The sequence below is a fragment of the Brevibacillus sp. HB1.4B genome (assembly GCF_013284285.1).
Lineage (GTDB): Bacteria > Bacillota > Bacilli > Brevibacillales > Brevibacillaceae > Brevibacillus > Brevibacillus porteri.
The window spans coordinates 287,579-344,046 of record NZ_JABSUT010000005.1 but is presented as its reverse complement, the minus strand read 5'-3'; the positions used below and the strand labels follow the sequence as shown (position 1 = coordinate 344,046).

62 protein-coding genes (2 of these 62 running past the window's edge) are annotated in these 56,468 nt (G+C 45.9%); 17 read left to right on the top strand and 45 right to left on the bottom strand.

Features of this window, described 5'->3' with window-relative positions; genetic code table 11:
• Positions 1–845: the 5' portion of a hypothetical protein gene (locus tag HP398_RS15060; RefSeq protein WP_173622983.1), read on the bottom strand. It extends 454 nt beyond the left edge of the window; only the first 845 of its 1,299 coding nucleotides appear in the window; it begins with the start codon at positions 843–845; its stop codon lies beyond the left edge, outside the window.
• Positions 846–1,015: 170 nt separating this feature from the next.
• Between HP398_RS15060 and HP398_RS15055 the strand changes: the two genes are divergently transcribed.
• A complete protein-coding gene (locus HP398_RS15055; protein ID WP_173622982.1) occupies positions 1,016–1,540 on the top strand; it encodes a DinB family protein in 525 nt (174 codons plus the stop codon).
• A gap of 191 nt (positions 1,541–1,731) precedes the next feature.
• Positions 1,732–2,985 carry an MFS transporter gene (locus HP398_RS15050; RefSeq protein WP_017251283.1) on the top strand — a complete coding sequence of 418 codons (1,254 nt, stop codon included), beginning with the start codon at positions 1,732–1,734 and terminating at the stop codon, positions 2,983–2,985.
• Between the two features lie 78 nt (positions 2,986–3,063).
• On the opposite strand, the gene cuyA is transcribed toward HP398_RS15050, so the two are convergent.
• Complete coding sequence (gene cuyA / locus HP398_RS15045; RefSeq protein ID WP_017251284.1) at positions 3,064–4,068, bottom strand: D-cysteate sulfo-lyase; 1,005 nt, start codon at positions 4,066–4,068, stop codon at positions 3,064–3,066.
• 134 nt (positions 4,069–4,202) lie between these two features.
• Between cuyA and HP398_RS15040 the strand changes: the two genes are divergently transcribed.
• Both HP398_RS15040 and HP398_RS15035 read left to right on the top strand, forming a co-directional pair.
• A complete protein-coding gene (locus HP398_RS15040; RefSeq protein WP_017251285.1) occupies positions 4,203–4,406 on the top strand; it encodes a YgaP family membrane protein in 204 nt (67 codons plus the stop codon).
• A gap of 84 nt (positions 4,407–4,490) precedes the next feature.
• Positions 4,491–4,982, top strand: coding sequence for a DUF2569 domain-containing protein (locus HP398_RS15035; RefSeq protein WP_017251286.1), 492 nt, complete (start codon positions 4,491–4,493; stop codon positions 4,980–4,982).
• Here HP398_RS15035 and HP398_RS15030 read toward each other — a convergent pair.
• Entirely contained in the window at positions 4,934–5,680 is a 747-nt protein-coding gene (locus tag HP398_RS15030) for a Crp/Fnr family transcriptional regulator (protein WP_173622981.1), read from the bottom strand. The two genes, HP398_RS15035 and HP398_RS15030, sit on opposite strands and share 49 nt — an antisense overlap.
• Before the next feature lie 109 nt (positions 5,681–5,789).
• Between HP398_RS15030 and HP398_RS15025 the strand changes: the two genes are divergently transcribed.
• Positions 5,790–6,131, top strand: coding sequence for a DoxX family protein (locus HP398_RS15025; protein ID WP_173622980.1), 342 nt, complete (start codon positions 5,790–5,792; stop codon positions 6,129–6,131).
• On the opposite strand, the gene HP398_RS15020 is transcribed toward HP398_RS15025, so the two are convergent.
• The 9 genes from HP398_RS15020 to HP398_RS14980 all read right to left on the bottom strand — a co-directional run bounded on the left by HP398_RS15020 (position 6,128) and on the right by HP398_RS14980 (position 15,690).
• Complete coding sequence (locus tag HP398_RS15020; RefSeq protein ID WP_017251289.1) at positions 6,128–6,745, bottom strand: DUF3267 domain-containing protein; 618 nt, start codon at positions 6,743–6,745, stop codon at positions 6,128–6,130. The two genes, HP398_RS15025 and HP398_RS15020, sit on opposite strands and share 4 nt — an antisense overlap.
• A gap of 123 nt (positions 6,746–6,868) precedes the next feature.
• Entirely contained in the window at positions 6,869–7,804 is a 936-nt protein-coding gene (locus HP398_RS15015) for a cation diffusion facilitator family transporter (RefSeq protein WP_069848577.1), read from the bottom strand.
• 174 nt (positions 7,805–7,978) lie between these two features.
• A complete protein-coding gene (gene murQ, locus HP398_RS15010; RefSeq protein ID WP_173622979.1) occupies positions 7,979–8,893 on the bottom strand; it encodes an N-acetylmuramic acid 6-phosphate etherase in 915 nt (304 codons plus the stop codon).
• 38 nt (positions 8,894–8,931) lie between these two features.
• Complete coding sequence (locus HP398_RS15005; RefSeq protein WP_173622978.1) at positions 8,932–10,545, bottom strand: glycoside hydrolase family 3 protein; 1,614 nt, start codon at positions 10,543–10,545, stop codon at positions 8,932–8,934.
• 30 nt (positions 10,546–10,575) lie between these two features.
• Complete coding sequence (locus HP398_RS15000; RefSeq protein WP_173622977.1) at positions 10,576–11,538, bottom strand: GNAT family N-acetyltransferase; 963 nt, start codon at positions 11,536–11,538, stop codon at positions 10,576–10,578.
• Positions 11,539–11,561: 23 nt separating this feature from the next.
• A complete protein-coding gene (locus HP398_RS14995) occupies positions 11,562–12,389 on the bottom strand; it encodes a carbohydrate ABC transporter permease (protein ID WP_015892945.1) in 828 nt (275 codons plus the stop codon).
• A 17-nt stretch (positions 12,390–12,406) separates the two neighbouring features.
• Positions 12,407–13,354, bottom strand: coding sequence for a carbohydrate ABC transporter permease (locus tag HP398_RS14990; protein WP_017251294.1), 948 nt, complete (start codon positions 13,352–13,354; stop codon positions 12,407–12,409).
• 29 nt (positions 13,355–13,383) lie between these two features.
• The gene (locus HP398_RS14985; RefSeq protein WP_173622976.1) at positions 13,384–14,715 is read right to left on the bottom strand and encodes an ABC transporter substrate-binding protein; all 1,332 of its coding nucleotides are present in this window, start codon (positions 14,713–14,715) and stop codon (positions 13,384–13,386) included.
• A gap of 129 nt (positions 14,716–14,844) precedes the next feature.
• Positions 14,845–15,690 (bottom strand): MurR/RpiR family transcriptional regulator, encoded by an 846-nt coding sequence (locus HP398_RS14980; protein WP_173623070.1) that lies wholly within the window; start codon positions 15,688–15,690, stop codon positions 14,845–14,847.
• A 264-nt stretch (positions 15,691–15,954) separates the two neighbouring features.
• Between HP398_RS14980 and HP398_RS14975 the strand changes: the two genes are divergently transcribed.
• Positions 15,955–16,632 carry a hypothetical protein gene (locus HP398_RS14975; protein ID WP_254476120.1) on the top strand — a complete coding sequence of 226 codons (678 nt, stop codon included), beginning with the start codon at positions 15,955–15,957 and terminating at the stop codon, positions 16,630–16,632.
• 142 nt (positions 16,633–16,774) lie between these two features.
• Entirely contained in the window at positions 16,775–17,374 is a 600-nt protein-coding gene (locus tag HP398_RS14970) for an undecaprenyl-diphosphatase (RefSeq protein ID WP_017251298.1), read from the top strand.
• 7 nt (positions 17,375–17,381) lie between these two features.
• Here HP398_RS14970 and HP398_RS14965 read toward each other — a convergent pair whose 3' ends face one another.
• From HP398_RS14965 to HP398_RS14920, 10 genes are all read right to left on the bottom strand, one after another.
• Complete coding sequence (locus HP398_RS14965) at positions 17,382–18,281, bottom strand: SDR family oxidoreductase (protein WP_017251299.1); 900 nt, start codon at positions 18,279–18,281, stop codon at positions 17,382–17,384.
• A 163-nt stretch (positions 18,282–18,444) separates the two neighbouring features.
• Positions 18,445–18,846 carry a DUF4183 domain-containing protein gene (locus HP398_RS31185; protein ID WP_017251300.1) on the bottom strand — a complete coding sequence of 134 codons (402 nt, stop codon included), beginning with the start codon at positions 18,844–18,846 and terminating at the stop codon, positions 18,445–18,447.
• Between the two features lie 107 nt (positions 18,847–18,953).
• Positions 18,954–19,238: a DUF4183 domain-containing protein gene (locus HP398_RS14955; protein WP_173622975.1), complete on the bottom strand. Its 285-nt coding sequence runs from the start codon at positions 19,236–19,238 to the stop codon at positions 18,954–18,956.
• Positions 19,239–19,401: 163 nt separating this feature from the next.
• Positions 19,402–19,914 (bottom strand): hemerythrin domain-containing protein, encoded by a 513-nt coding sequence (locus HP398_RS14950; protein WP_254476118.1) that lies wholly within the window; start codon positions 19,912–19,914, stop codon positions 19,402–19,404.
• 57 nt (positions 19,915–19,971) lie between these two features.
• Positions 19,972–20,289, bottom strand: a complete 318-nt coding sequence (locus tag HP398_RS14945) for a hypothetical protein (protein ID WP_173623068.1) — start codon at positions 20,287–20,289, stop codon at positions 19,972–19,974.
• A gap of 28 nt (positions 20,290–20,317) precedes the next feature.
• Positions 20,318–20,521 carry a hypothetical protein gene (locus HP398_RS14940; protein WP_173622973.1) on the bottom strand — a complete coding sequence of 68 codons (204 nt, stop codon included), beginning with the start codon at positions 20,519–20,521 and terminating at the stop codon, positions 20,318–20,320.
• Positions 20,505–21,038, bottom strand: a complete 534-nt coding sequence (locus tag HP398_RS14935) for a Rieske (2Fe-2S) protein (protein WP_173622972.1) — start codon at positions 21,036–21,038, stop codon at positions 20,505–20,507. Before HP398_RS14935 ends, HP398_RS14940 begins: the two co-directional genes overlap by 17 nt.
• 16 nt (positions 21,039–21,054) lie before the next feature.
• Positions 21,055–21,624, bottom strand: coding sequence for a 4Fe-4S dicluster domain-containing protein (locus HP398_RS14930; RefSeq protein ID WP_173622971.1), 570 nt, complete (start codon positions 21,622–21,624; stop codon positions 21,055–21,057).
• Positions 21,617–23,791 carry a molybdopterin oxidoreductase family protein gene (locus HP398_RS14925; RefSeq protein ID WP_173622970.1) on the bottom strand — a complete coding sequence of 725 codons (2,175 nt, stop codon included), beginning with the start codon at positions 23,789–23,791 and terminating at the stop codon, positions 21,617–21,619. The genes HP398_RS14930 and HP398_RS14925 overlap by 8 nt, the downstream gene beginning before the upstream one ends.
• Positions 23,778–24,818 (bottom strand): hypothetical protein, encoded by a 1,041-nt coding sequence (locus tag HP398_RS14920; RefSeq protein WP_173622969.1) that lies wholly within the window; start codon positions 24,816–24,818, stop codon positions 23,778–23,780. Before HP398_RS14920 ends, HP398_RS14925 begins: the two co-directional genes overlap by 14 nt.
• A gap of 185 nt (positions 24,819–25,003) precedes the next feature.
• On the opposite strand from HP398_RS14920, the gene HP398_RS14915 reads away from it, so the two are divergent.
• Positions 25,004–25,711: a Crp/Fnr family transcriptional regulator gene (locus HP398_RS14915; protein WP_017251308.1), complete on the top strand. Its 708-nt coding sequence runs from the start codon at positions 25,004–25,006 to the stop codon at positions 25,709–25,711.
• Between the two features lie 83 nt (positions 25,712–25,794).
• On the opposite strand, the gene HP398_RS14910 is transcribed toward HP398_RS14915, so the two are convergent.
• Positions 25,795–27,294: a nitrate/nitrite transporter gene (locus HP398_RS14910; protein ID WP_173622968.1), complete on the bottom strand. Its 1,500-nt coding sequence runs from the start codon at positions 27,292–27,294 to the stop codon at positions 25,795–25,797.
• A 145-nt stretch (positions 27,295–27,439) separates the two neighbouring features.
• On the opposite strand from HP398_RS14910, the gene hcp reads away from it, so the two are divergent.
• The gene (hcp, locus tag HP398_RS14905) at positions 27,440–28,735 is read left to right on the top strand and encodes a hydroxylamine reductase (RefSeq protein WP_173622967.1); all 1,296 of its coding nucleotides are present in this window, start codon (positions 27,440–27,442) and stop codon (positions 28,733–28,735) included.
• 78 nt (positions 28,736–28,813) lie between these two features.
• On the opposite strand, the gene HP398_RS14900 is transcribed toward hcp, so the two are convergent.
• The 3 genes from HP398_RS14900 to HP398_RS14890 form a co-directional block, all read right to left on the bottom strand.
• Positions 28,814–30,202, bottom strand: coding sequence for a YcdB/YcdC domain-containing protein (locus HP398_RS14900; protein ID WP_173622966.1), 1,389 nt, complete (start codon positions 30,200–30,202; stop codon positions 28,814–28,816).
• Positions 30,203–30,453: 251 nt separating this feature from the next.
• On the bottom strand, positions 30,454–31,524 hold the full coding sequence (locus HP398_RS14895; RefSeq protein WP_173622965.1) for a hypothetical protein: 1,071 nt from the start codon (positions 31,522–31,524) through the stop codon (positions 30,454–30,456).
• Positions 31,514–32,089, bottom strand: a complete 576-nt coding sequence (locus tag HP398_RS14890) for a sigma-70 family RNA polymerase sigma factor (protein WP_017251313.1) — start codon at positions 32,087–32,089, stop codon at positions 31,514–31,516. The genes HP398_RS14895 and HP398_RS14890 overlap by 11 nt, the downstream gene beginning before the upstream one ends.
• Before the next feature lie 263 nt (positions 32,090–32,352).
• Here HP398_RS14890 and HP398_RS14885 point away from each other — a divergent pair, with 263 nt between their 5' ends.
• Positions 32,353–33,174 carry a DUF2785 domain-containing protein gene (locus HP398_RS14885; RefSeq protein WP_017251314.1) on the top strand — a complete coding sequence of 274 codons (822 nt, stop codon included), beginning with the start codon at positions 32,353–32,355 and terminating at the stop codon, positions 33,172–33,174.
• 78 nt (positions 33,175–33,252) lie between these two features.
• Here the strand turns inward: HP398_RS14885 and HP398_RS14880 are convergent, their stop codons facing one another.
• Complete coding sequence (locus HP398_RS14880) at positions 33,253–33,846, bottom strand: YdeI/OmpD-associated family protein (RefSeq protein WP_173622964.1); 594 nt, start codon at positions 33,844–33,846, stop codon at positions 33,253–33,255.
• A 175-nt stretch (positions 33,847–34,021) separates the two neighbouring features.
• On the opposite strand from HP398_RS14880, the gene HP398_RS14875 reads away from it, so the two are divergent.
• Both HP398_RS14875 and HP398_RS14870 read left to right on the top strand, forming a co-directional pair.
• Positions 34,022–34,864, top strand: coding sequence for a hypothetical protein (locus HP398_RS14875; RefSeq protein WP_254476116.1), 843 nt, complete (start codon positions 34,022–34,024; stop codon positions 34,862–34,864).
• Positions 34,865–35,074: 210 nt separating this feature from the next.
• Positions 35,075–36,892: an APC family permease gene (locus HP398_RS14870; RefSeq protein WP_017251318.1), complete on the top strand. Its 1,818-nt coding sequence runs from the start codon at positions 35,075–35,077 to the stop codon at positions 36,890–36,892.
• A gap of 59 nt (positions 36,893–36,951) precedes the next feature.
• On the opposite strand, the gene HP398_RS14865 is transcribed toward HP398_RS14870, so the two are convergent.
• Both HP398_RS14865 and HP398_RS14860 read right to left on the bottom strand, forming a co-directional pair.
• On the bottom strand, positions 36,952–38,757 hold the full coding sequence (locus tag HP398_RS14865; protein ID WP_371736746.1) for an FG-GAP-like repeat-containing protein: 1,806 nt from the start codon (positions 38,755–38,757) through the stop codon (positions 36,952–36,954).
• 243 nt (positions 38,758–39,000) lie between these two features.
• A complete protein-coding gene (locus tag HP398_RS14860) occupies positions 39,001–39,423 on the bottom strand; it encodes a PLAT/LH2 domain-containing protein (protein WP_017251320.1) in 423 nt (140 codons plus the stop codon).
• A 609-nt stretch (positions 39,424–40,032) separates the two neighbouring features.
• On the opposite strand from HP398_RS14860, the gene HP398_RS14855 reads away from it, so the two are divergent.
• Positions 40,033–41,745 carry a methyl-accepting chemotaxis protein gene (locus HP398_RS14855; protein WP_173622962.1) on the top strand — a complete coding sequence of 571 codons (1,713 nt, stop codon included), beginning with the start codon at positions 40,033–40,035 and terminating at the stop codon, positions 41,743–41,745.
• 431 nt (positions 41,746–42,176) lie between these two features.
• Here HP398_RS14855 and HP398_RS14850 read toward each other — a convergent pair whose 3' ends face one another.
• From HP398_RS14850 to HP398_RS14835, 4 genes are read right to left on the bottom strand one after another with little or no spacing between them, the layout of a single operon-like run.
• Positions 42,177–42,773 (bottom strand): sulfite oxidase-like oxidoreductase, encoded by a 597-nt coding sequence (locus HP398_RS14850; protein WP_017251325.1) that lies wholly within the window; start codon positions 42,771–42,773, stop codon positions 42,177–42,179.
• Positions 42,774–42,803: 30 nt separating this feature from the next.
• Positions 42,804–43,235, bottom strand: a complete 432-nt coding sequence (locus tag HP398_RS14845) for a CoA-binding protein (RefSeq protein WP_017251326.1) — start codon at positions 43,233–43,235, stop codon at positions 42,804–42,806.
• A gap of 46 nt (positions 43,236–43,281) precedes the next feature.
• The gene (locus tag HP398_RS14840) at positions 43,282–44,778 is read right to left on the bottom strand and encodes a leucyl aminopeptidase (RefSeq protein WP_173622961.1); all 1,497 of its coding nucleotides are present in this window, start codon (positions 44,776–44,778) and stop codon (positions 43,282–43,284) included.
• Positions 44,779–44,827: 49 nt separating this feature from the next.
• On the bottom strand, positions 44,828–45,202 hold the full coding sequence (locus tag HP398_RS14835) for a DUF309 domain-containing protein (RefSeq protein ID WP_017251328.1): 375 nt from the start codon (positions 45,200–45,202) through the stop codon (positions 44,828–44,830).
• Between the two features lie 153 nt (positions 45,203–45,355).
• Between HP398_RS14835 and HP398_RS14830 the strand changes: the two genes are divergently transcribed.
• Both HP398_RS14830 and HP398_RS14825 read left to right on the top strand, forming a co-directional pair.
• Positions 45,356–45,832: a divergent PAP2 family protein gene (locus tag HP398_RS14830; protein WP_015892987.1), complete on the top strand. Its 477-nt coding sequence runs from the start codon at positions 45,356–45,358 to the stop codon at positions 45,830–45,832.
• 12 nt (positions 45,833–45,844) lie between these two features.
• The gene (locus HP398_RS14825) at positions 45,845–46,615 is read left to right on the top strand and encodes a cobalamin-binding protein (protein ID WP_173622960.1); all 771 of its coding nucleotides are present in this window, start codon (positions 45,845–45,847) and stop codon (positions 46,613–46,615) included.
• Between the two features lie 90 nt (positions 46,616–46,705).
• Here the strand turns inward: HP398_RS14825 and HP398_RS14820 are convergent, their stop codons facing one another.
• The 6 genes from HP398_RS14820 to HP398_RS14795 form a co-directional block, all read right to left on the bottom strand.
• The gene (locus HP398_RS14820) at positions 46,706–47,341 is read right to left on the bottom strand and encodes a 3D domain-containing protein (RefSeq protein ID WP_017251330.1); all 636 of its coding nucleotides are present in this window, start codon (positions 47,339–47,341) and stop codon (positions 46,706–46,708) included.
• Positions 47,342–47,499: 158 nt separating this feature from the next.
• Complete coding sequence (locus HP398_RS14815; RefSeq protein WP_017251331.1) at positions 47,500–47,760, bottom strand: YuiB family protein; 261 nt, start codon at positions 47,758–47,760, stop codon at positions 47,500–47,502.
• A 203-nt stretch (positions 47,761–47,963) separates the two neighbouring features.
• On the bottom strand, positions 47,964–48,107 hold the full coding sequence (locus HP398_RS14810) for a YuiA family protein (RefSeq protein ID WP_238144523.1): 144 nt from the start codon (positions 48,105–48,107) through the stop codon (positions 47,964–47,966).
• A 181-nt stretch (positions 48,108–48,288) separates the two neighbouring features.
• The gene (locus tag HP398_RS14805) at positions 48,289–48,765 is read right to left on the bottom strand and encodes an NUDIX domain-containing protein (protein ID WP_026043309.1); all 477 of its coding nucleotides are present in this window, start codon (positions 48,763–48,765) and stop codon (positions 48,289–48,291) included.
• A gap of 65 nt (positions 48,766–48,830) precedes the next feature.
• Positions 48,831–49,082, bottom strand: coding sequence for a hypothetical protein (locus tag HP398_RS14800; RefSeq protein ID WP_017251334.1), 252 nt, complete (start codon positions 49,080–49,082; stop codon positions 48,831–48,833).
• A gap of 4 nt (positions 49,083–49,086) precedes the next feature.
• The gene (locus tag HP398_RS14795) at positions 49,087–50,277 is read right to left on the bottom strand and encodes an NAD(P)/FAD-dependent oxidoreductase (protein WP_173622959.1); all 1,191 of its coding nucleotides are present in this window, start codon (positions 50,275–50,277) and stop codon (positions 49,087–49,089) included.
• 349 nt (positions 50,278–50,626) lie between these two features.
• On the opposite strand from HP398_RS14795, the gene HP398_RS14790 reads away from it, so the two are divergent.
• Complete coding sequence (locus HP398_RS14790) at positions 50,627–51,637, top strand: NAD(P)/FAD-dependent oxidoreductase (RefSeq protein WP_017251337.1); 1,011 nt, start codon at positions 50,627–50,629, stop codon at positions 51,635–51,637.
• Positions 51,638–51,806: 169 nt separating this feature from the next.
• On the opposite strand, the gene HP398_RS14785 is transcribed toward HP398_RS14790, so the two are convergent.
• The 5 genes from HP398_RS14785 to HP398_RS14765 form a co-directional block, all read right to left on the bottom strand.
• A complete protein-coding gene (locus HP398_RS14785) occupies positions 51,807–52,052 on the bottom strand; it encodes a hypothetical protein (protein WP_173622958.1) in 246 nt (81 codons plus the stop codon).
• A 21-nt stretch (positions 52,053–52,073) separates the two neighbouring features.
• Positions 52,074–52,694: a hypothetical protein gene (locus HP398_RS14780; RefSeq protein WP_173622957.1), complete on the bottom strand. Its 621-nt coding sequence runs from the start codon at positions 52,692–52,694 to the stop codon at positions 52,074–52,076.
• Positions 52,695–52,736: 42 nt separating this feature from the next.
• Positions 52,737–53,069 carry a hypothetical protein gene (locus HP398_RS14775; protein ID WP_328139136.1) on the bottom strand — a complete coding sequence of 111 codons (333 nt, stop codon included), beginning with the start codon at positions 53,067–53,069 and terminating at the stop codon, positions 52,737–52,739.
• A 419-nt stretch (positions 53,070–53,488) separates the two neighbouring features.
• Positions 53,489–53,872 carry a cupredoxin domain-containing protein gene (locus HP398_RS14770; protein WP_017251340.1) on the bottom strand — a complete coding sequence of 128 codons (384 nt, stop codon included), beginning with the start codon at positions 53,870–53,872 and terminating at the stop codon, positions 53,489–53,491.
• Between the two features lie 119 nt (positions 53,873–53,991).
• Positions 53,992–54,786, bottom strand: coding sequence for a metallophosphoesterase (locus HP398_RS14765; protein ID WP_173622956.1), 795 nt, complete (start codon positions 54,784–54,786; stop codon positions 53,992–53,994).
• 54 nt (positions 54,787–54,840) lie between these two features.
• On the opposite strand from HP398_RS14765, the gene HP398_RS14760 reads away from it, so the two are divergent.
• Positions 54,841–55,431 carry a hypothetical protein gene (locus HP398_RS14760; RefSeq protein ID WP_017251342.1) on the top strand — a complete coding sequence of 197 codons (591 nt, stop codon included), beginning with the start codon at positions 54,841–54,843 and terminating at the stop codon, positions 55,429–55,431.
• A gap of 27 nt (positions 55,432–55,458) precedes the next feature.
• Here the strand turns inward: HP398_RS14760 and HP398_RS14755 are convergent, their stop codons facing one another.
• A protein-coding gene (locus HP398_RS14755; RefSeq protein WP_173622955.1) for a DUF4153 domain-containing protein crosses the window boundary here: on the bottom strand, positions 55,459–56,468 show its 3' portion. Its footprint extends 472 nt past the window's final position; 1,010 of the gene's 1,482 nt are visible here — the last part of the coding sequence; the start codon falls outside the window, past its right edge; its stop codon occupies positions 55,459–55,461.

The window sequence follows — 56,468 nt, the reverse complement described above, 5'->3', positions numbered from 1 at the left end:
AACTCTACGGTGTTTTGCAAGGTAGGAATCTCCCTGTGAATGGTTCCGCGCGTACTGAAGATGACGTATCTGCCATTACCTTGCTCCAAAAGCGATCCATCCACTTGCTCGCACAGCTTGATCAAGGCTTCTTTTATACGCAGCTCCAAATATTGTAAATGATAGGGGGTCTTCGCGCTTTCCTTGATTCTGTCGAATTGCTCGACCTCGATCATTTCGATCCCGATTTGTGTATCCTTAAAGTAGGATGTGCGTACTTTCTCGACAAACACGCGGACTGTTTGATGAATGTCCATATTACTAGGAGAAATCCAATAGGCCGGGATACCAGCATCTACTAACGATTGATAGACAGTTGGATAGCAGGTCATCGCAGCATCAATCTTTTTCTTGTTCCATAAATCGAGATGAAATGCCAGCAGCTCTTGCGGATCAATCGTAACCTCAAATATCTTCATGTATAGTTGGCTCACGGATATGCTGCTGTTGTACAGCGAATCTTCCATGAACTTCGTAGATGAGAGCATATCGACACTGACCCGATCCAAAAGCTCTCCCCGTGTGTACACCATTTCCAAAAAGCCTTTATAGATGCTGGATTCCGTCGGAAAAATATGTTCCATCCGCTTATCGTCTTCCAGGACATTTTTGGCAATCAAGTACGGAAGTGGTCCCGAAAATAGCCAATGATCCACGTACTGGTCATTTTCCAAGACGATTTTTTCTGTTTCTTTTGTTTCTGTATAGATATAGGGAATAAAATTCATCCCTTCATCGAATTCCTTGGCAACCGCAAGAATTCTCTCTACCGATTGCTTGGGACCCACCACGCCGATTTTAAACATCCATCAATCCAACCTCTGCCCTCTATTTATCGAACCTTGCCTACGACCATTCTATACGTATTCTCTGGCACAAATCCACCCTTCGCCACACAAAATGGGCAGGACTATGCGAAACGAAAGAGAAATGCTGGGAGAATACTACGGGTTTCCATACCGAAAGGAGTCGTACGATGAATTTTAATCTGAACCAAGCGATTGAGGTTCTGGAGCGTACACCGCAAACATTGGAGTATTTTTTAGTAGGCTTATCGGATGGATGGTTACAAGACAACGAAGGGGATGCAACCTGGAATGCCACCGAAGTAATCGAGCACTTGACCCAGGCTGAGAAAACGAATTGGCTCCCGCGGCTCGAAATGATTCTTCAGTATGGGGAAAGCAAACCCTTTCCTCCTTTTGACCGTTTCTCTCACTTACATGAGACTTCCGAAAGGTCGTTCGCACAAAAGCTCCAGGAATTCAAAACACTTCGAACAGAAAATCTCGCAAAATTACAAGCACTCGTAGAACTGGAAAAGAATCTCGAATTAACAGGGATACACCCTGCATTTGGCGTAGTCAAGGCAAGAGAGCTGCTCTCTTCATGGGTGGTTCACGATTTAACCCATATGGCGCAGATTGTGCGGGTCTTGGCCAAGCGGTACACGGCGGATGTTGGACCTTGGCGTGAATATTTAGGTATCTTGAAAAAGTAACGCTTGGTTCTCCATATTGCTAACTTAAGAAAAAAGTGATACGATTTATGGTATAAGATTCCATAAAAGAGCTCTCGGAACTTCCCGGAGCCTGATTATTGATGAAGGGTGACCCTCGTGAATAATCAGGCTCCTTTATGTTTGTAATAGGGCTACTCATCTGGCCTATTATGGAAAAGGGAGTGACGAGAGTGAACGAGATTTTTCGCAATCGCAATTTTCGCAAGCTGTTTCTTTCCAATTTGTTTTCAGGCTTTGGCCAGGGGATGACCATGATCGGGATATCTTGGTATTTGGTAGAATCCACAGGCTCAGCCAGCCTACTTGGTTCCACCATGCTTCTCTCCTCGATAATGACACTGCTCATCGGACCTTATTTTGGTACATTGATTGACCGCTTTTCCCGCAAGGCCATTCTACAGCTGGAACAGCTAGGAGGCTTCTCGGTTCTCGCTCTTGTAGCAGCTTGGGGATTTTGGGGGACTTATCAAGAGTGGATGATGGTACTCGTTTTTTTGGCGTCGATGTTCATGTTTCAGGTTCACGAACCTACACAGTCAGCCTTCATACAGGAAACCTTTGAGCAAAAGCACTACAATGTGATCAATTCTACCCTGGAAATTCAAAACCAGACCGCTTTGGTCCTCGCAGGAGCTTTCGCAGGTTTGCTATTGGGGAAATACGGACTACATATAGTGTTGATCCTTAACACTTTGACCTATCTGATCGCTTTTCTCTCCTTAACCGGAATCGATTATGTGTATACACAAGAAAAACAAGTAGAAAAATATCTCCGAACATCCTGGGTGTCACAATTTCAGCAAAGCTGGATCTATATCAAAGAAAAACGAGGGTTTATCGTATTCGGAATTGCTGCGCTGATACCATTCCTCGCCGTTATGCTGACGAACCTGCTTAACCCTATCTTTGTTAGCCAAGTTTTGGGGGAAGATGTGGCGATCTATTCCATGGGAGAGGTTACGTATTCCATAGGCGCAGTGCTGGCGGGATTTCTTCTTACCTGGTTTCGTGGAAAAATCGGTGCTTTTCCTTATATGGTAGGGAATTTCATCTTGATGGCGATTGCTCTTGTAATGACCGTTGTGATCCCAATGGGCTCGGTTTTTGTGTTGCTCTCTGCGTTTATGGGCTGGTGCAATGTATCAACCAGACTGATCCGACAGACCATCTATATGGAACTGCTACCTAATCGTTTTATGGGCAGGGTCCTGAGCTTCTTTCGGTCGATTGGTACATGCATGCGGCTGTTATTACTCGCTCTATTTACTCTCATACTAGATTCAACCGGCGCATCAGTCGGCTACCTTGTATTGGCAGGTCTTTTGGTAACGGCCACACTAGGAATCGTCTTTTCCATGCGTATGCTGATGCAGCAGGCAGACACCCCCGATGTTGTGGCAGACCAAGGCACTGTGAAGCACTAAGTCTGTCAGCTTTCCTATAAAAAGACAGCGGTAGCTATGGACGTGAAAGTACATCCTAGACTACCGCTGCCTGCTACGCTATTTGGATGGCAAAAACAGCTGCGGAACGGTATACAGCGCTGGGGAACCACCTGTATGCAGGAACAATACGTGATCACTCTTGGTAAAATGCCCTTCGCGAATCAAGCCGATCAACCCTGCCATCGCCTTTCCGGTATAGACAGGATCGAGTAAAATTCCCTCTGTTCGAGCGACCAGCCGAACGGCTTCGATCATGCCATCCGTCGGAATCGCATAGCCTGGCCCGACAAATCTGTCGTCGCAAAGCACAGCTTCTGCTCGTATGTCCCCTTGCAAACCGATCCGTGCAGCAGTACTGCACAGCAAACCCATCACCTTGGCTTCTTGTGCAGCCCGATCTCGGCTGACATTGATCCCGATTACTTTTGTGTTGGACTGACGCGCCATAAAACCGGCAAGCAGACCTGCTTGCGTACCGCCACTTCCCGTTGCCGTCACGACATAATCGTATGGAGTCATCGTTTCCCAAGCCTGCTGCTCGATTTCTTCTGCACACGCCATGTACCCCAAAGACCCGACTTCGTTGGAGCCTCCTACCGGGATCAGATATGGTTTTCTGCCTTGTTTTCGCAGACTTTCAGCGAGCTCTTCCATAGCTGCAAGCAAATCTGCCTCTGCGGGAATGACCTCGATTTTTTCTGCTCCGAGCAAGTGGAACAACAGATGATTGCCACTCGCTTGCGGTTGGTAGTCCCCCGTCTCAGGCGCGGATAGCACGAGCTGGCAGTGCAGACCTTCGCGAACTGCCGCCGCCAGAGTCAACCGGCAGTGATTGGATTGGACAGCTCCACATGTAATCAACGTGTCTGCCCCTTGCTCGATTGCCTCTGCCACCAAATACTCCAGCTTTCGCGTCTTGTTTCCCCCTGCTGTCAAACCAAGCATGTCGTCTCGCTTGATAGAGATGCTCGGTCCGCCTAACTCCTTGGACAGTCGCTCCATTCTTTCGATTGGTGTAGGTCCGTGTGTGTATTTTCTGCGATGGTAACGGATTTGGTTCATGCTTTTCTCCCCTTCTGCTTGGCGTTTGTTTTGGGAAAAACCTTCGCGTTATGTGACTTTGTTACATGCAACCAAAAAGTACTCCGGTACAATAAGTCTCATCAATCACAAACACCATAACCGGAGGGATAAGAATGAAAAACGTCGGTCGTTTTGATCAAATGTTTCGTTTCGTTGCTGGATTAGCCTTTCTGTCCTTGTTCTTCTTTCTGGAAGGAGGCTATCAATACCTTTCGTTGATCGGCATTCCGCTCCTGTATACAGCCTTGACCAAACAATGCTTCTTCTATCGTATCTTTGGGATTAACTCTTGCCAACTTCCTTCGCAAAAATCGTAATTCTTGCAATTGACCTTACCTCTTTGATTATATACCATTATCTAGTATCGATATCATTCTGATCAGAGAGGTAAGAAAACACGAATGAATGTCCAAACAGAAGCAACTGTAACGAAGCCAAAAGGATTGGGCGGCTGGTTAATCTGGCCGACCATTATTGTCGTTCTCAGCCCACTTTCCTTGCTTGCATCCGTTATCGGCATATTTCAAGATCATGCTGAAGCAATTGAAGGGCTCGCACCGTTTATGGAGCAAAGCCTGTCATTCACTTTGTATTACTACGGCAACATTTTGTTAGAGATAGGGTTACTCGTATTTTCATTGACCCTTCTCGTTTTCTATTTCCAAAAAAAGAAACGTGCTCCACATTTATTTATTGGCCTGATTCTTTTTTATATCACATTGAACATGATTGATTTATTGGCTTGGGCGAGCTTTGACAGTCTTTTCGGAGACACCATTCAGTTTGTCACGCAATCGGGACTAAGTTTGCTTCATACTTGCATCACCGCGATGATCTGGATTCCCTATTTCCGCTTGTCCAAACGAGTGAAGAATACGTTTGTGAATGAGTGAGGGGCAAGCGCTTCTCTCAATCGCTCCCGATGCACCCATAACGGCTTGCGCAATCCCGCCTTCTTCACCATGCCTTCTACTGTTAGCTCATGGAACGTTTCTGTTACGGTCTCACGAATACACCCCATCATCGTCGCCAGCTCTTGATGCGTCAGGTTCACTGCCAGCTCGATCCATTCTGGTTCATCAGCCAGGCTTTTTCCCCCATATTTCTCGGACAGCTTGCCCAGCAAATACAGAAGACGCTGTCGGACACTTCCATACGCCATGAGCTCCATCATTTCTTCAACCTCTTGCAAACGATTCGAGACAATCTCGATAAAATGCAAGGCAAGCCTCGGTTTCTCTAGCATCAGCTCCTCAAATTGTCCTTTATCAATCGAACAAATCACCGAATCTTCCCACGCTTCGGCGTACATATTGGTTGAACTAATCGTAAACGAGCCGATCTCGCCAAACACATGGCCTGTCCCGAGCAAATCAATCGTTAGCTCTTTGCCGTCAGCCGAAAGCTTGTATAAACGAACCTTCCCAGCCTTGATCAAAAACAGCCTTTTCTGCTCCATGTGAGGGGAGGAAATTAGCGTTCCTTTTTTGACCACTTCCATAGGAGTCGCCGGTTCCAATTGGGCTAGCTCCGCTGCACTTAACGACTGAAACAAATTGATGCGGGATAAAAGCTTCTCCTTTTCGATCACGATGTACTTCCTCCTGCTCACTGTAGGCTGGACTACATATTGTAGGGATCACTCCCATTATACTCCTCGTAAGGCAATGGATTTCGAATGACCGAAGGAGTGTAAACGGTTGAACACATTCATCATGATTCTTTCACTGATGTTGGCTTTGATGTTTTCCATCTCTGTGTTACTGAAGTTTTTACGCGCAAGCTCTATGCTCCTACACTGGAAGGAATATGGGTACCCACTTTGGTTCATGAACGTGATTGCCTCACTTGAGCTGGTCGGAGTCATCGGTGTGATTAGCTCCTTTTGGTTTCCTGGAGTATTAACACTCGCTTGCACCTTGTTCACCATCCTCATGCTTGGGGCTATCCATGCCCATCTTTTCCGGGCAAAACATAAGCCCGTCATGGCGCTAAATGCGGTATTTATGCTTATTTGTTCGTTGCTTCTTCTTTGGCTTTAATCGTTTCCGAGCGCTTTCCAATACGTCTTCTGTCCGTTACTGATCAAGATCGCCTGTTTCGGAACTTGCTTCATCACCAGGAATAGATTCAACATATCGACTGATGAAGCGATAGCGTTTATCAAAATCAAAAATTTCAACATGGTAGTGAACAGTCCAAAAAAACCTAGAAGAAATGGCAACATAACCGACAGGATAATGAATGGGGCGATGGTAATCAGTATGTATCTTGATTTTGGAATCTTTTCTTCCGTTGCGACAAACCCTCCAAACAAGGTAAGCCCCATCCATGTTTTTTCTGATCTCATGAAATTAGGGATAAAAATCAAATGCAAGCATTCATGAAAAATAACCAATCCGAGTAGAAACAAAATCGCACGTAAGTCGATGGATATGGAAAAAGAGCCGGATGTCAGTCCCAATTCCTGAAAGGTTATTGGCGAAAAAATATAGATGATCCCATAGGCAATGAATGCATTAATCAGCATGAAAGGAATCGATAAAAGAGTTGCCCTGCCCAAGCTCTGTGGTTCTTTCAGGGGAACCCATTCATTTTTTATCAACTCGACATGTACATTTTCAAGATACTGTGGCAATTTGTTTGTGATTTTCATAATAAAACCTCCTTCCTTTCTAGTTAGACGTTCACCCTATGTGTTCAGTTTCATTGAGGCGAAGGAAATAAAAAAAGCTGTCTCCTGAGCTTCCTTGGAGACTAGCCTTTTTCTCATGGTCTTTTATGCTTGCTGAAGCAAAAACTGCTTGCCATATTCCCCGTGATCCAGAATCGTCGGGTGCTCGATCTGAATCGTCGAATGGTCAATTCCGTACTTCGTTTGCAAAATGTGATTGATCGCCAGAATGACACAATACGGCTGGATGCCTTCACGGACGAACACATGCGCTGTCAGGGAGTAATGTTCCGTGGATACCGCCCACAGGTGCAGCTCATGAACATCCTCCACGCCCTCTACCTCACTGAGGTCCTGACGGATTTGCTCGAGATCAAACTGCTCTGGAACAGATTCCATCAACACGAGCAGCGACTCACGAATGATTTTGGCACCACCTGTAAAAATAATTCCACCAATCACTAAGCTGATCAATGGGTCGAACAAGTAGTAGCCCGTCATGTAAATGAGAATCGCCGACGTAATCACACCGACGGAGCTGAGCAAATCTCCAATAAAGTGCCATAGTGCGCTTTTTACATTGAGATTGTCTTCTTCCTTCATACTGCGGGAAAGTACGATGGTCAGCACGATGTTTACAACCAAACCGATGGATGCGATGGTCAGCATCAACTGCAAATCAACGTCTTGCGGATTGATCATCCGCTTGATCCCTTCAATCACAATCCCGATCGAAATCACGGCAAGAGCCAAGCCATTCAAGAACGAAGCAATAATTTCAAAACGGAGAAATCCGAACGTGTACTTCTTATTCGGCTTACGTGTCGCCATATAAATAGCGGTCATACTCAACCCTAAAGCAAAGACGTCAGAAATCATATGGGCGGAGTCGGACAGGAGCGCGAGTGAATTGGACATCAAGCCTCCCACAACCTCCACGATCGTAAAAAACAACGTCAATAGGAGCGTGATCCACAATGTTCTCTTCGATGTTTGCTGTTCTTTCACATGATCAAGATGATGAAAATCACCCTTTTTCATACGTATCACCTCTGTCCATTTAAATTATAAAAATTATAATCTAATAATTAATGTAATCATATCCTCTTTTCCGACAATATTCAAATGAACATTTTATGGATCATACAAGTGATTTTCATTACCAGTTATGTCGTACCAAGACAAAAAAAGCCTCATCCAAAAGGATTAGGCTGATCATTCCTGATTGTGATTCCTTTCTAAAATCCGTCGAATATTCCCCTTGTACTGCGTGAGCAAACGGCTTGCGTCCTCTGCTGGCAATCCGGTCTTTTGCATCACGATCGCCAGTTTTGCGTCACCGTCTGCCTTATGCAACAGTCCGTCCGCCTCATCGGTGGAGACATTGGTCGCTTCTGCCACGATTTGTTTTGCCCGTTCCTTCAGTTTCTCATTGGTTACCTGCACATTGACCATCAAATTTTTGTACACTTTCCCCAACCGCACCATGCATCCGGTCGTAATCATATTGAGAACCATCTTCTGTGCCGTCGCTGCTTTTAAGCGGGTCGATCCGGTTACCACCTCTGGCCCTACTACCACATTAATCGCTACATCCACACCTTGACTGATCTGCGCCACCTGGTTGCAGGACAACGAAATGATTTTCGCATGCTGCCTTCTTGCCTCCGCCAATGCTCCAATGACATAGGGTGTCCGACCACTCGCTGCAATGCCCACCACGGCATCTCCTGCCTTTATGCCATAGGCGATCACATCTTCTCTGCCGTTCTGCTCCACGTCTTCGGCTCCTTCGACTGCCCTGACGATAGCTTTTTCCCCGCCTGCTATGATGCCCTGCACCAATGCGGGGTCCGTCCCAAAGGTTGGCGGGCATTCAGCAGCATCGAGCAAGCCCAATCTCCCACTTGTTCCAGCTCCAAAATAAAAGAGTCTTCCACCGTTTTCCAGACATTCTGCGATCAAGTCAACGGCCGCTGCAATCGAAGCCAGCTCCTTTTCAACGGCAAACGCAACTGTTTTATCCTCTTCATTCATAATCTGGACAATTTCCATCGTAGAGAATTTATCCAGCTCTTCCGTATTCCGATTTCTTGTTTCTGTCGTTAAGTCACGCAGGCGAAACTTCATCCAGTTACCTCCCACCCATCTACACTCATCTTCTCTTTCTACCCCACATCATGCTGCTTTTTCTCCGACGGAAACAGACTGACCGGAAGATGTCCAGCGGCCTTTCGTTCCCCGAACAAAATGTCTGCCACAAGCTCTATCGCTTGGTTCGTATGGTCGTAAACGGCGAGATACGCATCGACCTCGGGCATTACCAAGAGATCATACGGGTTTCGCAGGGCGACAGCCACGACCTTTTTCCCCTGTTGAACGAGCCGGTTCACCAGCAGCGATTGGCCTTTAAAAATATGGGCATTGTACGTAAAAACAACGATTTGCTCCATGGCCGACATCACATTCGCCACCATCTCCCCTTCATCCACTGTCGGGTTGAGCGTCGACATCATATGGTATTCAACTTCACGATATTTTCTCAATGGTGCGACCAAATCACCAGAAGCTGCTTGCCCATCCTCTGCCAACGTAAGGTTCGTAATCCCCGGAAAAATCACCCCGAGCGGTTGTGTGCTTCTCTGTAAAGGAAGCAGTTGATGCTCATTTTTCACCAAGGTTATGGCTTGCGCGAGCGCACTTCTCGCTATGTCTGCATGTTGGACACGATCAAAGGAAGGGCCTGTTTTTCCCAAGCAATGCTCCCAGGAAAGAAATCGTTTCTTTAATTGAAGCACGCGATTTACAGCTTCGTTGACCCTCTCATCTGATAGTTCCCCCGAATGAATGGCCGCAACGAGTCGTTCATACACTTTTTGCTGAACTTCATGCGTATGGGAAACCAGAACAAGATCGATCCCAGCCTGCACACAACGCACCGCCGCTTCTGGAACCCCGATGGTACCTGCAATGGCCGCCATTTCCATACAATCCGTTATTGCGACCCCATCAAATCCGAGCGACTCACGCAATACTCCCGTCACAATCTCCTTGGAATACGTAGCAGGAGAACCCGACTCATCCATTCTCGGCAAACTGATATGTCCAACCATCACCATGGGGACTCCTGCCGCGATACTGCGTTGGAATGGGACCAACTCAACCTGATCCAGTCGCGTCCGATCATGTTCGAGCACAGGAACAGCTTCATGAGAATCGATGCTCGTATCACCATGACCGGGGAAGTGCTTGATAGCGGGAATGACACCACTCGTAAGCAAGCCTTGAATGGCGGCCTCACCAAACCGCGCCACCTGCTCTGGTGCTTCTCCAAAAGACCGCACCCCAATGACCGGATTGTCCGCATTGTTGTTCACATCGACCGTCGGGGCGAAATTGACTGAAATCCCTGCTGCACGCAGCTCCTCACCTGTTGCCTGGTAGATACGCTTGGCTTGATCGAGATTGCCTGTGGCACCCAAAGCCATCGCTCCGGGAAAGCGCGTCGCCCCTTTTTGCAGACGGGAGACCACGCCATTTTCCTGATCGGTCCCGATCAACAGTGGATAGGGATGCCCAGACTCATACGCCCAGCTCTGGTGTTTCTGTACCCGTTGATAGGTCTCCTCCGGTGTCCCGATATTGCGGCTAAAAAGAATCACGTTACCAATCTGTTTTTGTTTGATCCACACTTCCATTTCTTCAGGAATATCCAACGTAGGGTAACCGATCATCAGCAGTTGCCCGACCTTCTGTTCCACTGTCATATGTTCGGCTTGCATGGAATCCCCCTCCCTACCTCTTTGCTCTTGTTAAGAGAATGCTTTGCCGTACTTCGCATACTGCTTCCAGCTGTGATACCCGAGCCTCCCATAGAAGTCGACCAGCGTCGTCCAATCAATGACAATGTTTGGGATACCCCGGTTCCGCAAAGCTACAATGCCTGCCTCCACAATCGCCAGTCCCAAGCCTCGTCCTCTATACTCCGCATCCACGCCCAATGGACCGATACCGCCCAGCCCATCCGCAAACAAAGGTGCCCAGTATACGTTTTGGGCAATAAACGGAGAGTCGGCATCATTGATCCGGCAAAAACCGACGATCTCACCGTGCAGCTCCACCACGACGAATTCGCGTCCGGTTCCTCCCCGCTGGAAATAGTGAATGGCTTCATACTCCCATCGTCCAGGAAAGCATCGATGCAAGAAGGCCAAAAAGGCATCTTGGTCCGCCCTCGTCAACAGTCGAAAGTGGCCATCTGGTACCTCTGGTAATTCTAGCTCCGCTGGTTCGAGATACTGGCATAACAGATCGTTCTCCAATCGATCCTCCGAGTGATACCCTTGCCTCTCAAACCACGCTTTTATGTCCGCTGATTCATCGGGTATGCCCGGGAAATAATGATATGGATCGCGCCCCAGCAAAACCTTTTCCACGCCTTGCTCTCGCAACGCATTTTCTGCCCTTGCCAGCAATTCACGTCCGACCCCCTGCCCGCGATGTGCTGTAGACACGAGTAACACCTGTATCCAACCAATGCCTTTCCCCAACTGAATGTCGAGCTTTTCCTGCCAGCATTTGGCCACGACAAAACCGACGGGACGCTGCGTCACAGCATCTATCGCAATCCACGACCCGGCTTTGACTACATTCTGATCCTCGAAGCTGTTTTGCCGCATGAGCCCAGGCCGCATGGGAAAGCGATCACCCAACTCCTGATTCCACAGCTCGCACAGAGCGTCCGCATATAGATCGTCCCAAGGTACGTATTGCATCGGATGCTAGCCTCCTTTACGCCCTATTTCAATCCAGAAGTTTTGGAGCCTTCCACAAAATATTTCTCCGCAAACAAAAACACGATCAAAATCGGGATCAAGCTGATCAAAGCCCCTGCTACCAGCAGCTGATCCTCTGTCTTGTACTGACCGCTCAAAGACAAAATTCCGATCGGCAGCGTAAAGTTCTCATCCGAAATGAGGTAAATGACGGGCGCCAAAATCTCATTCCACTTCCCCATAAACGTAAAGACCGCCAGTGTGGCCAAGGAAGGCTTGCACATCGGCAAAAACACCCGCCAATAAATCTGGAACGGATTGCAACCATCCAGCTTTGCCGCTTCCTCGTAATCTTTCGGGATGTTCAAAAATGCTTGCCTCATTAAAAAAATGGCAAACGGCTGTCCGAGCCACTCCAATATCCAAAGCGGAGCCAACGTGTCGAGCAGTCCCAAATTTTTAAAGATAATAAACTGCGGGACGATCGTGACGATCCCCGGGATCATCATCGTTCCCAGCACGATCATGAACAGCGTGTCGCGGAAAGGAAAGCGCAGCCTGGCAAAAGCAAAGGCAATCATTGAGCTGGACAATAAGGCTCCGATCACCGAAAGAATCGCGACAATCAGACTGTTGATCGTATAGCTGCTAAAATTCGCCTGTTCCCACACGGTTGTATAGTTGCTCCACTGTGTTGGATTGGGCAGCCATTCTGGCGGAAATTGCATGTACTGCTTGTAAGTTTTCAGCGAGTTAAACACAGTCGTTAAAAACGGAACCAGCATAATCAACGCACTCGCTATGACAAACAGGTATCCAACGATTTTATTTAGAGGAAAACGCTTTTGCATGGCTACCTCCTTGCCTTTTAATCATAATGAACCCATTTCTTTTGCAGCTTGAATTGGATGAGCGTAATGGCAAGCAGGATAAGGAACAATACCCACGCAATGGCAGAAGCATAGCCCATTTTGAAAAAGCTGAATGCTTGGCGGAACATGAACAGCATCAGGACGAGGCTGGCGTTGTTCGCACCACCTGTCGAGCCTGCCTCCGTAGAGCCCCCGGTCATAACAAAAATCTGCTCGAAGTTTTGAAAGGAGTAAATCGTATTCAAGATGACGACCAGAAACGTCGTGCCGGAAATCATCGGGACTGTCACCCGCCAAAACTTTTGCCAGGCGTTTGCTCCATCAATCGAGGCTGCCTCATACATGTCAGAAGAAATTCCTTGCAGCCCAGCGAGAAAAATAATCATCATGTAGCCGACTGACTTCCAAATGGCGATGAGAACCAAGACCGGGATGACCCAGAATTCATCAATCAGCCAGTTTTGCGGGGCTAGCCCAAGTTTAGACAGAAAAGCATTGGCAAAACCGATCCGCTGGTTAAACACCGCATCCGCTACATACGCGATCACCGTCCATGAGGAGATAACCGGCAAAAAGTGAACCATCCTGAAAAATTTCAGACCCTTTAGCTTTTGATTCAGGGCGACTGCTAACAACAACGCCAAAAACGTTTTGGCTGGAACGTACAGGATCGTAAAATAGACCGTATTCCATAACGCGCGATAAAACAGCGGGTCTTCAAACAGCTTTGCATAGTTGTCCAAGCCAGTCCATTTGGGCGGATTTAAAATATCGTAGTCCGAAAAGCTGAAGTACAATGACGCGACCGATGTTCCCACGACGAATACGAGAAAGTGGATGAGATAAGGGGAGACCAGGAGCAGTCCCCATCTCCCCTCGCTATCCAACCATTTTCTCTTTTTCACAGCAGGCTTCGCCTGTTGCTTGGTTTGCAGCTCTAGCATGGTTGGCACACATCCTCACTGATTGATGACTACTGCTTCTTGAAGAAGTCATCCAGAACTTTTTGAATGCCTTCGTCTGTTTTCGTGATGAATTCATCCGTTCCGTACTTATCCATGAACAGCTCCGCCAGATTATCCGTGAACACCTTCACCCACTCAGTAAAGACAGCGTTGGTATCAATCGTGCCCGCGAACTCCAAGGTATCGAGGAAGACTTTTTTGTTTTCTGGCTTCGTGGCTGGGTTTAGGAACATTTCGGAATTCGCCACTGATTTTTTCACCGGAATGGCTTCCCCTACTTCTGTCCACTCTTTTTGTGCTTCATCAGATGTCGTCCAGTAGGTGATCCATTCTTTAGCGGCCTTGACCTTCTGCTCCTCTGCTTTTTTATTGATGACCCATGAGTTAGCAATTACAGGTGCGAAGCGTTTGCCGTCCGGTCCTTTTGGCATGGGAGCGACATCATAATTCAACCCTGCACCATTCATCGAGGTTGTTGCTGCGTAAATATCGATTTGCATCGCTACAGCCCCGCTCAAAAACGCTTTGAAGTTGCTCTGGAACGCCTTCAAATCAGCCGGATTCGGGAATAGCTTGCGCTGCATGCCGTCGACCATCCACTCGACCGCTTTTTTGTTCTCCGGGCTGTTGATAATCGATTTTTTCAACGTCGGGTCCAATACCCCGCCACCATACGCTTTCAAGATGTTAAACGCACCGCGTGAGCTACCGAAAAACGCGAAGCCGTACTGCTTCACTGATTTTTTGTCAAAAGCAGGATCGTCTGCATGTTTCCCGTTGGCATCGAGGGTCAGCTTGACGGAAGCCGCCTTCAAATCATCCCAGGTCCAGTCAGCCGTAGGGTATGATACGCCCGCTTTGTCGAACAAATCCTTGTTGTAGAAAAGGGCTCCCACTTGGATGCCCTGCGGCACACCCCAATACTTCCCATCTGAGTCTTTGTTGAACTCCAGACCGTTGAGCTCCTCTTTGTTGATTTTTTTCGTGACGTAGTCGGTGATGTCGAGAATCGCGCCGCGTTGGGCGTAACCAAATACTTTTGTCCCGTCGCTCTGCCAAAGATCAGGCGCATTCCCGGCCGCGATCTGAGTCGTCAGCTTTTGATAGAAGTCATCATAAGGAGCCGTCATCGTTTTGATTTTGATATGAGGATGTGATTGTTCGAATTTTGCAATAATTTCTTCCATCTTTTTCTTCGTAGGTGGATCAGAGCTGTAGCCCATATACAATTCGACTTTGTCCCCCTGCTGTGTGGAGGACTGGCTGCTACATCCAGAAATAAGCAATGCTGCGGTTAAGCCAATCAAACCGAGTACTGAGAGAAACCTTCTCTTTTTCATGGAAAACCTCCCCGATTGCAATAAGTAAAAAGCTTGCATAGCTAACGATATTTCCAAACGCCTAACGTACTTTACTGATAAGGATAAAAGGATAAAGGCAGGATTTTGTGTATGCTAAGGAGGATTTGCTTATTTGTATTGCTCCCGAACAGCTTTACGCGTCTGGCGCAAGTACGCAGCAGAGACATCGTAATTTTTGGCAGCAACACCTCTAAACAAGATGTCGATCACATTGAGTTGTGCGATTCGTGAGGAAGTGGCGGCACTGCGTTCATCCGCTTCTGTTGAAAACGTGGTTAAGTGAATATCCACGCATTCCGCCAAGGAGTTTGTACCGTATTTGGTAATGCCAATGGTCACAGCACCCGATTTTCGGGCTTGTTTCATCGTGGTTATGATCTGCGCGGTTTCCCCCGAATTCGAGATGCCGACTGCCACATCACCAGCCGTCAAGGTGACTGCCGAAGTAAGCTGCAAGTGGGAATCTGAATGGGCCGTGCACATTTTATTAATGCGCAAAAATTTATGTTGGGCATCCTGGGCAACCAATTGCGAAGCACCCACTCCGTAAAAGTCAATCCGAGTGGCTCGGAACAGCTCACCAATCGCCTGCTCCACTGCTTCTGCATCCAAAATTTTGATCGTTTCCCGCAAGGAGAGGATGTTGTTGAGCGAAACCGATTCAATCAAGGTGTACCTATCAGCATCGGGAAGAATCTCTTTGTATTCATCCTGCCCGGTAGACGATTGCAGATCACCCGCTATTCTGATTTTCAACTCCTGAAAACCATCTACACCGATACTTTTGCACATGCGTATGATGGCAGCTGTGCTGGATTCGCTTCTTTCCGCGAGTTCCTTGATGGAAAGACGAATCACCTCATCCGGATTGGCTAAAATGTAATGCGCTGCGTTTTGTTCAGAACGCTTGATATTGTTCAACGATTCGCGGATGCGCAGCAACCCGCCATTCAACACGATACCACCCCTTTAGTCCACGAATTTGTTAAGCGCTTACATTCAAGTGTGACTTTGGTAATTCATTACATATTTTGTATTATAGACACTTGAAATAAAATATCAATATGAATTGTCAGATTTGAAATAAAATTTCAAAACTATTTTTCGACACGTTCTCCCTATGTTCGTCCTGTTATAAATATTTCACAATTTTTACAGTTACTTATACGAATCCCTTTCCGTATTAATCCATGTACACCCAATTGAAAAATAATGGGGATGATCAAATTGACTAAGCGTAAGACACTAGCATTCACCCTGATAGCGGCACTCCTTTTGCCAAACACACCTATTCTGTCAAGCGAAGCCGCAGCAGCCTCTTCCCACAAAGCGAAAGCAACTGTAACTGCGAGCAAGTTAGAAGAGCTTTCCATAAAAGATCTGAATCAAAAAGCAAAAGCGACTCTGAATCACGTCAAAGAAGTCATCCCTGACCTGAAGAATTATCACATCGCCTCTATCGTAAAAGAGAATGTCGTCACCACTTCTGGTCCTATCGAACGTCTGGAAGTGATCTTGTCGAGCACACCAGAGGGTACTACCCCAGACTTCGGAGTTGTCCATGTAAACGCAAGTACAGGAGAGCTGATCCGCATCGACCTTCAAAACGGACTCTCCTCTTCGAAAGGAATAGGTGATGAGGAAGCGATCAAAAAAGGCAAGGAGCACCTCAAACTTTTGTTTGGAAAGCAAGCAGAAAAATACAAGTTCTCACAGATCCTCTCCTCTACTGTCCAGGATAACAAGACACAGATTCTCGTGATTTACACTTCTCCGGATCATTACATCAACGTGACCATGGATCGTGTCGGCAAATTAAAGGCTATCCAAAAAGATATCTACCCCAAAGCAGAATTAGAAGACAAAAAAAATAAGAGGGACCTTTCATCCAATTAAAAAGAGACGGTTCTGCCGTCTCTTTTTTGATGCTATGAAACCAACCTTACAACCCCGTAATATTTTGTAAGGTAAATCAATTTCCCATTTCTCTCCTATCGATTACGATTCTCCTGTTATATGTAAAGGAGGATCACTAAAAATGAATGGCATGGAAATCAACATTCACTACTTTCGCTTGATTAATGACTTAGGAAAAGAGTATCCAGCTCTCAATCCTGTAGCTTTTTACGTAGCAGAATATACGGTGTTTATTCTGGCGTTGAGCGCTTTGATGTATTGGTTTACGAGAAAACATGAGAATCGCATCATGGTCGTTTGTGCGACGTTTACGTTTGTCATCGCCGAGCTATTCGGGAAAGTAGCCGGAAGCTTTCATGCGAATAATCAGCCATTCGCAGAGCTTGCTGACGTCAATCAATTGGTACAAAAAGCGGTCGACAATTCGTTTCCCAGCGACCATACGATCCTGTTTTTTTCCTTTTGCATGACCTACTGGCTTTTTAAAAAGACAACGGGGCCACTCTGGATGCTACTTGCTGCTTGTGTCGGCCTCTCTCGCATTTTGGTAGGCGTTCATTATCCTGCAGATGTCATCGTGGGTGCCCTGATCAGCATTGGGTCTGCCTTGGCCGTCTATATGATTGTGCCGAGATTGAGCTTTGTCCATACGCTACTTGCTTTGTATGAAAAAGGAGAGCAAGCGATCTTGCCAGCCAAATCGAAGACGAGAGACTTTTGATTCACCACTATGTCTCTGTCATCGTTCCACCATTAACATGCAATACCTGGCCCGTGACATATCCCGAATCATCCGAGGCCAGGTAAACATAGGTCGGAGCGAGCTCAAACGGCTGCCCTGCGCGACGCATCGGTGTGTCGACACCCAAAGTCGTGATGTACTCTGCGGAATAGCTGGATACTTGCAGCGGCGTCCAGATTGGACCGGGAGCAACTGCATTCACCCTGATACCTTGCTTGACCAATTGAAGGGACAGCGAGCGGGTAAAGGAGACGATAGCCCCTTTGGTTGCTGAATAATCAACCAATTGCGGATGACCAGCATAGGCAGTAACCGATGCTGTACTAATGATGGAACTGCCTGGCTGCAAATGCGGCAACGCCTCTTGTGTGATGTAAAAAAGGGGGAAAAGGTTGGTGCGAAACGTGTCTTCCAGTTGCTCGCGGCTTATATCGAGGATGCTAGATTGTGGAAACTGTACACCTTGATTCAAGACAAGCACATCCAATTTGCCGAAACAGGCAACCGCTTGGCGTACAACCTCCCGACACCAAACCTCGTCGCGCAAGTCTCCCGGCAGCAGCAAACATTGCCCTCCGTAATATTCAACGACTTGCTTGGTCTCCTCGGCGTCAATGTGCTCATCCAAATAAGGAATCGCTACAGCTGCCCCCTCCTTCGCAAACGCAACGGCTACAGCACGGCCAATCCCACTGTCTCCACCAGTTATGATCGCTACCTTTCCCCGAAGCTTTCCGCTTCCGATATAGTCAGGATTATCGAAAATCGGTCGCGGGACCATCAAGTATTCCATCCCCGGTTGTCGATCCTGATGCTGCGGCGGAAACGTGAGGGGAGTCTCTTCGCAAGTAGTTTTGTAACTGTAATATGGGTATCTCGGATACATGAAAAATACCTCCTGTACGGATTCAGTCGATATCGCCATGATATTCGCCTACCCTTCACCGCGTGCGCCGTGTACGCCATCAAACCTCCCCAGTCTGTCGAGCCGATCAAGGAAAATGACATGTATGTATGACATGACCTTTTCCCATTATGGAAGCAACCATTTATGAAACAATCATCTTAATGAACTGAAGAATTAGAGGAACTCCTTGTACAGGAATGTCACTCAGAATCAAAACTCCCGGCTGGACAACATATAAATTGGGAGGCTGTAACATTCCATTGATGAATAGATTCACAACAGAAACTTCATTCGGGTCCAGAATGCCGGAAGTACTGAATGGCATGACAGCATCACTGTTGGTATACATGTTTTTGGCTCCATCTGAAATGGCCGTATACTGATAGGTTTCTGTTCGTATTAAACCAGGCGTACATGGACATGGAGGACAGGGAGGACACGTTGGGGAGGGTTTTACTGGAAAAATCCCGGGACAACCTAATGGCGCGACGATTTGCAGACACTGTCTCCTCACTGTGTATGACTGTGTGACATTGCGCCTCATGAAATCACTCGTCCTTTCTCGAAGTGCTTCGACCGTTCACTCCGATTTACACACATGAGTGAACCCCAGGCACATTTCATCCACCTGGGGCCACCAACCTATTCACCTTAGTTAACGACAAATTCTACAACTATGGGTGTACCACCGTTTTCGGCATTTCCATCTGGAATCGTGATCGCTGTCGTTGTGATTGTGGAAGTATTACCTGCCTGAAGCACTCCATTGACGTAGAGATTGTAAAAAGCAAACGTACTAGGAAATGCTGTCGCAGCAACGCCAGTGTCAGTGGTAAATGCAGTTGCAGCAATAGCAAACGCAGCACCAGTACCAGTTCCAGCACTCATCGTGGACGTAAATCTCAATGAGGTTAGATAAGGTTTTATAATCGGCACTTTGAACACCCCCTCCTCTATTTATTCCCTACTAGTTAATGATTGGTTTTATCCGATTGAAACCGACAAATGACAGTAGAAACATGCACATTTTCCCTCGAAAGAATATGATTGGAAAACAAAATCACCCCCCTACTTTTTCAGTAGGAGGGCGCCATGATTTTTACTCTTGAAACAGTACTCGTAACTGCTCTTTCTCTGCGTCACTCAATACGTATTCTGCCATCGGGAACAGCACACTCTCTTCTTTAAAGAAATGCTCCAAGAGTATTTCTACTGACTTCAGCAAATGAGTGTGGACAGCTTCTACTTCAACAGGTTCAGACTTTTCCTTTTCTACGATTCGCATGAAGGACATCAGGCTTTCATGAATAAGATCATGCTCTTCCTCCATGGCAGCAATCGGTCCCATCTCCCGTTCGATATAGTTAGCCATCAGGGGATACAGGTCTTCCTCCTCGCGTCTGGAGTGTTTCTCCAGTTCGGCCCGAAACGAGGACGCCAGCTCATGAAGCTCTGTTAAGCCTTTTTTTCTTCTAGTAGTTTCTGCTGTAGTTTTCAGGTTATTTGCTAGATGTACGAGCTCATTCATCTGCTCAGCTAATGATAGGTGCTCCTCTTTCAATTTTTCCAGAGCTGGACACAGCTTCCTTCTCCCTTCAAACTCCTGCATCATCCCCATACATCCTATAGGCGGTGGTCCCATTACAATCCCTCCATCTACTAGTGGGAGTTAGTTACCAAAAGAAATGCAATACGCTAGCTGTCCCCGATTGTCCCTAGCAACCATTTGAATACAGTCATCCTCTTGCGAAAAAACAACCGGTCCATTCTGGATGGGAATCGCCACAAACTGGCAAGGATTAAAATAGAGTCGCAGATGCTCCTCATCCTCCGTGATCTCCCATTTTGCCAACTGCCTTTCCAAGAGAGCCGGACTGTGTGGTTCGGCATTATCCGCCAAATCTTGAATGAGTATCCCCATCTTTTTATCCACCAAGGCAGGCAGCTCTTGGTGAAGCTCAGCAATCGTTCTCTTACTAGGATTCATGGTCACTGATCACACTCCCTTCCCCAGATTATTTCCCTTGTTCTCTTCGATCTCGCTGGTCTTTTCTAAATACCATCCATGCCAGTGGGAACAACACTACCGTTGCACCGCTGAGCAATAGCACCTCCATATATCGCTGTGCAAAATACATATTGACTGTGTACTGGGTGCAAGCAATGCTGGCGAACAAGATCAATGCTAATAGGATGACACCTCTATAGCTGCTCTTCATATCTCTTCACCCCTACAGCGTATACGGCTCCATCTTTCTCTTGAAGCACAATTTCCGGAAGTGGTCTTCTTGGGGGACCAGCGAGCGGATTACCTGTGGCGATATCAAATTTCCCATGATGACAAGGACATAGCAGCTCTTTCTCATCTCGGTCCCAAAATACCGGACAACGCAGGTGGGTACATGCATTTTGGTACGCCTTGTATTCCTTTTCCTTCACATATACGAACAACGCGCTATCATGCTCTCCTGGATAAGCAAACTCGATCGCATCTCCGGGTTTTATATCGCTGAGATTCGCGATTTTTTGTGTGGGATACGACTCGCTGGATGAACTCATCAGCTCCTTGGCAGCTAATGCCCCCCATGGTAGAGTAGATGCCGCGAAAAGCCCGGCTGCTCCTACCATTGTTTTCATAAAACTCCGTCGATCCAGACTACGCTCATTGGAACGATTGATGTTATGTGTATAATTGTCATCCTTCAACGGAATGGGGCGGGTTTTCTCGTTCTCCATAAGGTATTTCTCCCCTCTAGAATAGCTTCTGTTTGCCCTGCAGAATGCCAGGCAGGCTAATTTTCACATTGGTTTCGCCTTCCAGCACATCCGGGTCGTGGCTGGCAGTCCATTTGCCATTGGCCAAAGGAATCTGTGCCCGTTTTTCTCCCAGCTCTGCTTCCTCAATCCACTGCAAGGTGTTTGTCGGGCAAACCGAAGCGCACATCGGCGGGATTCCCTCTTTCGTACGGTCGTAGCATAGATCGCACTTGTACATGAGATTCTGTTCTTCATCAAATTTGGGAATTCCATAGGGGCAGGCAATCGTACAATTTTGGCAACCGATGCATTTCTCTACCAAAGCTGACAATACGGCCCCATTATCTGCGATTTGAATCGCCTGAGCAGGACAGCTGCGGGCACAAGCAGGATTAACACAATGGAAGCACATGAGAGGAATCGTTTGTCTGTTGATAAACGGGTCCACATCCAGTACGTAGTTTCGGTTTCGGTTGTCGTGACCTCCACACTGTGTACATGCCGCCAAGCAGCTTCGACAACCGATGCAATTGTCCATTTCGATGTATAAGACTTGTTTACCCATGGCGAACTCCTCCATGCTTGTGCTTGATGATTTTCGCGGCGCACGCTTTAAATTCAGGCATTTTGCTGTAAGGGTCCAATGCCGGATTGGTCAGCAGATTGATAGACTGCGCTTTTCCCCAATGATAAGGAACAAACACCGTATCCTCTCGAATCGCCTCGATAACTTTCACGCGGTACTGCGCCTCGCCTCTTCTCGTTTTCAGAGTAACCATCTCATCGTGTTCAATACCGTAACGTGTCGCTGTTTTTGGGTGAACCTCTAGCAGAGGATCAGGATACATGTCCTTCAAAAACGGGATTCGTCTTGTCTGGTTCCCGGACAAATAGTGGAACACAACTCGTCCCGTCGTTAACCGCAAAGGATATTCTTCATCCGGCTCCTCCGCTGGCGGACGGTAAGGCAGCGCACATATTTTGGCTTTGCCATCTGGGTGATAAAATTTTTTATCCAGGAATAAATGGGGCTGTCCCTCGTCACCCTCCTCGCGGCACGGCCAGAAAACACCATTGTTTTGATCAATTTTCTCGTAGGTGACCCCGTAGTAGTCAGCTATTCCGCCTTTGGAGACCTGACGTATTTCATTGAAAATATCCTCGGGAGACTTCAAGTGAGTAAAGAATTGTCCGCGCCCCATTCTTTTGGCGATTTCTATCTGAATCCACCAGTCAGGTTTGGATTCTTCGAACCATTCCTGTGCCTGACGATGACGAATGATGCGACCTTCGAGATTGGTAGTCGTTCCATCGTCTTCTGCCCAAGTCGTAACAGGAAGAACGACATCGGCGTATTCAGCTGATTCGGACAAGTAAAAATCGCAGCAAACCATAAAGTCCAGACTTTTCAGGGACTCTCGAACATGGTTTAGATTTGGCGCACTCACAACCGGGTTGGAGCAGAGTAAGTATAAGCTGCGTATCGTTTTATCCTTCATCAGCTGGAACATCTCATAGGCAGAGACACCTTTCTGCGGCATCTCTTCCGGGGAAATGCCCCAGGCACATGCTATTTCACGCACATGTTCAGGATTATCGAGCTTGCGGTAGCCAGGCAATTGATCGGCTTTTTGCCCGTGTTCCCGCCCCCCCTGACCGTTTCCTTGACCAGTAAGGGTTGCAACACCTGATTTTGGACGTCCTATCTTGCCTGTGACGAGCGACATGTTCGTATAGGCCGATACGTTGTCCGTCCCTTTCGACTGCTGTTCCACACCACGGCAAAACATCACAATCGCATCGGGTGCCCTCCCGAAAATGTCGGCAGCCCGCACAATCTTCTCCACCGAAACCCCTGTTATTTCGCTGACATACTCCGGTGTGAAGGTAGCAACCACTTCTTTTGTTTCTTCAAAACCATTCGTATGATTTCGAATAAAGTCTTCATCCATATGCCCATTCTTGATCAGGAGATGAACGATTCCGTTTGCCAGTGCCAAATCTGTACCGGGCCGCAGATCCAGGTGGATATCAGCTCGACGTGCCAAAGGCGTTTCCCGTGGATCGGCTACGATCAGATAACCGCCTCGATTTTGTACTTCCCAAATACGGAACATGCTGGTTGGATGACACTCTGCCGCGTTTGAACCGGCCAAAAACAAGCAGTCTGTTTGATGAATATCCGTCCAGGGAACGGTAGAACCGCGATCAATCCCCAAGCTTCGATTCAATCCTGCCGCAGCGGAGGACATACAGAAGCGGCCATTGTAGTCAATATAGCGGGTTTGCAAGGCGACCCGTGCAAACTTACCTGTGAGGTAACATTTTTCGTTCGTCATGGAAACGCCAGAGTAAACAGACAAGGTATCTTTGCCATAGTTGTGTTGCAATTCCTTGAACCTGGAAACGATCAAGTCAAGTGCTTCCTCCCAGGACGCTTCCCGAAATCCTTCCGCCGTGCCTTTTAATGATGCATCTGTTCGAATCAACGGCCGCTGTATCCGATCTGGATGGTTCACCTGCTGATAAGCCGTCACCCCTTTTGGGCACATCTTACCCAGATTGACAGGGAAATCGTACCGTGGCTCCACGCCGATAATCTTGTTCGTCGTTGTATCTACACGCAGGTTCATCCCGCATTGCATACCGCAGTAGCAGCAGTGCGTGCTGACCAATTTCTCGTTTGGATGTATCTTATTTTCAATCACTTTAAAAAATTTATCCTTTGGCATGTTGATTTGCCTCCCTGGCATTGATCTCGTGCGTAGGAACTCCTGTGAAACGGAACATCCGGTATTTTCTGCGGCACGGCAAGCAAAGTTCAGCCAAGTGGAATCCTTCTTCCATTTGAAAAGCCATTTCGTTTTTACCCAGTACATTGATCACATCTGCCGACTGTTCCGCAGAAACAAACTCATTGCTGCACACTTTGCACTTTTTCATTTCCTGCTCGCCATAGTGTTCGCGATAATTGCGTGCAAACACACTCATCGGGCGGAACGGTATGTGAGCCAGTTTTCCGAATGGCAGATAAATCAAGGTCACAATCACTGCGAATTGATGTGTGACGGATATAACCGGGTGCCCAAAGCCCCCTAAGAACATGTTGCTTGCAGTTAACATCAAGCCTGTCACACTGATAAACAGTAGCAGGTATAAAGGTAAAAAGTCGTAGACAAAGGATTGTTCAGCCCGTGCTTGCATGTTCTTGAATCTGCGATACAATGCCATGACTGCTCCACCGATGACCATAAAAGCAGTAATGTTCAACGCGTTGTAAAAGAGAAAAGCAATCCAGCCATCTGCTTGTACTGTCAGAATATCCACACCCATGAACACGACCTGATAGTAGCCGTTGTCCGTCATCGTGAAATACATCCAGCCAAAAACTAACGGAAAGGTGACAAACGCGGCCAAGATGCATCCCCATCCCAGCAAAATGTGCTGAGTCCAGCGGTACCATCCCCGATTCCAAATAAAGCGATAGATGGCCAGATGATCTACCGTTGTATTCGCCGTGCTTTTACGAAAGAGAAGTCGTAACCCCTTTTTCAAAATGACATTCGTTGGCGGGCGATCTGCCCACGCAGAAAATCGGTATAGGAAGCCACCAATAAAGACAAGAGTCCCCACCATATAGCCGTAAAGCGCCAGATCAATATGAGTGAAAAAACGTGTTCCCACGTAACTTAGGACGAACAAGCAAGCAATGATGATAAAAGCACGCTTCGCCACCTTGGAAGCAAATAGATAGTTCATACAACACCCTCCCTGCTGCTGCTCATTTTTTCCTTTCGCTTGAGGTCATTGTAGCAATGACTCGTAACCCAGGTTGTGATTTACCTCACACCCCTGCCACAATCAGGACGATTTCCTCTTCCCAAACCATCAATTTCGGATGATATAATGAGTTACCTTTGTATCCTTGCTGTAGGAGGGACCACATGACCGGAAATGGCACAACGTTTGTACAGCAGATTTCTTCCGATTTTGTGAATAGCCTTGAAACGTTTTCTGTTAGGAAAAATTTCGTTCCCGGAGCCGTTCTATTTTTGGATGGTGAAAGAGCCGATCAGCTATTCTTAATTTCGTCGGGCCAAATTAAGCTCACAAAAAACACGAACGATGGAAAAGAACTGACGCTGCAAGTATTTGGTGCAGGAGAGCTAGTCGGCGTCTCCGGGCTCTTCGAACAGGAATTGACGTACACCTCCACAGGCACCATGTTGATGGAGGGTGAGATATGGATCATCCCGCGACAAGGGTTGGAAAAAATGCTCATCAAAAACGGTCAATTTTGCGTAGACTTCCTGCGTTGGATGGGATTGATGAACAGACGGATGCAGTCTAAATTTCGGGATTTGCTACTCAATGGCAAAATCGGCGCCTTGTATTCAACGCTAATCCGCATGAGTAACACGTACGGCAAGCCACACCCCGAAGGAATCCTCATCGACCTTTCCCTTACCAATCGTGATTTGGCACAATTCATTGGCCTGACACGAGAAAGTGTCAACCGGATGCTTTCCGATCTGAAAAAACAGGACACCATTGATCTGCTTCCTCAGGGGTTTATCTTGATTAAAGACCTTGCCTATTTAAAAGAAGCCATTTTTTGTGATGACTGCCCTCCTGATATTTGCCAAATGTGAGCAAACTCTACATACATATCTACACGAAAAAAGTCCTGGACTTGTCCGTCCAAGACTTTTTTTCATAAGTGATTCAAGCTTCTTTATCCATGTCTTTGCTCCGCAAGCTCGCTGAACATGCCCGCATAGTACTCAACATCTCCTGCATCGTCCAGAATCGCGCTGATCGTTAACCATTGGAGATACTGATCCCCATTCTTCCGGCGATTCCAGATCTCTCCTTGCCAATAGCCATTCTTCTTGATCGAGTCCCACATCTTTTGATAGAAGTCGGCACCCTGTCTGCCTGATTTTAAAATATTGGGTGACTTGCCAATCACCTCATTCATCTCATAACCGGTCACTTTCGTAAAAGCATAGTTCGCACTTTTTATGACTCCGTGTGTATCGGTAATCAGTATCGCCTCTCCCGTCTTTTCCATAATGGTGGCGGCGAGCTGCAGCTTTTCTTGATAAAACATCCACATCACCAAGACCAAGCTTGCCAGTGCAAACTGCGATAAAGCCATGAAACCGATCGCGTAATGCCCCGTCAGATTAAACAGCAGCGTTAAGATCAACGGCGGGAAAAATCCTCCTAATCCCCCCATGGCAGATACGATCCCATTTACAATCCCCGCTTGTCGTGAGAAATACATCGGCACTAATTTGAACACAGCACCGTTACCAATTCCGGCACATATCGCTACCAACAAGCACCCTACCGTATACATTAAAATCGATGGCGAAAACGATAAGACAATACCAGACAAGGCGAGCCCGGCAAACACAATCATCAATGCCTTGAAGGGGTTCCACCTATCACCTAGCCATCCTCCCAATGGTCTCGCCAGTGTCGCCAAAAGAATGAACCCTGCAGTTCTCATACCTGCATCTACTTTATCCAATTGGAAATGGCTCACTAAAAAATTCGGGAGATACACGGTGAAAGCGACGAAGCAACCAAATGTAATAAAGTAGAACAAACTGATTAACCATAGCTTTTCGTTTTTGTAGACACTCTTGATCTGCTGACCAAGAGGCGTCACTACCTTCGGTTCATTTTTATCCCCCATCAAGAAGGTAAGTACAGCGAATCCCGCAAGCAATAATAGAAACATCTGTACAGTACTTGCCCATCCAAACGATTTAGCCAGAACTGGCGCTGCAAAAGTGGTTATCGCTGTACCAATATTCCCCATACCGTAGATTCCGTTTATAGAACCATGCTTCTCTTTCGGATAGTATTTAGGGAGAGACGTGACACCAACGGAAAACACCGCTCCACCTATCCCCAAAAATAGCCCGCCGATTAACAAATCTGTATAAGTGGTCGCCTGGCTAATATAAAAAACAGGAGCCAGCAGCAAGAGAAAGCTTATGCTAAATAATATTCTCGCGCCAAATCGGTTACTCCAATATCCTACGGGGATTCTCAGCAACGATCCAAGCAAGACTGGAATCGCTGTCACCCACGCCACCTCGCTTGCACTCATGGGTACGGTTTCTTTGATAAAAGGCATGAGCGATGACAGAATGACCCATACCATGAAACCGACCGTAAGACTTAACGTCTGTAACGGCAACTGCCATTTTCGTACCATAACAACACCCCTCAACTTGGGAATCTTCTTCATCCACTATGATAAGAGGCAATGTTTTTTCCCGTTGTGATTTTAATCACAGCCTCCTTCCAGGCAATCCGCTTATAATCAAAGCGAAATCTTGAATCGAAGGAGTGGATTATACATGTTTTGTTATCAATGTGAACAGACTCCATCAGGTGGTTGTAAGGTCATCGGCGTTTGTGGAAAGAATGAAGATCTTGCGAGTATTCAGGATACCATTATTTTTGCTTTAAAAGGAATTGCCGCTTATGCAACACATGCTCGTCAACTAGGCTATATCGATCCTGAAGTAGATGGGATTACACAGGAAGCTCTCTATTTTACATTGACGAATGTGAATTTTAACTTGGATGAACATTTGCAAATGGCCATGAAAGTAGGCAAAGCCGCCATCAAAGTCATGGAGCTTTTGGATCGGGCTCATACGGATCATTTCGGAGTCCCGCAGCCAATCACAGTCTCGCAAAATAAAATAGAAGGAAAGTGTGTCATTGTTACGGGGCACAATCTGTTTGCTCTCGAAGAGCTGTTAAAACAGACAGAAGGTAAAGGAATCAATGTGTATACGCATTCCGAAATGCTGCCTGCACATGGCTATCCCGAACTGAAGAAATATCCTCATTTGAAAGGTAACATCGGGAAAGCATGGTACGATCAACGTCAATTGTTCGAGAAATTTCCAGGTGCCATACTCGCTACAACAAACTGTGTGATGCCCATTCGAGGCAGCTACGCCGATCGTTTCTTTTCGTATGATATAACCGGATTGGAGAACGTGACGAAAATTGTAGATAACGATTTTGCGCCACTCATTGAAAAAGCATTGTCTCTTCCTGAGGCTTCCATCGAATCGGAACTGACATTGACGACCGGGTATCATCACAAAACGGTCCTCGGCATCGCCCCTGAAATCATTCAGGCAGTCAAGGAAGGAAAGATCAAACGCTTCTTCGTCATCGCTGGTTGTGACGCTCCTGGCAAGGGAGGCGAGTATTATCGTGAATTGGCTACGTCCTTACCGCCAGAAGCAGTCATTCTTACTACCTCCTGCGGAAAATTCCGTTTTAACGATGTAGATTTCGGCATCGTGCCAGGTACCGACATCCCAAGGTATATCGATTTGGGACAGTGCAATAACTCGGTTTCTACCATTACGATTGCAGCTGCATTAGCCGATGCCTTCGAATGTGAAGTGAACGAGCTGCCGGTAAGTATCGTTCTTTCCTGGTTTGAACAAAAAGCGGTTGCCATCCTGCTCGGTCTGTTTAGCCTGGGGATACAAGATATACGGATTGGCCCAAAATTGCCTGAGTTCATTCAGCCCGGTGTTCTGCAAGTACTACAAGACTTGTTCCATATCCAATTGATTGGTGATGCCCAAGAAGATATGAATCAAATGCTGGGAATCACTCAGTAGGCAAAATAGAAAAAACGGCTGGCAGAAGGTTAGTTGTAAGACTAACCACTGACAGCCGTTTTTTTCATTCGCGATTGCTCATTTGCTTTCTTCACGTTTTAAAAAACTGATCCATTTTCCTGTGTGTGCGTCGACAAATCCTTTATCTCCGCTGAGGCGGTAAACAAGCCGCGGTTTTGGTTCCTCTACCTCGTTAAAGTCTTTATCCGGTAGCAAGTAGTAGAGTTCGAGCGATTTTTTTGCGGCTTGCTCCGTTTTTTTCGCAAAGGCGAGGTCTACTCTCTGCATGTTATTGTCGAGAATAACGGGCGAGGGAAGCTCGTCATCCCCTATATTACTGTTGCCTGAGTACGGGTTGACAGATACTTCAAATCTTGCGTTCTTAATCAAAAGACCATTTTTCAACCATCCAAAATGCACTTTATAGTCCCGCCAATTCGTCTCCTTCCCCCTCAGACCTCCATCATACGGCTGTGGATCAAGCATATAAATATCTGCCAACTGATCACGGAGCGTCGTTTGCAGGAGATGGATTGCGCTTGCCTCCGCTTGCTCACGGGTAAAACCTCCGTCTTTCTGACTCCCCGCCTTTGGAGCTGAAGCAGAGGGCATTTCCTTCAAAATCTTGATCGGTTGCTTTGGTTTCGCCACCGCCCCTTTGCCATCGATCATCACGCCTGAGATCGCATCTACCATTTGCGGATCGGTTGGTAGGTAATCGTAGACCAACATGTATTTCTCCTCATGATCTCCACTAGAAAAACTCTTATAATACATGGTTGGCTCCGTTTTTTGTTCCAACAGCTCGCGCGCTTCCTTTTCCGATATGATTTGGCTTGCGTCAGGCAACTCCCCCTCATACCATAATCGATTGAATCGCAGAACCTTTCCGTCTCCTCGCATGGTTACAGTGATCCCATTGTCCTTAAAAGGAATACCATTCTCTACTCTCTGAAATTTAAAATAGTACGTTTCCGAATTGTTGCTCTCGAAATCGCCTTCTTCTAGCAATGTTAGCTTCGCTCGTTCCTCTAGAGGAATGACTTTTGTGAGAAACTTCATTACTCCCTCAAGAGCGATTTGCTTTCTATTCGCTGTAGCAGGGCCAGGGGCTTCGCTGTGCTCGCCATGGTATTGATATCTCAACAGATTCCCTGAGACAGGATGAATTACATACATGATACTTGATTGATCTGATTTATTCCAAATAAGGGACCACCCCGCATAGGGTATATAGTCTTCATACGGTTCGTAGTAGTTCCCATAGCCATACTCATAACCTTCGGGGATAGTCACCCATTTCTTGGCGTATTCAATAGCCTCTTGTTCTGAAAGAATCTTTTCTGATTTTTGTTCAGCTGCCTGTACCAGTGTACTCTCATCTGCAATATTGCCTAGTACGAGTAAGGATAAAAGCAAGAGAATCGACAATCGTTTCCAAAATCCTTTTGTACTCCTTTGCTTCATACACATGTTCCTCCTCTATCTATTCCCATTGATTTCATCGGATCATTGCGGATTTGATCACATTCATGTTTTTCCATTCTTTGTTAACTCTATATCAATATACATATTTTGCAAAAGATAAAGAAGCAGATTTACATCGGCTATTGCAAATCATCTGTTATGAGGACTTATTCTAAGCAGAATTCCTTTCATTTGAAACGAAAAAAGAGACGGTTTCCCGCCTCTTTTTCCTCGACCTTGCCTTGTTATTTCTACCATTCTGTTTCCGTTTTGTGTTCAATGACGCGTAGGACTTTTCGCTCAACTGCTTTCATCATTTGTTTCAGTAAATCATCGCTGATTGTTACTTTATTTTTTCCATCTTGAAGTTGTCTTTCAGCCTGTGTTTTTGCGATCACATCAATTACTTGTTGTTTCGAGATATTTTTAGATGCTGCAACCTCTACAACAGATTTCCCTTTTGCTATTTCTTCTTTTAACTCTGTCGGGCTCATTTTTAGTAAAGAAAACAGTTTTTCATCGTTTAAGAAGTTATCAGCAGTATAATCAGGTTTACCATCTCTAGAAAAATAACCTTCTACTTCCTTGTTTGATGGTGCAGGAGCTACCGGAGAAAGACTAATGGTATTACCTTGAACAAATGCTTGGTAACCCCCTCCTTCAAATCCTTCTGATCCCTTCTTGGTGTAATTCAAGATAAATGTTTTTTGATCTGGATTGTCCATTTGCTCCATGGCAACCTCGTAATCTTTGATGTTGCCATACAATTTATCAATGAGCTGATCTACCTTTGCCTGGATTTCCTGATCCGGTAAAGTAATGAGCGCCTTCTCCTTAGGCTCCCAATTCTCTTGAGTCAGGTCTTGAATCTCACCCGTAATACCGTTTGTATGAAGAGTAAGCTTTTTGCCAGTTCCTCCTTTTTCCTGCAGGACGATGCTTAGTTGGACCTTTTTGGTTGAATCACTGGAGTCTCCAAGGTAGCTCGCATCGATAATCTCAAACGATTTTGCTTCGGGAATTGCGCTGTACAACTTTTCAAGTGCTGCCTTGCCAACCTCATCAAGCTTGACTTGTTCAGAAGTCATTGGTGCTCGAGTAAGCATGTCAATCACCACAGGGGCCGCAAATGCAGCGGTTGGAATCAAAATCGCAGCAGCAACTAATCCACCAATTAAACGTTTTTTCATCGTTATTTCGCTCCTTTTTCGTTGCAAATAGTGAGAATAGGATTGTTCTATACGTTTGGAAATGGCCGGCGGGCACTCCATCGTTTCTGCCTCTTCGTGCAGATGTTCACGGATTTTATGTTCAATAGTCATTGATCTTTTCCATCCTTTCCAGGGGGAGATTCCCGAAGTCTTTTCTAAGCGCCTGGAGGCCAGCATGATATCTGGACTTGACTGTACCCAACGGAATATCCAGCAACGTCGCAATTTCCTCAAGAGTATAGTCGTGATAAAAGCGGAAGATAATCACTGTCCGCTGTTTGTCGGTCAGTTTTCGTATGGACTGGGATATCAGTTGGTTCCTCCCATCCATCAACGCAGTATGTTCATCCCAATAAGACTCTTCCCGGGAGAAGGAACGGATCCGCTCAAAAATGCGGAATCTCCTCCAGCTCTTGACCCGAAATCTCTGCACTTGACGGATTACCAGGCCATGCAGCCAGAACTGGAAAGGACGGTTCGTATCGTAATTAGCAAGTGAGGTCCACATTTGCATATAGATTTCATTCATAACATCTTCCCGATCCTGCTTTTGATCCACCAGAAAGGAGACGGTCCGGTATACGTCCTGAAAGGTAGCATCATACATCGTATGAAATGCCTGTTCATCACCCTCTTTCATTTTTATAAGTAATTGATACATCTCTTCATTTTCCATTCAGAGGGCCCTCCTGAGTAAGCTTACACACTATATTGTCTCTCTTTCGGAAAAAGGTTCGGTCCTCTTCTTATTTTTTTTGCAAAAGGTGAGTATCCTAGGATCTCTGTGCGTGCTCGTACTGCTACATCTCACCCCACCACAGTCAGAACTGCTCATGTTTTGGAGGTTGATAACCTATTTATGTCGAAATCTAAAATGACAATAATCACTAAGTAAAGCCACAAAGTCAGTTCGAAGAATAAAGAGTGGGAGCATGTAAAATGAATGTAAAAGAAAAGCTAATATTCATAAAAGAAAATGGCTACCAAACACCATCCGATACATTTCAATTCGTAGTAGAAATGATGAATGAAATTGGTTCTTTGGATGCCACATTACGTGATGACCTCATTTATACAACCTTATCACATTGGATTCCTGGTAATTCTCTAACTGCAAATGAACTAGAACAACTGATACCAATCATTCTAGATAAAAACCATTTGCTTTTTAAGCTTGGTGAAACAAATACAGACTCTGTCTTTACCCGCTCTTTCTCTATGCTAGTCATCCCCCTACTCCTCATGCGGCATAGAGAATCACCCTTTCTCTCCAGAGAGAACATCCATGCGATAAAAGAGAAAGTATTTTTCAACGTACGTGAAGAGCGAGATTACCGAGGATATGATGAAGAAAAAGGTTGGGCTCATGCCATAGCCCATGCAGCGGATGCATTAGATGATTTAGCTCAATGTTCCGAGTTGGATAAAAGTGACCTCATCACCATCCTCGATTTGGTTTACGAAAAGATGACCATAACCGATCGAATTTACTCCGATGGGGAAGATGAGAGAATGGTAACAGCCATTGTTAGTATTCTGAATAGAAAAATGCTTAGCCAGAGTTATGTAGAGCAATGGATTCAAAGTTTTGGAGATGTAGATAAGAGTTCCGAATTTCTGCCTGCCTTTAAACAAAAAATCAATAGAAAGAATTTTTTGAAGAGCTTGTACTTTCGTTTGAAATTTTACAAAGGAGATGCCGATCTCTGCCCAACCATCGAGCAGACATTATATAAAATAGAAAAAGTATACTATTCCTGATAGAGGAATGAAACGAATACAAAAACAAAAAAGAGGCGGTTCTCCCGCCTCTTCTTCACCATTTCCTCATCAAATATACTAATCATTTAATCCCTTTCCATCGAGAATTTGCTGCATGCATTTTTCAACCCTTGATTCTCGCGTTTTGGCTTGTTTGGGTGCTGAAAAATGAAGAATGTAGGCTCTTTGCCGTCCCGGAGTCAATGCTTCAAAAGCAGTTTTCAAGGTAGGGATTTCATCCATTTTCATTTGCAATTCTTCAGGAATGATGTATTCTTCATGCTTTTTCAGGCTCACTTCCAAGCCAGCTTTTTCAACTTCAATGGCTTCCTGAACATAGGCCTTCAAAATAGCTTCCATTTCCATGATTTCGTCCACATTGGTGAACCGGATTTGGCGCGCGGCCTGTACATTCTCCGTTTGTTGAATGAGAATCCCATTTGGATCTTTTAACAAGGCACCTTTTTGAAACAGTAGCGCACAATATTCTTTAAATCCATGTATTAAAACAATGTTTTTTTTCTCAAACGTGTAACAAGGATGCATCCACTTAAAATCTTCAGTCAGCTCACAGTCAAGGACAATACTTCTCAACTTCTCGTATTCAGCCTTCCACGTTTTCGCCTTGCTTAAAAATTCATCAACCTTAGGATTCGTTTTACTTGTTGTCATCAAGGAACACCTCTCATCTAGTTGGTGTCATGTCAATTTTTAGTTTTGACATTATGGTATTTGTATTATTCTATCATCATGTATTCAGGTTCCTTCTTTTAAAGAATAAGCTCTATCAGATTGAGAGGTGATTGATTTGGATATCGATTTCTATAGGAAATGGGCTTGCCAAAAAATGATCGAATCGTCACAAAGCAATATGTGGGAAGGACATTGGGCGTGTGCAGTTATCGCCTTGACTGAACTCTTGGAAGAAAAACTTGTACCTGCCAAGTTAGAAGGGTTGATTCGTAAAAATCTTGATAAAATTGTGGAAGAACATGCAAACGAACAGCAGTATCGGGCAAACAACGAATACGAGGACTTTCCTGCTCAAATGATGAGACTGCTTGTCCAAAAGAACCAAACATGCCATGCGCTTGGTCATGACGTGATTTACACGTTCTATTTGCTGAGCATGCTCTCTCGTTCCGCTATTCCGGCAACTGCCGAATTGTTTGATGCCATGGGGAAAATTGTTGGTAGTTTCCAAGCATCAGGTCCTGGTTTTGTTACTGTGAATGGAGAGAATATCGTCATTGATCCTGACGGCGTACCTTATACTGGTGTAAGATTGCAGCTGACTCCGGAGACTGTGCTTGACTTACTCCATAACTTTCAGAGACCGGTGCAAATGGAGAAAGGCGATATGCAGTTGGGGCATATCCTTACGCATGGTCACGCCATTGTAGAAATGAAACAAGCTTATCGCCATGATGTACACGACAATCTCGATCCGGCCTTTTACGCAAGAATCAACCTCTTGGCTTATGCAAATACACTCGAGGAAAATCGGGTTGAATCTGAGTCGGCAGTTACGGCAAACGAGTTGAATCCATTAGAACCTTCTTACTGGGAACAGGCGTTAGCTGAAAGCAGACATGGCCATTTTTATAAATACGCGTACAGTTATCTGAGACTTTACCGTATGGCAGGGTGCAGTCCACCCGATTTTCGATTGTTTCAACGTATTCTGTGAATGACTTGTTCCGAGGAGTCATTCCTGTAAAAGGCTCCCATTACATGATTGCAACGGGTTTTGTCCAAAAGCATGAAGCTAAAGGACAAGAACCCGTTTTTTTTAGCCTACCTACTTACATAGTTGCCAATCCATGGGAAACAAAGAAATGGACTCATTTTTTTGTAGCTGTGGGAAAACTAACGAGAAATGTCAGATAGGGGAATACACATGATCTCAGAATTCAAGCGATTTTTACTCGGTAGACCTATGAAATCAAGTGAACTTGCCGAAGAAAAGTTAAATAAAGTAAAGGCTTTGGCGGTTCTTTCATCTGATGCTCTTTCTTCTGTCGCTTACGGTACAGAACAGATTCTTCTCGTGTTAATTACTTTGGGTGCAGTAGCGATGTGGTACTCTATCCCCATCTCCATTGCGGTTGTTGGTCTTTTAACCATACTCATTTTGTCTTACCGTCAAACCATCTTTGCTTATACAACAGGTGGTGGAGCATACATTGTCGCAAAGGACAATTTAGGAACTACTACTGGACTGGTTGCAGGTGGCTCTTTGCTCGTGGACTACATTCTAACGGTTGCTGTTAGTACGTCTGCTTCTACAGACGCTATTACCTCGGCATTTCCAGTGCTACATGAACATCGCGTTCTACTTGCCTTGTTCATGATTGCAATCGTTACGATATTAAATTTACGTGGAATAACAGAATCGGCAACGATTTTAATGTACCCTGTTTATTTGTTTGTTGTCGCTATCCTCGTCTTAATTATTGGCGGCGGTTTTCAATGGTTGGCTGGAAATGTTCAAGCCCATCCCCCAGAATATGGGACAGTTGTTCCGGGAATAACTTTATTCCTGCTATTGAGAGCGTTTAGTTCAGGGTGTTCGGCATTAACAGGGGTAGAAGCCGTATCCAATGCAATTCCCAACTTCAGGGACCCAGCACCGAAAAATGCAGCATTAACGCTTATCATAATGGGGCTTATCCTCGGTGTTATGTTCATGGGCATTAGCCTGTTGGCTTATTTGTTTGGTATTTCACCGAATCCAAAGGAAACGGTGGTATCTCAAATTGCTTCTGCTGTTTTTGGACGAGGAATCGTGTATTACTCGATTCAGGCTGTTACAGCCCTTATTTTATTCCTGGCTGCTAATACTGCTTTTGCAGCCTTTCCTTTACTCGCCTTTATGTTAGCCAAAGACAGATTTATGCCAAACATGTTCATGGTTCGGGGAGATCGTCTTGGGTTTTCAAACGGAATTATTTTCTTGGCTATTCTTTCAGCACTATTAGTGATTGCTTTTAAAGGAGAAACGGAAAACTTAATCCCTTTATATGCCCTTGGGGTTTTTATCCCGTTTACCTTGTCTCAAGCCGGAATGATGAAACGCTGGATTTCCAAAAAGCCCCCAGGGTGGCTACTACCTTTTGTTATCAATACGTTAGGAATGCTAACGACCCTTACCATTTGCCTCATCTTTTTGATTACAAAACTCTCTCAGGTTTGGCCGATTTTTATTTTCCTTCCTATCGTCATTTTCATCTTTAGGAAGATCAATCAGCATTATAGAGATTTAGCAAATGAGTTACGACTTGATATGGAAACAGACAAACCCGAACCCAAAGGGAGTGTAATCGTTATTCCTGTGGCAGGGATTTCGCAGGTGGTGAAAAACACCATTAGTTATGCGCAATCATTGTCAGATGATATTATCGCTGTCTACGTCGGGTTCAGTGATGAAGACATGAAGAAAATGGAAGAAAAATGGGATCTCTGGAATCCCGGAGTACGTTTGATTGTCCTGCGTTCACATTATCGCAGTATCATAAGACCTTTGTTTAAGTTTATTGACACCGTTGAGTGGAAAAAGGCAGAAACGGATCATGTTACTGTCATGATTCCGCAGTTTATTACCAAGCGTTGGTGGCATAACTTACTTCATAACCAGACAAGTTTATTGATCCGCGCGTATTTATTTGCCCGCCAAGATGTAAAAATCGCTACGGTTCCATATCGCTTAAAGAAATGAAGCTTTATCCATTAAACCATAAACAACTAAGAAAACCCGTCCCTTGTAAGGAGACGGGTTCATTTTTGATTTCCTTGATCATCATGACTACGATTTAAATCCAGTATGAGCCTAAAATTAGATTGAAAGACTACCCAATCATACACTTTTTTTACTCGAATGATTTCTGGCTGAATACTGTTAGAGACTCCAGAAGTGACGGTAACCACAAAGCTACAAGAGGCCATATTTCCTGACTGATCTCTGGCTGTGCAGGTGAGCATCGTCATTCCTACAGGAAAGTCCATGGTAAAGGTTGCAACTGCAATTGGGGCAGGAGGAGAAAAGGACCGTGTGATCCCATGACAGGTAATAGAGGTTACCCCACAAGTATCAGTGGCAGTGACTTCATAGGTAACAGTAGCGGACGTTTGCCCAGGTAAAACAGGGACTGTGATATCCTCAGGGCAATTGATGGTTGGAGGCTCGTCAATAACCGTGATAGTAAATGAACATACTTCCGTATTCCCAAATATATCTTGTGCCGTACAGGTGACAACAGTGTCTCCCACTGGAAAAAGGGAGCCAGAAGGCGGAGAACAGGTAACAGTGACTCCGGGGCAGGTGGCAACAGGTGTTGGATAGTTTACGATAGGGCAGGGTACAACCATGTCAGGCGGGCAGGTTGGTGGCTGAACGCAGCCATTTAGCAAAACAGAAACATTGCTCGAATCCTCGTTTGCAGTAGCAATGTCAACTCTTCCGTCTCCGTTAAAATCAGCTACTGTAATGCTGAAAGGACCTGCTCCTGTAGGGAACTGAAAGGGAGTCGAGAAGCCTCCTGACCCGTTGTTTATGAGTACAGAAACGTTATCGGAACCCGCATTTGGGGTAGCCAAATCAATGACTCCATCACAATTAAAGTCAGCCGCTGTTATATCAAAAGGAAATGCATTAGCGCCCAAGGTAAAGGGACTTCCTGCTGCTTCTGTAAAAGAACCGAATCCATCGTTTAGAAAGACGGTTACATTACTCGTAGCAATATTCCCGACAGCAATATCGATAGACCCATCACCATTTAAATCAGCAGCTACAAGGCTAATGGGGGATGATCCCCCTGGAAGTACAGAGAAACTCACTCCAGGAGTTTGGAACGTACCGTTCCCATTCCCACTAAATATAGTTATATCATTCGTGTCTCGATTGGCAGTGGCCAGATCAAGTCTCCCATCTCCATTAAAGTCAGCCGCTACAATATCAAAAGGGGCCAAACCAGGATTAGTGTCAAATGGACTCCCTGGCGCCATGGTAAATACACCTGATCCATTATTCAACAAGACAGTAATGAAACTAGTTCCTGTAATTTGGCCTACATTTGCTATAGCTAAGTCCACACCGTTTACACCATCAAAGTCACCTGTAGCAATTGCAAAAGATTGCGAAACAGCAGGAAACACACCTGTACTATAAGCTACAGGTGCAGCAAAAGTGCCATCCCCGTTATTCAAAAGGATAAAAACTCGGTCATTGGGAGTTTGATCCGTTACAGCCAAATCAATGAAGCCATCTCCATTAAAATCTGCTGCTGCAATTTGCCCTAATAAAGACCCAGGGAACAAAGTATTGAACGGTATCGTTTGCGATACGGAAAACACGCCGGACCCATTGTTGACAAGAATAGAAACATCGTTGGACCCAATATCCACTACAGCCAGGTCTATTAAACCGTCTCCATTAAAATCTGCAGAAGTAATGCTGGAAGGAGATGTTCCTCCCGTATTATATTCGACTAAGGGTTGAAAAAATGGGCAGGCCAATTTGGATTCACCCTTTCTTACAGGAATACAGGCAGCCATTCCCTGATCGAAATGCTTCACGCCAAACACCAATAAAGGCTAAAAAATGCACGTGGTGCATACTATGCAAATGCCCTTGATCATGATATTGCTGTTGAGGCATGAATGTGAATTTAATAAAACAAATGAAGAGGCGGTTTCCCGCCCCTCTAACTTGTATGATCAATCCCAAGCAAACCTTTGCTCTTTCTGCGAGTCACCGTACATTTACTAATGTAACTACAGCAGTGTTGCCCAGACTAATAGCTGAGCAACAGGGGCTTGACCAATATTTTAACTTAAAGGAATGTCCAGACTACCAGAATTTCCATTTAGTCCCACCCATGAATTCACCGTTTTTTTCAAATTATTCAGGATAACATATTCAACTTTCCAGTCTGACTTATGGCCATTATCATCTTGAATTAAAGTAACTGATCTAATTTCTCCAACGTCTTTTCCTGAAATGTAAAACGTTTCAAGATCACCTCGCTCAAAGCTACCATTAATCTCTCTTGTGAAAGAATCTTTTGAACCTCTTATCGTGACTTTAATATTAGCGTCAGTGCCTGAATCTTGATCATCAGATGTCTTAATTTCCAAAGTATAATTTTTCAGAGCTTGTGTGCTAGCATTTTGGGGAGCAGCAAATGAAGAAATAGGAGCTACAGATACAAGAATAGCGATAGCAGTAAATAAGGAAGCTATTTTTTTCAACGGTAAAACCTCCATATTTTGGTATTTTTTACAATATATAAATTATCACATATATAATTAATTGTAAATATTTCCAATATATATTTTTTTCATGTCTGCCTTACTACTTCTTTGGACTCCTGACTCCTCTTCCAGGGTCATCCGTTTCCTCAATAAAGCAAGACTGTCGGTAAAAAGATAAAATCATATCTTTAATTCTGAAGTCTATAGCTTGAAAATTAATATGATGACGCATTGTTTGTTATAAAAATGATCAGTGGCCATGAAAAAGAATTTTTTTTCCTCTCGAAAAGACTATGTAGCTTTGAGCAAGATTCAATCCTTTGAAGTGATGGAATATACAAACAAGATAAGGCACCTCCCTAAAAATAAGGAAAGTGCCTCTCCACTTTTTTTCAATCAATCCCAAGCAAACCTCTGCTCTTTCCAGGGATCGCCGTACATATACTTGTGTAACCATTAAACAGGTAAAAAAATGCCCTCCTCGGTCAGCCGTTGCTTCTATCCGTCGGTGTTATCGAGTTTAGCAGTCTACGAAAAATGTTTAAAGTTTCAAAAATAGCGGAAAACAACAAGCATATCGTATTTTCATAAGAAAGGTGAGAGCGGATGTTCTTTCGAAATTTGAAGTTGTATTACAAAATCTTTACGCTTATTGTCCTAGCATTAATGATGTTGATCGCAGTCGGAGGGGTTGGGTACATTTCCACAAGAGATGTGGCCGAAAGCTCGGAAACGTTGTATAACGAAAACTTTTATGCTGTCGAGTCGATCAGCAAGATCCGCACCAATATGCAGACCAATGCCTCTTATTTTATGGAACTAATGGTTACCACAGACCAGAAAAGGAATAAAGAATTAATAGACAATATTGAACAAGTGAAAAATGATAATGCAAAAGTAATAGCCGATCTGGACAACATCGCTTTCGATCAGAAGAAAAGCGAGCTGTTCAAGAAATTCAAGGGATTGTATGACACTTACGTTACTGAACGAAATAAAACAATAGAACTTGCTACAACCAACAGGAACGCGGAAGCCTATCAGTATTACCTAACAAAAGTCTACGCTGTGCAGCAAGAGACCTTCGATGTGATGAAGGAATTCTCGGACTACATGAGCGATGATACAAGGAAGGTCAATGCAGAAAACAAGCAAAATGCCGAAACTGAAGCTACTTTCATGCTTGTTGCTGTCATCGTGTTTGTTATTCTACTAGCGGTAATTGGTGTTGTTATTAGCAATATGATTACAAAACCGGTAAAAAAAATACAGGAACTGATGAGCCGGGCCCAAGCTGGCGACCTTACCGTATTCGGAGAATATCAATCCAGGGACGAAATTGGGACACTTACCAAAGATTTTAATCAAATGATCGCTGGACTGCGTACCGTTGTCAGCAAAATTAACGACAATGCCCTTTCCTTAGCAGGGAGCTCGGAAGAGTTGGCAGCTAGCGCGGAACAAACAGCGGAAGCCACTACTGTCGTTACAACTGCGATTCAGGAAGTAGCCAATGGCGCGGAGCAACAGCTTCACGGGTCAGAGGAGAGTGCGCGATCCGTGGAAGAAATGGCAGTAGGCATCCAAAAAATTGCAGAATCAGCCTATACGGTGTCTGTCTCCTCCACAGAGGCTTCGGAGGAAGCGATACAAGGGAATACTTCGATTCGAGAAGCTGTCGAGCAGATGGACTCAATCAAGGAGGCTGTAGATACCTCAACCAATGTCATAAAATTCTTGGGTGAACGCTCTGAAGAGATTGTCAAAATCGTAGATGTGATTACCGGCATCGCCTCGCAGACCAATTTATTGGCGTTAAACGCAGCGATTGAAGCTGCCAGAGCGGGAGAGAATGGAAGAGGTTTTGCTGTTGTGGCTGATGAAGTAAGAAAGCTTGCTGAACAATCGGAGGAATCAGCAAAACAGATTGCACACTTGGTTCACGAGATTCAAAACAATACGAACCATGCCGTAGGCACGATGAGTAAAGTAAACCAAAATGTTCAATCTGGGATCAGCGTCGTCCACGAGGCAGGTGAATCATTCCAGAAAATAGTAAACAAAATCCAGGACGTCACCGATCAAATTCAAGAGGTATCAGCTTTGGCAGAAGAGATGTCAGCCAGTTCCGAAGAGATTTCTGCTACTGTTTCTGAGTTTGAGCGGATTTCCAAAGAAACAGCTGGGAACTCACAGTTGGTTGCCGCTTCCTCTGAGGAGCAGTTGGCTACAATGGAGGAAATTTCAGCTTCAACCCAATCTCTAAATATATTGGCACAGGAGCTTCAGGAAATTACAGGTACATTTAAGTTAGCATAGCATAACGATATGAATGGAAATCCTCGCATCTGCACAGATAGCGAGGATTTTTCGATGCTGATCTATTTTTGATCTCACTCGTTTTTTTAAGACAAATTGTCAAGCCACGTGCGAAAAAGCTTACATAATGGCAAGGTAGTGACCTGTATCAGCGGGACGTCACTCGCCTTGCTTTCCCCATATCTTCATTTTAGAAGGTGGTGCAAATTAAGCTAACAAATCAAGAAGTCATCGATATGGCACGTACTATGAAAGAAAACTGGGGTCATCTTGAACTCGAACACAAAAAACTTATTATGCATACCCTGTTTTCTGAAATAGTCATAAACTCATATGGTGAAGCCGTAGATAGACCAGGACGACGAGTAGCTTGTGAAATTAAATCCTTTAAAACAAAAAAGAGGCGGATCATCACCGCCTCTTTTCTCAAATCAATCCCAAGCAAACCTCTGCTCTTTCCAAGGATCGCCATACATATTGTACCCATTCTTCTCCCAAAACCCTTGCTTATCTTTCTCCATAAACTCAATCCCACGCACCCACTTGGCGCTTTTCCAAAAGTAGAGATGCGGGACGACGAAGCGCAGCGGCCATCCGTGCTCAGGCGTCAAATCCTCGCCGTTATGTTTCGTGGCGAACAGATTGCCATTTGTCATGAAGTCGACCAGCGGAATATTCACAGTCCATCCGTGCTCAGCGTGCAGCATGACGTATTTCGCTTCCGGCTTCACCTTCACCAGCTTCAGAACTTCCTCCACGGGAATACCTTCCCATTCATTGTCCAGCTTGCTCCAGCCTGTCACGCAGTGAATATCGTTGGTCGTGCCGCCTTTTGGCAGAGCCATCATTTGTTCGTAGGCCAGTGTTACTTCTTCTTCGACGAGACCGAAAAGGCGAAAACTCCACTCCGTAGACAGATCTGTATATTCCGGAACCTCTCCATAGTGCAGGACAGGAAAGCCTGTCGTCTGTTTTTGATTCGGTGGAATGCGATCGCGCTTGGTATCTGCCGCTGGGTTGATAAACATGTTGTTTCCACTCCCTCGAATGTCAGTCTCTTATTTTCCAACCCGCAAAAGGGCGTGATCTACCTTGATGCACATGTCCTGCACAACCTCGATGCCTTGATCTGCAACCAGTTTAGCCGCGTCTTCGTTGGCAATGCCTTGTTGCATCCAGAACACTTTTGGCTTGTTCTGCATTTTCAATGCTTCCTCTGCAACAGGCATCATGTCTTCGCTGCGGCGGAACACATTGACGATGTCTACTGGCTGATCAATCTCAGTCAGGCTCCCCAATACTTTTTCACCCAAAACCGTTTCACCCGCGATGACAGGATTGACCGGGATGATCGTGTAGCCCGCGTTCTGCATGGCTTGCGATACCATATAGCTGGTACGGTCCGGCTTGTTGGACAGCCCCACTACTGCGATCGTTTTTGCATCCTCCAGCAGTTGACGACGTGCTTCGTTGCTTGGATTTTGAGCCATGTGAAAACACTCCTTTTTATTTTGAATTTGGAAGTTGAACTACCTCTTATTTACTACGACTGGAAACGAATTCAACGATGGTCCGCGTCATCGCTCCGGTACCGCCCGCTGGTTGCATGTCGCCAGCACTTGCTGTGTACGCCGTACCCGCGATGTCCAGATGTACCCACGGTGTGTCGCCAACGAATTCTTGCAGGAAAACACCACCGATGATACCGTGGCCATAACGTCCACCCGAGTTTTTCAAATCGGCAAAACGGCTCTTGTTCAGGCTGCGGTACTCATCGAAGGTAGGGAGCTGCCACAAACGCTCACCTGCCACATCTGCTGCTTTCATCAGTTCATCCAACAGTACTTTATCATTAGTCATGGCGCCAGAGCAGAAATGACCGAGCGCGACCACGATACCACCTGTCAAGGTAGCGGCATCTACCAAGCAAGACACACCTTGCTCTTTTGCATAAGTGATGCAATCAGCCAGTACGAGGCGACCTTCTGCGTCTGTCGTAATGATCTCTACCGTTTTGCCGCTCATGGTCGTGATGACATCCCCTGGACGGAATGCCGTTCCGGATGGCATATTTTCCACGGTACCGACGACAGCCAGTACGTTTACTTTTGGTTTAATCTGTCCCAGTGCCTCCAATGCGCCGATCATCGAAGCCGCTCCACCCATGTCCGACTTCATGTCTTCCATGCCTGCTACTGGCTTGATGGAAATTCCACCTGTATCAAATGTCACGCCTTTACCGATCAGGCCAATGACATCTTCCCACGTGTCTCTTCCTTGATATTTGACTGCCACGACGTAAGGCTCAAGCTCGCTGCCTTGTGCTACAGAAAGCACTCCGCCCATCCCCAGCTCTTCCAGCTTCGCTTTTTCCATTACTTCCACAGTCATACCATAGCGCTCTGCTACCCCTACCATCGCATCCTTCAAAGCGCGTGGAGTCAAGTAGTTAGCTGGTTCATTGACGAGCGTGCGCGCCAGATTCGTCCCGGATACGAGCGCCGAACCACGTGCAACACCTGCCTGTACCAATGAAGCATCGGCATCTGCTGACAAAATTTGCACCGTCGCAATTGGGTCAGACTCACGCTTTGCCTTTTGACGATAGCCCTCGTAATTGTATTCGGCAAGTCCAAAGGCTTCTGTCACTGCCTGCGCCAGACGATCAGCACTCAGATGCTCTGTTGTTGGCAAATCAATAACTACTGTTTTGCCGTTGCCTTTTCCCACAACCGTTTTGGCTGCACGTCCCCATGCATTTCGGGCTGCGACGAAATCAAATTTCCCTGGTTCACCCATCCCGACGATCAACAGTTTTTTCGCAGCTACGTTGCTCATTCCGTGAACAACCGTAATTTCCTTTGCCTCACCCGTAACTTCCTTGTCCTGCTGCAAACCACTCAGACTGCCTCCAAAAGCTTCGTCCAATTCCGGGTATACTTGCGAAATCTCCTCACCCTTCCACAGCGGAACAATCAGTTCATCACACGCAATATTCACAAGCTGTATGCGTTTTTCTACTGCTACTTTCATATACTCTTCCCTCTTTCTGTGTGGTAGGATACTATATGGGCACATTTGTTTAACATGATGTGTCGACATATAAGCGCAAGGGTGGAAACGTCATGGCTTTTGCCTCTGTGTAAGAAATGACATCCTTTTCCGGCAACAATTTCTCGCATTCATCTATGTAACGAAGAACTCTTGTTACGTCCAGTCCCCAATGAACTGGCTGGTAACGGGTCAAATACTTTCGTGCATTGCCTAACATCCAGCGAGCACCTTTTATATTGCCGTACTCTTGGTGATACAGTCCGACTGACAATTGCAGCAATCCTTGCAGAAACTTGTCTGACTTATCTTCCATCCAGATGTCTTCCAACAGATCGTGGCATTCGTAGTATTCTCCATCATTGAATTTTTCAATGAACTGCAAATACTGCTCGGGATACCCCATGGATGCATGCCTCCGTTTCGAACCTTCCGTCTTCATGGTAACACAGATTGGCAATGACTTTACATCCAAACAAAAACTTCACGGATTAAGACAACGCCCTTCTGTTACAATAATCCTAGAGATAAGCGCACAGTAGAAAGGAATGGATTTTCCGTGGCGGATTTTTTTGAAAACTTCCCCTTATGGGCAGCACTGCTAGCCATAGGGATCGCCCAATTTATCAAAATTCCCCTCCATTTTTTTGCAACGAAAACGTGGCAATGGTCACTACTCATGAGTACAGGCGGTATGCCCAGCTCCCACTCTTCTGCGGTGACGGCACTATCCACAGCCGTGGGACTGCGTGAAGGCTTCGGCAGCAACATGTTCGCTATTTCCGCTATTCTCGGCGTAATCGTGATGTTTGATGCCGCAGGTGTCCGCCGCCATGCCGGTATGCAAGCCGTTGTCTTAAATAAGCTGGTCGATGAATTCAACCACCTGTTAGAAGGAATGAAATCGTTAAAAGTACGACCTAGCCAGGAAAAAGCAAAAAAACTGAAAGAACTACTCGGTCATCAACCGATCGAGGTTTTGATCGGCGGTTGGTTAGGCGTCATGATTGCGTTATTGCTCCATCCGTTTTTTTAAAGGAGGGCTCCCATGCGCATTGTTTCCATCTGTCCCAGCAATACCGAAATCCTGTATTATTTAGGCCTGCATGAGCATGTCGTCGGATTGGATGATCACTCTGACTGGCCGCTGGAGTGGCAGCATCTCCCCCGGGTTGGGCCCGATTTGACAATCGATATGGACCTGGTCGCTGCCCTCCAACCGGATCTGGTCGTAGCGTCACTCTCTGTTCCTGGCATGGAGAAAAATATAGAGGCACTGCGCGATAGAGACATTCCTCATATCGTCCTGAACCCTTCCCGGATCGCAGAAATCGCTCAGGATATCCGACTCGTCGGTGAGGCAACAGGAACACAGAGGCAAGCCGAGCAGCTTGCGGTTCAATTTGACGAAACCATTGAAAGCATCCGACAAAAGGCCGCGAAGTACGCTCAACGCCCGAAGCTGTACTGGGAATGGTGGCCGAATCCTATCTACACACCTGGTCAGGAAAACTGGCTGACTGATGTAAGTGAGATTGCGGGTGCCACTAATATTTTTGCAGATTATCCTGTCGCGAACGTCAAGGCTACCCGAGAAATGGTCATGGAACGCGATCCCGATCATATTTGTGTCGTCTGGTGCGGAATTGAACTGAAGCGAATCAAGCCTGACATGATCACAAACCGCCCAGAGTGGATGAACATGACTGCGATTCGAAACAATCAGGTCCACTTGTTGGAAGAGGGCCTTTATTGCCGCCCTTCTCCTCGCATTTTGGAAGGACTGGAGAAGCTGGTTGACTTGATTCATACAGAATGACAAAAAAAACGTTCAAAGCCTGTGCCTTGAACGTTTTTTCTTTTTTTCTTTCATGCCACCGATGCGGCATCCATTTGTTTTCGTTAGTTGCTATTCAGTTTGTTGTTGGCCGCTGACGGGTTCCGCCATGGCTGCGATTCCTTTTTCATTCAAGCTATTCAAAAAAGCTTCCGTTACTTTGCCTTCGCCTTTTTTTACGATATACACGTCCACCGATTTTTTCCCCCATTGCGAGAATACGTCCTGCTTGGTCTCGAAATACAGGTCAATCTTATGGCCGCGAATCGCTCCACCCTTGTCAGCTACAACGCCATATCCATAACCGGGGATGTACAAAATGGTCCCCAGCGGGAAAACGCGCAGATCAGCTGCAATCGTGGAATAGTCGTCCCTACGAACTTTTACACCTGAATATGTAATGCCATAGGACGGGTGAGATGGATTTTTGCCCGTCGACTCGTATCCAGCATAGTAGCCGGTCGCAACTACACGTACTTTTGGATATTGATCGTGAAATACATCCGCTTTATCAATCACTTGAGTAAGAGAACTGGCTGATACCGTCCGTTTTTTGACGACATGTTGCCCCTCTTTCATTTCCTTGATTCCAAAAGTGGATGAGACTCCGTGGTCTCCCACAACATTATAGCTGTATCCATCGCTTGCGAAGGCCGTCAAGACCAGGATGAACAGCGCGACGATACTTACGAACTGCTTTCCATTCATTTCTTGGTAAACCTCCTCTCGTTTCTAGTCATGTCCCGACGAGGAGGAAAGTATACACAAATTTTGGTTGATTACAGAAATATTCAGTCAGTTATATGTTTTTCCAATAAAATACCAAAAGAAAAACAGGCCCGAAACAAAGGCCTGCTTGTACTTGATTAAAACATCCGATATCCTTTTTTGCGAAGCGTTTGAATGGTCCAGCCACTCGCCACTGTACCTGCCATGCCGCAACCCAGAATGAGCGAATCCCATATTCCCGGAACGATTTGTTGATAGACAAGCGCACCTACAACTACACCCACGCCGATCACAACTGGAAACCATGTTGTTTTCAAAATCATGTTTAAAATAAACCCAATGCCAAACCCTAGCACGGAGAACAGAACAATGGATACCATAAATTGCATCAAGTTCATCGACGAAAAAGACCTCCTGCCACCTTCTCCACCTTTTGCCACTTTTTCGGCAAATACAGGAAAGACGGGCTATTTTCGGTATTAAGTGTAGCAAAAAGGCGAGGGATCGGTCAATAAGAGAACCCTATCGTATGTGTATGGCCTGACAGAAAAAACCGTCGATGCATTCGCTTCGACGGTTTCTATACGAGGTTCCTTAATCACTATTGATGAAAAGAAACAGCTTCCTTCTGAGCTTCCTGTGTACCAGCTCCGTCACAGTTAGGACAATTCTCCGAGCCCCCCAGGAGCAGTTGGAAATACCCTTGGCCGTGGCAGTACGGGCACTGTTCTTGTTTTTGTCTCATGTTGAGCTCCCCTTTCGGCATACATGCGTGAGAATTAATTGCATGTATTTTCAGATTATTTTGATGTATCTAACTATATCAGAATTTCCCCTTGGTTCACAATACAGTTCATTGCGAAAAAACCATAAAAAAACCGCAATGTAAGCGGAAACATTGCGGTTTATCTAGCTTATTCGCAGTATTACTTAAAGATTTTATAGGATGTGTATTGAAAAATGGGATCGATATCAAATGATTGACCTGTCATTCCTTGCTCACGTTTGATATAGTCCGGCAATATGATTTTCAAATAAGTCGATGACAGCGGGTCTTGAAGCAGGTCCTGTATCGGCATAAATCTCGCCTCCGCGATCTCACCTTCCTGCGGGCGCGGCTCCCCACCTATGTAATCCATCCAAAAAACGACCATATTGTCGCTAATGGACTCCCGAATGACGCCAGAACGGATTCCCGCTATTTGTCGTACGACTGCCTCGACACCCGTTTCTTCCAGCACCTCACGCACTGCTGCTTCATCTACAGTCTCGCCCTCCTGCACGAATCCCGCAGGAAATGACCATTGTCCTTTTAGTCCGCTGTACGTTTTTTTGACAACCAGTGCTTCTTGCCCGCGGATAACAATCCCGCAAGCGCCTAGCCAAACCTTCCCTTCCCGCATCTAGCTCGCTCCTTCCACGTCCTAGCTAAGCGAAACCCCCGGCTCTTCCTCGCCGGGGGTACCTATCAATCATCCTCGTCATCAAGGAGCCCATTATCGATCATGTATCGTAGATTTTCCCGATCCCTCTCGCGGCCCTTTTCCTTGAGCCGGTCGATGGCAGGCAGGATGAGAATATCTACTTCACGCTGTACATGCCATGCCAAATCGTGTCGCCCCTGTTCCTCCAGAAAAGCTCCCACTTCCATCAAGGCATTGTACCGATCCATCTCTTCGCGGACCATGAGCCCCCGGACTTGAATGCTCGCGTGACGCATCGTTTTACAGCTTTACTTTCTTCAGTGCGAGACCAACGCCGCCAATTTTGTACAAGTAGCGCAGGTCGCTCGCTTTTTTCATCATGGCTGCTGTGCTGCCGAACAGCTTTTTCGAACCAACTTGCCCGATGCCCTCACCTTTTCCAAGAGAGGCAAGTGTCCCTTGCAGATGCGGGATGAATTTTTGAGGGAGATCGCCACGGATCAAGGCAGCGAGATTCTCACCCAGCGTCTCGCCTTCCTGTACCGCGATTTGCGCAGTTGGCGGGTAAGGACGTCCTTCTTCGTTGAAGATCAAGGCACAATCCCCTACCACAAAAACATTCTCATGACCAGGCGCACGCAAATATTCGTCTACCTTGACGCGACCTCGCATGACTTCGAAGCCTGCTTTTTCCACGATACTGTTGCCGCGGACACCTGCTGCCCAAACCACCGTCTTCGATTTGATTTCTTCTCCGGTAGCCAACAGCACGCCATCCGGGGTGCACTGCTTGATCGGTGTTCCAATTTTGAACTCGATGCCTTTTCTCTCCAATACATCCATTGCGTATTGGATCAGCTCTGGATCAAAGCCAGGCAATGCAGTTGGTGCTGCCTCAATGCAGTAGACTTTCACCAGTTCAGGATCGACATCAAATTCTCGGCACAGCTCTGGCAGACGATCGCCGAGCTCTCCGCAAAACTCAATACCTGTAAAGCCAGCTCCACCCACAACAAACGTGAGGTAGTCCGTACGATCCGGCTCATTTTTAAATTTGGAGAACATGTATTCAATGTGCTCGCGAATATTGCGGACCGCATTGATACTGCGAATGCTAAACGCATGCTCCTTGAGTCCCTCAATTCCGAACGTTTCTGGCTCGCTACCCAATCCGATGACGAGATAGTCATACGCCAGCACCTCGCCATTTTCGAGCGTGACGGTCTGCTCCTCTGGCTGAATGGCTTGCACCGTTCCTTTGACAAAGTTGACTTTGTCTTTGTTCAAGATGCCATCCAGACTGACGCGAGCATAATCCGCTGGTGCTGTACCTGCAGCCGGCTCATGTAGCCAAGTCGTGATGTAGTGATAGTTGTGCTTGTTGACCAAGGTGATTTCTGCCTCATTGTAGTTGAGCTTTTTCTGTAGCTGCAACGTTGTGAGCAAACCACCGTATCCAGCGCCAAGAATCAGGATTTTGGGTGTACCCATCAGTATCCCTTCCAATCATGTATGATGTCATAGTTCATGGTAACTTTAGGAAGATTGTGCGATTTTTCACGTGGTCTGGTACCTATTAAGATGCCCCATTTCATGATCCTTGTAGTATCGGAATTATTGCCCTGTACTGCCATCCGAACCACTCTGTGAAAAAATGCACAAAGTCAGACGTAGAAAAATGTGACAATTTCTTTACAGTCATCCTCATCTTATCGGCTACCGATTGGATTTGCAAGGGTTTTTTGCCTATCATCTTTCGAATTTTCTCTCCTGTTTTTCCACTTGTATGGGTTATAATGGTTGAGGAGTTCGCTTACGATTAATTCGGAGGTGCTTTGGATTGAATTTTCTGCAAAAGGACGAGCAAATCTACGACATTACGATCATTGGTGGCGGCCCTGCCGGGTTATTTACCGCTTTTTACGGCGGGATGAGGCAGGCCAGTGTAAAAATCATTGAGAGCATGCCCCAGCTAGGTGGGCAATTATCCGCTCTTTATCCGGAGAAGTACATATATGATGTAGCCGGATTTCCAAAGGTTTTAGCACAAGATTTGATCAATAATCTGAAAGATCAGATTTCCCGCTTTCAGCAAACCGTTTGCCTGGAAGAGAAAGTGGAAAATGTCGTAAAAAAAGTAGACGATGTGTTTGAAATCACAACGGACAAAGGCACTCACTACTCCAAATCCGTAATCATCACTGCTGGGGTAGGAGCGTTTGAACCTCGCAGGCTGGAACACCCAGATGCCGTCAAATATGAAAAATCCAATCTGCACTATTTTGTTACCGATCTGAACTCCTTCAAGGGACAGCGTGTAGCTGTTATTGGCGGCGGTGATTCCGCTCTGGACTGGTCCCTCATGCTAGAACCTATCGCAAAAGAAGTATACCTCATCCATCGCAGAGACAAGTTCCGCGCACATGAACACAGTGTAGAAATGCTCATGTCCTCCAAAGTAAACGTCACGACACCTTACGAAATTGCAGCTTTGCACGGCGAGGAGCGCATCGAAAAACTCACGCTGGCCAATTGCACGACAAAAGAAGAAGTCGATCTGGAAGTCGACGCAGTCATTGTCAACTTCGGCTTCATCTCCTCTCTCGGTCCGATCAAGAACTGGGGGCTGGAGCTCGAAAAAGGCTCCATCGTGGTCGATACCCGCATGGAATCAAACATTCCAGGCATTTTCGCAGCAGGCGACATCGCAACCTACCCTGGTAAGGTCAAACTGATCGCTGTCGGATTTGGTGAGGCCCCTACCGCTGTAAACAACGCGGTTTCCTACTTTAATCCGGATGCCAAATTGCAGCCTGGTCATTCTTCAAGCATGGACAACTTCAAATCGTAAAAATGTTTCGTCCCTGTTGTGCCTCCGTTGGCTGCGACAGGGATTTTTCATTCCATTGCATAACCGCTTTTGTTGGCGTGCACAGTAGAAGCAACAACGAGGAGGCGATTACGCTTTGAATCATCTCTGCCCAGTTTGCAATGGCTTCACACCGCTCCAACAAACCTGTTCAACGTGCGGTCAAGCTCTGCAAGATGCAGGCCGTCTGTATGACTTTTATGGGAGCTACAGCCCTTACCGGGAGATAGACGATGCCAAGATGGACAACGGCTACATAGATCGTACGCGCCACCAATGCGTCCATACAGGCTGGTGTCCCTCCTGCCAAACCGAACAGGTGGTCTTCCTGGATGAATGGACCCCCGCTATGCTTGTAACCGATATGAAAAAGGACGCGTACCAGTAAGTCGGTCACGTCCTTTTTTTGTTCGAAACGTTATTTTTTCTTCATGGCCAGCTTTTCCGCCATGCGAGAATTATTTGCTTGCATTTGTTCTAGCATTTGCTGGAGTGACTCCTTAATCTTGGCTGTATCGCCAGATTCGATCGCCGAGTCAAAAGCTTCGTGTGTTTTTTTCATTTGCTCGATCCGAGCTTTTCGGGCGTCACGCTCTTCTTTTGGCCCCATGTTTTTGTCTTTCCATTCCTTGAACTGCTTTTCCATCTGTTCGTTGGTTATTTCGCCCTTTTTCACCTGTTCATTCAGCTTGTTAATCAGTTGCTTCCGTTCTTCACGCTTCGCCTGCCACTTCGGGTCGTCACTTAGCGCCTCGAACTCGCTCATTAAACGATCACGTTCTTTAAACGTTGCCTGCCATTTCTCCACGCTATCCGGTGCATATTTTTCCGCTAGCAAGAGCATGTACATTTTTTGATGAACGCCTCTGTTGGAGCTATGTCGCACCTTCATGTGCTTCTCTCCATGCTCATCATGACTGTGAGTCGGCTTGATCACCTGGGCAACAGTTGCCGATACATCTTGGGCCAACGCAACACCTGGCATGGCGAGACCCATTACCAGCGCTGTTGTCATCATTCCTTGTTTCCACATCTTCATACGATTCACTCCTTCTGGTAGAAAACGTCTATCATTGATCCGTTAAAAAGGGCGCAACTCTTCTCTATCCAGCCCCAATAGCTTTACAAGACCCATTTGCTCGAGATCACTTTTTGTTTTTTCGGTGCCATACTGATAAATGAGTTGGTAGATGGCCCTCAGGTTGTCATCGTATTCGTCGTTGTCCCGATCCGGCATGTCAGACCATAGTGTATGCCCATGCATCCACATCATGAAATCCCCATGGACGCAGTTATTGAACAAGTCTCGCATCATGCCTACTTGAACATCAGTCGCTTCGATCTCAAAATCGTACGTGGCAGAGCCTTTTTCATCACGGATTTCTGCCACTGTCGTTCCTGCTTGTAAGGTCACGTAGTAGTGTTTCTTATCCAGTGTCACTCATCTCCTTTTTGGATCGCATCACCGACTTGAAAACTTTTCCTCCTTACCTTGTGCAAAAATCGCGAAAACATGTATATGACGAGCAAAAAAGCCCTCCGTCATGGGAGGACTTCTGCCTATTTGTTGCTAAGCCTATCTGTTACGATCGATCTTCTTTCCGCAAATTATGCCCGGTGTTCTCTCCCGTTTTCGGAGGAGTGCTACGTGAGCCGGCGGATGCTTCTGTTGGACGTTTGTCTTTGTTGTTGTGCTTGGACATGTGGTTCCCTCCCTTACTCGTGAGTGGCTACCCATGTAGTATGTCCCTACCATTGAAATGAAAAAACACCTTGACCCGCTATGCAGGCCAAAGTGCTTGTTTGTTGTTATATTCCAATAAGAGAATCGAATTATTTCACGACTAATTTTGCAACCATTTTTCCATGATCCGGTCCACAGATCACGTTGCAAAAGATGGTGTACTCACCAGCTGTATCGATTTTCATCGTTTTGCTGCCATCTTTTTGCATGTCTACATCCAGCCCTTGGATACCAATACCGTGAAAGCCTTCTGTCGACTTGAAGTTGAGCGTGAACTCTTCGCCAGCTTTTACTTCAAAGGTTTCTTGATTGAATTTCCAGTTACTAGCTTCGATATTCACTTGTGTGCCAGTAGTCGCTGCAGGAGCCGCTGCATCCGTGCTAGCAGCTTGATCCTTGCCTCCGCCGCATGCTGTAATCAACATTGCAGACAATGCAACTGAAGAAACCAACAGACCCCACTTCTTATTCACAATGACCCCTTCTTTCTTCTTTTTCTACACTTCCATCTTACTCGATGAAATCAATCCAAAATCTGGGATCGTGTGAACGAACAGTGACGAATTGGGGAACGATTGATGAACACGAGCGCTCATGATCGATTGATCGCGTATACCGTGATCTCTGGAAAGCAATTCAGCCGGACAGGCAGTCTTGAAGTACCAAGCCCGCGACTGATGCCAAATACGCCAACGGATTGATCCTCTTTTTGCCCCACATGAAAATGCTTGTAGGCACCAATAGTCCGATTGAACAAGCGAACTTGTCCCCCATGAGTATGTCCGGTCAAGAGAAGGTCAGCTTTCAAACTCTCACTGTGAATCAATGAGATTATATTGGGAGAGTGGGCCAAAAATATCGTCAAGTTCGCCTGCTGGATCTCTTGCCTAGGACGCTGTTCATTGCCGTAAATCGAATTATCGAAGCCGTATATCCAAATGCGACTGCTATCCTTTTCGATCACGGTACTCTCGTTTTCCAACACTGTCATTACCTGTTGCCAAGCTTCTTTTCGGGAATGGAAACCAGCAGCGGAATAGGCCTTTTTGCGAAATCTTCCTGCTTCTCTCTCGTAATTGCCAGGGACGAAGAATATCCCATCCTCGCTCTTTATTTTCGCTAGCTCATTCAACACACGTGTCAACTGCCCGCTGTGCTGTGTCAAATCCCCCGTCACTATCACAATATCCGGATCATAAGCATTCACCAGTTTGTGCAACTCTCCATTCCAAAAGCGTGTTCGTCCATGGAGATCAGACAGGTGAATCAAAGTAAGGGGAGATACACCAGGTAGTGTCAGCTTCACTGTCGTTGCTTTGACATAAGTCGTATGATAGGCCAAAAATATCATTCCCATCAGGATACACAAAACAATCGTCGTCATCATTTTGGAACAATTCCCCTTCTCACCCGTCTTATGGTTAATAGGAGTGGATCAGTCATGATGCTTCAAAAAAATCGTGGTACCATAGCAGTTCTTTTCTCGATAGCGATTCTTTTTACCTTTTTCATCCACCCTTTCCCTACGTCAGCCTGTAGTTGTGCCAGACCTCCCGACACACTAACGGCAAAGAACTTGTCTGCTGCTGTTTTTACAGGGAAGGTGCTACAGGTGAATGAGCGTACAGACTGGATTGGTATGCTTTCGTTTTGGGATAAACCAGTTCGGGAAGGTTTTGACGTTATGTTCGAGGTACAGTCCACTTGGAAAGGAGTAGGTCAGCAACAAGTCTTGATTGTCACCGATGGGCTTGGAGGTGCATGTGGCATTCCTTTTCAATTGGGGCAAGAATATCTTGTCTATGCGTTTTATGGGGAGCTAAATGAGCTAGAAACCAACATCTGTACACGAACAGTCCTCAAAGCAGATGCAGGAGAAGACTTGCAAGTATTGGGGTCTGGTACAGTGCCTGTCCCTTCAGCAAATCTCAATTGGAATGATTATTTTGCCATAGTTATTGTTATTGTCATCATCATCTCAGGAGGAGTCTTGTTCTACCTCTTTTGGTTCCAAACAAAACGGAGACGATAGATCACCTCGTCTCCGCCCTCATTCATTTCATGGAAGATAAGCCTTTGCACGATACTCCGAGAGATTAAAGGACTGCCAGCTATTGTCCTCATACAAAATCTCTTTTCGCTCCTGTAGCATTTCCATAAACCTCTCTTCTACCTTTTTATCCCGCACAAGCTCCATAACCACTGGTATGGCGTCATAAGACAGCTCGCTCAAATACTCGATGTCGATGTGTCCAGTCGCATGATAGCGCTGTACATTGTTTTTAGCAATGATGACGTCCATATTGATGTAATTCAGAATAACGTAACTCACTAGTGTCACAATCGCGTAATACTTGATCAGGGAGAAACCGTCACGCCAAATTTTCAAGAGAGCAAGGATAAACAGCACAAACAGAAAGATCATGAAAACGTGAGCTAACAGCCGCGTATGCGTATACCCGTAAGCATCCTCATACAGTGAGAGGCGAAAATAGGCGGACACGAGCATGAAACCTGTGCAAATCGTCAGCATACTCAGCAGAACTTGAATGATCCGGTAGAGCATTGGTTTTGCCCGTGATGCAAAGTGCATCGTACATAGGAGAATCAAGAAATTAATAACAGTAACCGTCACCAGCTCATTGAAACCATTTCTAGCATACTCGGCGTACGTCAATTCATCTGGCAAAACTCGCTTCGCCCCGCTGAACAAATACGATATCTGAATGTATGTAAACGCTGTGTACACCATATTGATGATCGCCAGAATCGTTACAAGGATAACCCCGTCCCAGACGATCTTCTTTTCTTCTTCAGGCACAGGCAATTCCACTACTTCTTCTCGTTTCCCGAAAAGAGAATACATGTAAGCAAACACGAGGATCGTAATGATCGCGATTAGCATCATTCGAAAGATTGCTTCAAGTGAATGGACATCAATGACCCTTCGCGGTATTTGACCCAGAAAATGTCCAAACACACTATCCGCATTCGAGAGCAAGGAGAGTACAATCACCAGCAGAGGCACCGAGATGCCGATTCCGATGAAAACCTTCTTCATCACCCCAT

What these genes read in the sequence shown, in the direction of transcription:
- cuyA (WP_017251284.1), bottom strand. Translation starts at nt 4,068, where the DNA reads ATGAACCAAATCCGTTACCATCGCAGAAAATACACACACGGACCTACA.
- HP398_RS15055 (WP_173622982.1), top strand. Translation starts at nt 1,016, where the DNA reads ATGAATTTTAATCTGAACCAAGCGATTGAGGTTCTGGAGCGTACACCG.
- HP398_RS14760 (WP_017251342.1), top strand. Translation starts at nt 54,841, where the DNA reads ATGATGCTTCAAAAAAATCGTGGTACCATAGCAGTTCTTTTCTCGATA.
- HP398_RS14965 (WP_017251299.1), bottom strand. Translation starts at nt 18,281, where the DNA reads ATGTATCCGAGATACCCATATTACAGTTACAAAACTACTTGCGAAGAG.
- HP398_RS15015 (WP_069848577.1), bottom strand. Translation starts at nt 7,804, where the DNA reads ATGAAAAAGGGTGATTTTCATCATCTTGATCATGTGAAAGAACAGCAA.
- HP398_RS14925 (WP_173622970.1), bottom strand. Translation starts at nt 23,791, where the DNA reads ATGCCAAAGGATAAATTTTTTAAAGTGATTGAAAATAAGATACATCCA.
- HP398_RS14805 (WP_026043309.1), bottom strand. Translation starts at nt 48,765, where the DNA reads ATGCGGGAAGGGAAGGTTTGGCTAGGCGCTTGCGGGATTGTTATCCGC.
- HP398_RS15000 (WP_173622977.1), bottom strand. Translation starts at nt 11,538, where the DNA reads ATGCAATACGTACCTTGGGACGATCTATATGCGGACGCTCTGTGCGAG.
- HP398_RS14765 (WP_173622956.1), bottom strand. Translation starts at nt 54,786, where the DNA reads ATGATGACGACGATTGTTTTGTGTATCCTGATGGGAATGATATTTTTG.
- HP398_RS14935 (WP_173622972.1), bottom strand. Translation starts at nt 21,038, where the DNA reads ATGGAGAACGAGAAAACCCGCCCCATTCCGTTGAAGGATGACAATTAT.
- HP398_RS15005 (WP_173622978.1), bottom strand. Translation starts at nt 10,545, where the DNA reads ATGCAAGCCGAACATATGACAGTGGAACAGAAGGTCGGGCAACTGCTG.
- HP398_RS14820 (WP_017251330.1), bottom strand. Translation starts at nt 47,341, where the DNA reads ATGAATGGAAAGCAGTTCGTAAGTATCGTCGCGCTGTTCATCCTGGTC.
- HP398_RS14995 (WP_015892945.1), bottom strand. Translation starts at nt 12,389, where the DNA reads ATGCAAAAGCGTTTTCCTCTAAATAAAATCGTTGGATACCTGTTTGTC.
- HP398_RS14845 (WP_017251326.1), bottom strand. Translation starts at nt 43,235, where the DNA reads ATGGCTCAAAATCCAAGCAACGAAGCACGTCGTCAACTGCTGGAGGAT.
- HP398_RS14970 (WP_017251298.1), top strand. Translation starts at nt 16,775, where the DNA reads ATGAATGGCATGGAAATCAACATTCACTACTTTCGCTTGATTAATGAC.
- HP398_RS14870 (WP_017251318.1), top strand. Translation starts at nt 35,075, where the DNA reads ATGATCTCAGAATTCAAGCGATTTTTACTCGGTAGACCTATGAAATCA.
- HP398_RS14885 (WP_017251314.1), top strand. Translation starts at nt 32,353, where the DNA reads ATGAATGTAAAAGAAAAGCTAATATTCATAAAAGAAAATGGCTACCAA.
- HP398_RS14780 (WP_173622957.1), bottom strand. Translation starts at nt 52,694, where the DNA reads ATGAAGATGTGGAAACAAGGAATGATGACAACAGCGCTGGTAATGGGT.
- HP398_RS14930 (WP_173622971.1), bottom strand. Translation starts at nt 21,624, where the DNA reads ATGGGTAAACAAGTCTTATACATCGAAATGGACAATTGCATCGGTTGT.
- HP398_RS14800 (WP_017251334.1), bottom strand. Translation starts at nt 49,082, where the DNA reads ATGCGTCACGCGAGCATTCAAGTCCGGGGGCTCATGGTCCGCGAAGAG.
- HP398_RS14945 (WP_173623068.1), bottom strand. Translation starts at nt 20,289, where the DNA reads ATGAATCCTAGTAAGAGAACGATTGCTGAGCTTCACCAAGAGCTGCCT.
- HP398_RS14950 (WP_254476118.1), bottom strand. Translation starts at nt 19,914, where the DNA reads ATGATGCAGGAGTTTGAAGGGAGAAGGAAGCTGTGTCCAGCTCTGGAA.
- HP398_RS14855 (WP_173622962.1), top strand. Translation starts at nt 40,033, where the DNA reads ATGTTCTTTCGAAATTTGAAGTTGTATTACAAAATCTTTACGCTTATT.
- HP398_RS14880 (WP_173622964.1), bottom strand. Translation starts at nt 33,846, where the DNA reads ATGACAACAAGTAAAACGAATCCTAAGGTTGATGAATTTTTAAGCAAG.
- HP398_RS14990 (WP_017251294.1), bottom strand. Translation starts at nt 13,354, where the DNA reads ATGCTAGAGCTGCAAACCAAGCAACAGGCGAAGCCTGCTGTGAAAAAG.
- HP398_RS14825 (WP_173622960.1), top strand. Translation starts at nt 45,845, where the DNA reads ATGCGCATTGTTTCCATCTGTCCCAGCAATACCGAAATCCTGTATTAT.
- HP398_RS14815 (WP_017251331.1), bottom strand. Translation starts at nt 47,760, where the DNA reads ATGAACTTGATGCAATTTATGGTATCCATTGTTCTGTTCTCCGTGCTA.
- HP398_RS14940 (WP_173622973.1), bottom strand. Translation starts at nt 20,521, where the DNA reads ATGAAGAGCAGCTATAGAGGTGTCATCCTATTAGCATTGATCTTGTTC.
- HP398_RS15040 (WP_017251285.1), top strand. Translation starts at nt 4,203, where the DNA reads ATGAAAAACGTCGGTCGTTTTGATCAAATGTTTCGTTTCGTTGCTGGA.
- HP398_RS14920 (WP_173622969.1), bottom strand. Translation starts at nt 24,818, where the DNA reads ATGAACTATCTATTTGCTTCCAAGGTGGCGAAGCGTGCTTTTATCATC.
- hcp (WP_173622967.1), top strand. Translation starts at nt 27,440, where the DNA reads ATGTTTTGTTATCAATGTGAACAGACTCCATCAGGTGGTTGTAAGGTC.
- HP398_RS14975 (WP_254476120.1), top strand. Translation starts at nt 15,955, where the DNA reads ATGATCAAATTGACTAAGCGTAAGACACTAGCATTCACCCTGATAGCG.
- HP398_RS14835 (WP_017251328.1), bottom strand. Translation starts at nt 45,202, where the DNA reads ATGGGGTATCCCGAGCAGTATTTGCAGTTCATTGAAAAATTCAATGAT.
- HP398_RS14795 (WP_173622959.1), bottom strand. Translation starts at nt 50,277, where the DNA reads ATGGGTACACCCAAAATCCTGATTCTTGGCGCTGGATACGGTGGTTTG.
- HP398_RS31185 (WP_017251300.1), bottom strand. Translation starts at nt 18,846, where the DNA reads ATGAGGCGCAATGTCACACAGTCATACACAGTGAGGAGACAGTGTCTG.
- HP398_RS15020 (WP_017251289.1), bottom strand. Translation starts at nt 6,745, where the DNA reads ATGAAAATCACAAACAAATTGCCACAGTATCTTGAAAATGTACATGTC.
- HP398_RS14840 (WP_173622961.1), bottom strand. Translation starts at nt 44,778, where the DNA reads ATGAAAGTAGCAGTAGAAAAACGCATACAGCTTGTGAATATTGCGTGT.
- HP398_RS14890 (WP_017251313.1), bottom strand. Translation starts at nt 32,089, where the DNA reads ATGGAAAATGAAGAGATGTATCAATTACTTATAAAAATGAAAGAGGGT.
- HP398_RS14915 (WP_017251308.1), top strand. Translation starts at nt 25,004, where the DNA reads ATGACCGGAAATGGCACAACGTTTGTACAGCAGATTTCTTCCGATTTT.
- HP398_RS14875 (WP_254476116.1), top strand. Translation starts at nt 34,022, where the DNA reads ATGATCGAATCGTCACAAAGCAATATGTGGGAAGGACATTGGGCGTGT.
- HP398_RS14895 (WP_173622965.1), bottom strand. Translation starts at nt 31,524, where the DNA reads ATGACTATTGAACATAAAATCCGTGAACATCTGCACGAAGAGGCAGAA.
- HP398_RS14910 (WP_173622968.1), bottom strand. Translation starts at nt 27,294, where the DNA reads ATGGTACGAAAATGGCAGTTGCCGTTACAGACGTTAAGTCTTACGGTC.
- murQ (WP_173622979.1), bottom strand. Translation starts at nt 8,893, where the DNA reads ATGAAGTTTCGCCTGCGTGACTTAACGACAGAAACAAGAAATCGGAAT.
- HP398_RS14850 (WP_017251325.1), bottom strand. Translation starts at nt 42,773, where the DNA reads ATGTTTATCAACCCAGCGGCAGATACCAAGCGCGATCGCATTCCACCG.
- HP398_RS14900 (WP_173622966.1), bottom strand. Translation starts at nt 30,202, where the DNA reads ATGAAGCAAAGGAGTACAAAAGGATTTTGGAAACGATTGTCGATTCTC.
- HP398_RS14810 (WP_238144523.1), bottom strand. Translation starts at nt 48,107, where the DNA reads ATGAGACAAAAACAAGAACAGTGCCCGTACTGCCACGGCCAAGGGTAT.
- HP398_RS14985 (WP_173622976.1), bottom strand. Translation starts at nt 14,715, where the DNA reads ATGAAAAAGAGAAGGTTTCTCTCAGTACTCGGTTTGATTGGCTTAACC.
- HP398_RS15035 (WP_017251286.1), top strand. Translation starts at nt 4,491, where the DNA reads ATGAATGTCCAAACAGAAGCAACTGTAACGAAGCCAAAAGGATTGGGC.